Annotated in this window: 53 protein-coding genes, 1 tRNA gene and 1 riboswitch (2 of these 55 only partly in view); of the genes, 28 read left to right on the forward strand and 26 right to left on the reverse strand. The window is 68.0% G+C overall.

Annotated features, from left to right (window positions below; genetic code table 11):
- On the reverse strand, window positions 1-15 hold the 5' portion of the coding sequence (locus tag CFB40_RS01075; protein ID WP_089424242.1) for a hypothetical protein. 390 nt of this gene lie to the left of the window's left edge; only the first 15 of its 405 coding nucleotides appear in the window; its start codon is at window positions 13-15; its stop codon lies beyond the left edge, outside the window.
- 380 nt (window positions 16-395) lie between these two features.
- On the opposite strand from CFB40_RS01075, the gene CFB40_RS01080 reads away from it, so the two are divergent.
- From CFB40_RS01080 to metF, 9 genes are all read left to right on the forward strand, one after another.
- Window positions 396-776, forward strand: a complete 381-nt coding sequence (locus CFB40_RS01080; RefSeq protein WP_089424243.1) for a DUF805 domain-containing protein — start codon at window positions 396-398, stop codon at window positions 774-776.
- Between the two features lie 364 nt (window positions 777-1140).
- Entirely contained in the window at window positions 1141-2337 is a 1197-nt protein-coding gene (gene flhB, locus CFB40_RS01085; RefSeq protein WP_089424244.1) for a flagellar biosynthesis protein FlhB, read from the forward strand.
- A complete protein-coding gene (gene flhA / locus CFB40_RS01090) occupies window positions 2334-4433 on the forward strand; it encodes a flagellar biosynthesis protein FlhA (protein ID WP_089430457.1) in 2100 nt (699 codons plus the stop codon). Before flhB ends, flhA begins: the two co-directional genes overlap by 4 nt.
- Entirely contained in the window at window positions 4430-6175 is a 1746-nt protein-coding gene (flhF, locus tag CFB40_RS01095; protein WP_089430458.1) for a flagellar biosynthesis protein FlhF, read from the forward strand. Before flhA ends, flhF begins: the two co-directional genes overlap by 4 nt.
- Complete coding sequence (locus CFB40_RS01100) at window positions 6168-6986, forward strand: nucleotide-binding protein (protein WP_089424247.1); 819 nt, start codon at window positions 6168-6170, stop codon at window positions 6984-6986. Before flhF ends, CFB40_RS01100 begins: the two co-directional genes overlap by 8 nt.
- A gap of 22 nt (window positions 6987-7008) precedes the next feature.
- Window positions 7009-7743 (forward strand): RNA polymerase sigma factor FliA, encoded by a 735-nt coding sequence (locus tag CFB40_RS01105; RefSeq protein ID WP_006484033.1) that lies wholly within the window; start codon window positions 7009-7011, stop codon window positions 7741-7743.
- A 108-nt stretch (window positions 7744-7851) separates the two neighbouring features.
- A riboswitch (S-adenosyl-L-homocysteine riboswitch) is annotated at window positions 7852-7967 on the forward strand.
- Window positions 7968-7999: 32 nt separating this feature from the next.
- Complete coding sequence (gene ahcY / locus CFB40_RS01110; protein WP_069246874.1) at window positions 8000-9418, forward strand: adenosylhomocysteinase; 1419 nt, start codon at window positions 8000-8002, stop codon at window positions 9416-9418.
- Between the two features lie 162 nt (window positions 9419-9580).
- Complete coding sequence (locus CFB40_RS01115; protein ID WP_006477367.1) at window positions 9581-9934, forward strand: phage holin family protein; 354 nt, start codon at window positions 9581-9583, stop codon at window positions 9932-9934.
- A gap of 27 nt (window positions 9935-9961) precedes the next feature.
- Window positions 9962-10792: a methylenetetrahydrofolate reductase [NAD(P)H] gene (gene metF / locus CFB40_RS01120; RefSeq protein WP_089424248.1), complete on the forward strand. Its 831-nt coding sequence runs from the start codon at window positions 9962-9964 to the stop codon at window positions 10790-10792.
- Between the two features lie 89 nt (window positions 10793-10881).
- Here the strand turns inward: metF and CFB40_RS01125 are convergent, their stop codons facing one another.
- Together CFB40_RS01125 and CFB40_RS01130 are read right to left on the reverse strand one after the other, a co-directional pair.
- On the reverse strand, window positions 10882-12360 hold the full coding sequence (locus CFB40_RS01125; protein ID WP_089424249.1) for an amidase: 1479 nt from the start codon (window positions 12358-12360) through the stop codon (window positions 10882-10884).
- A gap of 81 nt (window positions 12361-12441) precedes the next feature.
- A complete protein-coding gene (locus CFB40_RS01130; protein ID WP_089424250.1) occupies window positions 12442-13134 on the reverse strand; it encodes a dienelactone hydrolase family protein in 693 nt (230 codons plus the stop codon).
- A gap of 223 nt (window positions 13135-13357) precedes the next feature.
- On the opposite strand from CFB40_RS01130, the gene CFB40_RS01135 reads away from it, so the two are divergent.
- Together CFB40_RS01135 and CFB40_RS01140 are read left to right on the forward strand one after the other, a co-directional pair.
- On the forward strand, window positions 13358-14437 hold the full coding sequence (locus tag CFB40_RS01135; RefSeq protein WP_089424251.1) for an NAD(P)H-dependent flavin oxidoreductase: 1080 nt from the start codon (window positions 13358-13360) through the stop codon (window positions 14435-14437).
- Between the two features lie 417 nt (window positions 14438-14854).
- Entirely contained in the window at window positions 14855-15997 is a 1143-nt protein-coding gene (locus CFB40_RS01140) for a branched-chain amino acid ABC transporter substrate-binding protein (RefSeq protein ID WP_089430459.1), read from the forward strand.
- Window positions 15998-16088: 91 nt separating this feature from the next.
- Here the strand turns inward: CFB40_RS01140 and CFB40_RS01145 are convergent, their stop codons facing one another.
- On the reverse strand, window positions 16089-17306 hold the full coding sequence (locus tag CFB40_RS01145; protein WP_179255237.1) for an MFS transporter: 1218 nt from the start codon (window positions 17304-17306) through the stop codon (window positions 16089-16091).
- A 249-nt stretch (window positions 17307-17555) separates the two neighbouring features.
- On the opposite strand from CFB40_RS01145, the gene CFB40_RS01150 reads away from it, so the two are divergent.
- From CFB40_RS01150 to CFB40_RS01160, 3 genes are all read left to right on the forward strand, one after another.
- The gene (locus tag CFB40_RS01150) at window positions 17556-18221 is read left to right on the forward strand and encodes a HugZ family pyridoxamine 5'-phosphate oxidase (RefSeq protein WP_089430461.1); all 666 of its coding nucleotides are present in this window, start codon (window positions 17556-17558) and stop codon (window positions 18219-18221) included.
- A gap of 365 nt (window positions 18222-18586) precedes the next feature.
- On the forward strand, window positions 18587-18880 hold the full coding sequence (locus CFB40_RS01155) for an H-NS histone family protein (protein ID WP_006491875.1): 294 nt from the start codon (window positions 18587-18589) through the stop codon (window positions 18878-18880).
- A gap of 241 nt (window positions 18881-19121) precedes the next feature.
- Window positions 19122-20279, forward strand: a complete 1158-nt coding sequence (locus CFB40_RS01160; RefSeq protein ID WP_089430462.1) for a cation diffusion facilitator family transporter — start codon at window positions 19122-19124, stop codon at window positions 20277-20279.
- 48 nt (window positions 20280-20327) lie between these two features.
- Here CFB40_RS01160 and CFB40_RS01165 read toward each other — a convergent pair whose 3' ends face one another.
- The 3 genes from CFB40_RS01165 to CFB40_RS01175 all read right to left on the reverse strand — a co-directional run bounded on the left by CFB40_RS01165 (window position 20328) and on the right by CFB40_RS01175 (window position 22178).
- The gene (locus CFB40_RS01165; RefSeq protein ID WP_011882933.1) at window positions 20328-20798 is read right to left on the reverse strand and encodes an Lrp/AsnC family transcriptional regulator; all 471 of its coding nucleotides are present in this window, start codon (window positions 20796-20798) and stop codon (window positions 20328-20330) included.
- A gap of 79 nt (window positions 20799-20877) precedes the next feature.
- Window positions 20878-21537 (reverse strand): exonuclease, encoded by a 660-nt coding sequence (locus CFB40_RS01170; protein WP_089424255.1) that lies wholly within the window; start codon window positions 21535-21537, stop codon window positions 20878-20880.
- The gene (locus tag CFB40_RS01175) at window positions 21534-22178 is read right to left on the reverse strand and encodes an MBL fold metallo-hydrolase (RefSeq protein ID WP_043185095.1); all 645 of its coding nucleotides are present in this window, start codon (window positions 22176-22178) and stop codon (window positions 21534-21536) included. The genes CFB40_RS01170 and CFB40_RS01175 overlap by 4 nt, the downstream gene beginning before the upstream one ends.
- Window positions 22179-22835: 657 nt before the next feature.
- Between CFB40_RS01175 and CFB40_RS01180 the strand changes: the two genes are divergently transcribed.
- A complete protein-coding gene (locus CFB40_RS01180; protein WP_089424296.1) occupies window positions 22836-23444 on the forward strand; it encodes a septal ring lytic transglycosylase RlpA family protein in 609 nt (202 codons plus the stop codon).
- A 108-nt stretch (window positions 23445-23552) separates the two neighbouring features.
- Here CFB40_RS01180 and rsmI read toward each other — a convergent pair whose 3' ends face one another.
- Entirely contained in the window at window positions 23553-24434 is an 882-nt protein-coding gene (gene rsmI, locus CFB40_RS01185; RefSeq protein ID WP_089424256.1) for a 16S rRNA (cytidine(1402)-2'-O)-methyltransferase, read from the reverse strand.
- A gap of 46 nt (window positions 24435-24480) precedes the next feature.
- Here rsmI and CFB40_RS01190 point away from each other — a divergent pair, with 46 nt between their 5' ends.
- The 5 genes from CFB40_RS01190 to CFB40_RS01210 all read left to right on the forward strand — a co-directional run bounded on the left by CFB40_RS01190 (window position 24481) and on the right by CFB40_RS01210 (window position 26939).
- A complete protein-coding gene (locus tag CFB40_RS01190) occupies window positions 24481-24909 on the forward strand; it encodes a YraN family protein (RefSeq protein WP_179255238.1) in 429 nt (142 codons plus the stop codon).
- Window positions 24910-25035: 126 nt separating this feature from the next.
- Window positions 25036-25620 (forward strand): SIS domain-containing protein, encoded by a 585-nt coding sequence (locus CFB40_RS01195; protein WP_089430464.1) that lies wholly within the window; start codon window positions 25036-25038, stop codon window positions 25618-25620.
- A 17-nt stretch (window positions 25621-25637) separates the two neighbouring features.
- Window positions 25638-26438 (forward strand): BON domain-containing protein, encoded by an 801-nt coding sequence (locus CFB40_RS01200; RefSeq protein ID WP_089430487.1) that lies wholly within the window; start codon window positions 25638-25640, stop codon window positions 26436-26438.
- On the forward strand, window positions 26435-26797 hold the full coding sequence (locus tag CFB40_RS01205; RefSeq protein WP_089424258.1) for a c-type cytochrome: 363 nt from the start codon (window positions 26435-26437) through the stop codon (window positions 26795-26797). The genes CFB40_RS01200 and CFB40_RS01205 overlap by 4 nt, the downstream gene beginning before the upstream one ends.
- Before the next feature lie 66 nt (window positions 26798-26863).
- Window positions 26864-26939: transfer RNA gene (locus CFB40_RS01210), tRNA-Ala, on the forward strand.
- 120 nt (window positions 26940-27059) lie between these two features.
- Here CFB40_RS01210 and CFB40_RS01215 read toward each other — a convergent pair.
- The 4 genes from CFB40_RS01215 to CFB40_RS01230 form a co-directional block, all read right to left on the reverse strand.
- Window positions 27060-27371 carry a hypothetical protein gene (locus tag CFB40_RS01215; RefSeq protein WP_089424259.1) on the reverse strand — a complete coding sequence of 104 codons (312 nt, stop codon included), beginning with the start codon at window positions 27369-27371 and terminating at the stop codon, window positions 27060-27062.
- Window positions 27372-27497: 126 nt separating this feature from the next.
- Window positions 27498-28895 carry an enolase C-terminal domain-like protein gene (locus CFB40_RS01220; RefSeq protein ID WP_089430488.1) on the reverse strand — a complete coding sequence of 466 codons (1398 nt, stop codon included), beginning with the start codon at window positions 28893-28895 and terminating at the stop codon, window positions 27498-27500.
- A 62-nt stretch (window positions 28896-28957) separates the two neighbouring features.
- Window positions 28958-30298, reverse strand: a complete 1341-nt coding sequence (locus tag CFB40_RS01225) for an MFS transporter (protein WP_089430465.1) — start codon at window positions 30296-30298, stop codon at window positions 28958-28960.
- A 206-nt stretch (window positions 30299-30504) separates the two neighbouring features.
- On the reverse strand, window positions 30505-31479 hold the full coding sequence (locus CFB40_RS01230; RefSeq protein WP_089430466.1) for a LysR family transcriptional regulator: 975 nt from the start codon (window positions 31477-31479) through the stop codon (window positions 30505-30507).
- Between the two features lie 40 nt (window positions 31480-31519).
- Here CFB40_RS01230 and CFB40_RS01235 point away from each other — a divergent pair, with 40 nt between their 5' ends.
- The 3 genes from CFB40_RS01235 (at window position 31520) to CFB40_RS01245 (ending at window position 34354) form a co-directional block, all read left to right on the forward strand.
- Complete coding sequence (locus CFB40_RS01235) at window positions 31520-32251, forward strand: glutathione S-transferase family protein (RefSeq protein WP_089430467.1); 732 nt, start codon at window positions 31520-31522, stop codon at window positions 32249-32251.
- 127 nt (window positions 32252-32378) lie between these two features.
- Window positions 32379-33026, forward strand: a complete 648-nt coding sequence (locus CFB40_RS01240) for a DUF2239 family protein (RefSeq protein WP_089430468.1) — start codon at window positions 32379-32381, stop codon at window positions 33024-33026.
- Window positions 33023-34354: a carotenoid oxygenase family protein gene (locus tag CFB40_RS01245; RefSeq protein WP_089430469.1), complete on the forward strand. Its 1332-nt coding sequence runs from the start codon at window positions 33023-33025 to the stop codon at window positions 34352-34354. Before CFB40_RS01240 ends, CFB40_RS01245 begins: the two co-directional genes overlap by 4 nt.
- Before the next feature lie 19 nt (window positions 34355-34373).
- On the opposite strand, the gene CFB40_RS01250 is transcribed toward CFB40_RS01245, so the two are convergent.
- The 4 genes from CFB40_RS01250 to CFB40_RS01265 are packed head-to-tail and all read right to left on the reverse strand — an operon-like array spanning window position 34374 to window position 38636.
- Window positions 34374-35540, reverse strand: coding sequence for an ABC transporter permease (locus CFB40_RS01250; RefSeq protein ID WP_089424263.1), 1167 nt, complete (start codon window positions 35538-35540; stop codon window positions 34374-34376).
- Between the two features lie 8 nt (window positions 35541-35548).
- Window positions 35549-36703 carry an ABC transporter permease gene (locus tag CFB40_RS01255; protein ID WP_089424264.1) on the reverse strand — a complete coding sequence of 385 codons (1155 nt, stop codon included), beginning with the start codon at window positions 36701-36703 and terminating at the stop codon, window positions 35549-35551.
- 21 nt (window positions 36704-36724) lie between these two features.
- Window positions 36725-37423 carry an ABC transporter ATP-binding protein gene (locus CFB40_RS01260; RefSeq protein WP_089430470.1) on the reverse strand — a complete coding sequence of 233 codons (699 nt, stop codon included), beginning with the start codon at window positions 37421-37423 and terminating at the stop codon, window positions 36725-36727.
- Between the two features lie 7 nt (window positions 37424-37430).
- Complete coding sequence (locus CFB40_RS01265) at window positions 37431-38636, reverse strand: efflux RND transporter periplasmic adaptor subunit (protein ID WP_089430471.1); 1206 nt, start codon at window positions 38634-38636, stop codon at window positions 37431-37433.
- A 360-nt stretch (window positions 38637-38996) separates the two neighbouring features.
- Here CFB40_RS01265 and CFB40_RS01270 point away from each other — a divergent pair, with 360 nt between their 5' ends.
- Window positions 38997-39230, forward strand: coding sequence for a hypothetical protein (locus tag CFB40_RS01270; protein WP_089424267.1), 234 nt, complete (start codon window positions 38997-38999; stop codon window positions 39228-39230).
- Window positions 39231-39312: 82 nt separating this feature from the next.
- On the opposite strand, the gene CFB40_RS01275 is transcribed toward CFB40_RS01270, so the two are convergent.
- Window positions 39313-40074, reverse strand: a complete 762-nt coding sequence (locus CFB40_RS01275; RefSeq protein ID WP_089424268.1) for a Mut7-C RNAse domain-containing protein — start codon at window positions 40072-40074, stop codon at window positions 39313-39315.
- 9 nt (window positions 40075-40083) lie between these two features.
- Between CFB40_RS01275 and CFB40_RS01280 the strand changes: the two genes are divergently transcribed.
- Window positions 40084-41040, forward strand: a complete 957-nt coding sequence (locus CFB40_RS01280) for an NAD(P)-dependent oxidoreductase (RefSeq protein ID WP_226124041.1) — start codon at window positions 40084-40086, stop codon at window positions 41038-41040.
- Window positions 41041-41116: 76 nt separating this feature from the next.
- Entirely contained in the window at window positions 41117-41758 is a 642-nt protein-coding gene (locus CFB40_RS01285) for a LysE family translocator (protein WP_089424269.1), read from the forward strand.
- 87 nt (window positions 41759-41845) lie between these two features.
- Here the strand turns inward: CFB40_RS01285 and CFB40_RS01290 are convergent, their stop codons facing one another.
- On the reverse strand, window positions 41846-43141 hold the full coding sequence (locus CFB40_RS01290; protein ID WP_089430472.1) for an MFS transporter: 1296 nt from the start codon (window positions 43139-43141) through the stop codon (window positions 41846-41848).
- Between the two features lie 97 nt (window positions 43142-43238).
- Here CFB40_RS01290 and CFB40_RS01295 point away from each other — a divergent pair, with 97 nt between their 5' ends.
- Window positions 43239-44168, forward strand: coding sequence for a LysR family transcriptional regulator (locus CFB40_RS01295; protein WP_089430473.1), 930 nt, complete (start codon window positions 43239-43241; stop codon window positions 44166-44168).
- A 184-nt stretch (window positions 44169-44352) separates the two neighbouring features.
- On the opposite strand, the gene CFB40_RS01300 is transcribed toward CFB40_RS01295, so the two are convergent.
- From CFB40_RS01300 to CFB40_RS01330, 7 genes are all read right to left on the reverse strand, one after another.
- On the reverse strand, window positions 44353-45186 hold the full coding sequence (locus tag CFB40_RS01300) for an OmpW/AlkL family protein (RefSeq protein ID WP_089424272.1): 834 nt from the start codon (window positions 45184-45186) through the stop codon (window positions 44353-44355).
- A gap of 18 nt (window positions 45187-45204) precedes the next feature.
- Complete coding sequence (locus tag CFB40_RS01305; protein ID WP_089430474.1) at window positions 45205-46455, reverse strand: DUF2957 domain-containing protein; 1251 nt, start codon at window positions 46453-46455, stop codon at window positions 45205-45207.
- Between the two features lie 148 nt (window positions 46456-46603).
- Complete coding sequence (locus CFB40_RS01310; protein ID WP_089424274.1) at window positions 46604-48010, reverse strand: DUF2957 domain-containing protein; 1407 nt, start codon at window positions 48008-48010, stop codon at window positions 46604-46606.
- A gap of 435 nt (window positions 48011-48445) precedes the next feature.
- Window positions 48446-49396 carry an N-acetyl-gamma-glutamyl-phosphate reductase gene (gene argC / locus CFB40_RS01315; protein ID WP_089430475.1) on the reverse strand — a complete coding sequence of 317 codons (951 nt, stop codon included), beginning with the start codon at window positions 49394-49396 and terminating at the stop codon, window positions 48446-48448.
- Window positions 49397-49538: 142 nt separating this feature from the next.
- A complete protein-coding gene (locus CFB40_RS01320; RefSeq protein WP_069246909.1) occupies window positions 49539-50111 on the reverse strand; it encodes a flavodoxin family protein in 573 nt (190 codons plus the stop codon).
- A 213-nt stretch (window positions 50112-50324) separates the two neighbouring features.
- Window positions 50325-50918 carry a YbhB/YbcL family Raf kinase inhibitor-like protein gene (locus CFB40_RS01325; RefSeq protein WP_089424276.1) on the reverse strand — a complete coding sequence of 198 codons (594 nt, stop codon included), beginning with the start codon at window positions 50916-50918 and terminating at the stop codon, window positions 50325-50327.
- 255 nt (window positions 50919-51173) lie between these two features.
- Window positions 51174-51860 carry an orotate phosphoribosyltransferase gene (locus tag CFB40_RS01330; RefSeq protein ID WP_011350651.1) on the reverse strand — a complete coding sequence of 229 codons (687 nt, stop codon included), beginning with the start codon at window positions 51858-51860 and terminating at the stop codon, window positions 51174-51176.
- Window positions 51861-52320: 460 nt separating this feature from the next.
- Between CFB40_RS01330 and CFB40_RS01335 the strand changes: the two genes are divergently transcribed.
- The gene (locus tag CFB40_RS01335; RefSeq protein WP_089424277.1) at window positions 52321-54591 is read left to right on the forward strand and encodes an NADP-dependent malic enzyme; all 2271 of its coding nucleotides are present in this window, start codon (window positions 52321-52323) and stop codon (window positions 54589-54591) included.
- Between the two features lie 148 nt (window positions 54592-54739).
- Here the strand turns inward: CFB40_RS01335 and CFB40_RS01345 are convergent, their stop codons facing one another.
- Window positions 54740-56508 carry the 3' end of an indolepyruvate ferredoxin oxidoreductase family protein gene (locus CFB40_RS01345; RefSeq protein WP_089430476.1) on the reverse strand. Its footprint extends 1822 nt past the window's final position, so the window shows 1769 of its 3591 coding nt (coding positions 1823-3591); its start codon lies off the right edge, out of view; the stop codon is at window positions 54740-54742.

Here is a 56508-nt window from a genome sequence, read left to right on the forward strand (position 1 = left end):
CGGATGACCGAGCATGGTGCGGTTCGACCGGAATCGGCAAATCATGGCGAAGCGTAGCGCGCTTTGCACGCCCGCGTAATGCCGGCCGGTTAATCGAATGCGGCACACTCGCGGCCGATTATCGATCGCACTCGATTTCATTCGGATGTAATCAAATGCTGGATTATCCGGGGGCTGTCGTTTCTGTCAGGTCTTCAAGATTATTAAAATGACGCGGCATGCAAGCCGATGGCGCCGGATTCCGCTATTGCAGCCATTCCCGCACCGTGCGGGCCGGCAAGACGGCCGGTGCGCGCACTACCGGTATGTGAAAAGAGATGGAGTCCGTCTAAATTCAAACATATAATGCCGGCGTTGTTTCCGGGGTCGTCTATATAAAACAGGAGGGTAATAAAATGAATTTTTCCGAAGCCGTTCGTGCCGTACTCAATAAATACGCGACATTCGAAGGCCGTGCGCGTCGTGCCGAATACTGGTATTTCGTGCTGTTGACCACGGTGCTGTCGATCGCCGCGCAGATCATCGGCGCGGCCGGCCGCGACGGCGGCCTGATCACGCTGCTGCTGCTCGCCGTACTCGCCCTGGTTTCGCTGGCGCTGATCATTCCGGGCCTCGCGGTCAGCGTCCGCCGCCTGCACGATACGGGCCGCTCGGGCTGGTTCTTGCTGCTCGCGCTGATTCCGGTCGTCGGCGGCATCCTGCTGCTGGTATGGACGTGCACGCGCGGCACCGAAGGTCCGAACCGCTTCGGCGCGGACCCGATCGTGGCGGCCTGACCGACGCCTGCCCCGACGCGCGACGCCGCGTCGGGGCCCGATTTCGCGTCGCATCCGCTGACCGCTGACCGCTGACCGCTGACCGCTGACCGCTTCACTGCTTCACTGCTTCACTGCTTCTTCCCCGCTTCACGCCGTCGCCGCTCCGCCCGGCGCCGACACCCGCCATCGCCCCCGCCGGCACGTTTTACCGCCGCGCCGCACCCCGCTCCGTCCCCCCGTCCGTCCCCGTTCGCACCGGCTCGCCCGATTCCCCGAAATACCCCCCTTTCCCGGCTTTGCTCGACCGATCGGCGTTTGACGCCTCCATGAATAATCGGTGTCACTGGAAAGCGGCATTCCGCCGTACCCGACTGGAGGCCCCGTGGCAGACGAGAGCGATCTCGACAAGACCGAAGCCGCCACTCCCAGGCGCCTCGAGAAGGCGCGTGAGGAGGGGCAGGTCGCGCGTTCGCGCGAGCTGGCTTCGTTCGCGTTGCTCGCGGCCGGGTTCTACGGCACGTGGCTGCTCGCGGGCCCGTCGGGCGGGCATCTGCAGGCGATGCTGCGCGGCGCGTTCACGTTCGATCGCGCGACCGCGTTCGACACGAGCCGGATGCTGTCGGCGGCCGGCAGCGCGAGCCTCGAAGGCTTCGCCGCGCTGCTGCCGATCCTCGCGCTCACCGGCGTTGCCGCGCTGCTCGCGCCGATGGCGCTTGGCGGCTGGCTGATCTCGTCGAAGACGTTCGAGCTGAAGTTCGACCGCCTGAACCCGATCTCGGGCCTCGGCCGGATCTTCTCGATCCAGGGGCCGATCCAGCTCGGGATGTCGTTCGCGAAGACGCTGGTCGTCGGCGGCATCGGCGGCATCGCGATCTGGCGCAGCAAGGACGAGCTGCTCGCCCTCGCGACGCAGCCGCTGCGCGTGGCGCTGCCCGATGCGCTGCACCTGATCGCCGTGTGCTGCGGCACGACGGTCGCCGGGATGCTGGTGGTCGCCGCACTCGATGTGCCTTACCAAATCTGGCAGTACAACAAGAAGTTGCGCATGACGAAGGAAGAAGTGAAGCGCGAGCATCGCGAGAACGAAGGCGATCCGCACGTGAAGGGGCGGATCCGCCAGCAGCAGCGTGCGATCGCGCGCCGCCGGATGATGGCGGCCGTGCCGAAGGCCGACGTGGTCGTGACGAACCCGACGCACTTCGCCGTCGCGCTGCAATACACGGACGGCGAGATGCGCGCGCCGAAGGTCGTCGCGAAGGGCGTGAACCTCGTCGCCGCGCGCATCCGCGAACTCGCGGCCGAACACAACGTGCCGCTGCTCGAAGCGCCGCCGCTCGCGCGTGCGCTGTATCACAACGTCGAACTCGAACGCGAGATTCCCGGCTCGCTGTACTCGGCCGTCGCCGAAGTGCTCGCGTGGGTCTACCAGCTCAAGCGCTTCCGTTCGGAAGGCGGCGCGTTCCCGGCGATGCCGGTCGATCTGGAGGTGCCGGCCGACCTCGACAAGGGCGCGTCGGTGTCCGCCGACGATGAACGCGAAGAGCAGGAAGACGCGCTCGGCAAGGGAGGTACGGCATGAGCACCCCAACCGGCCTGTTCGCGAAGCGCCCGAACCCGTTCGCGAGCACGAACCTGCGCGCACTCGCGGGCCCGATCCTCATCTGCATGATTTTGGGGATGATGATCCTGCCGCTGCCGCCGATGCTGCTGGATCTGCTGTTCACGTTCAACATCGCGCTGTCCGTGATGGTGCTGCTCGTCAGCATGTACACGATGAAGCCGCTCGACTTCGCGGCGTTCCCGAGCGTGCTGCTGTTCTCCACGCTCCTGCGCCTGTCGCTGAACGTCGCCTCGACGCGCGTCGTGCTGCTCGAAGGCCACACGGGCCCGGACGCGGCCGGCCAGGTGATCGAGGCGTTCGGCCACTTCCTGGTCGGCGGCAACTTCGCGGTCGGCATCGTCGTGTTCGTGATCCTGATGATCATCAACTTCATGGTGATCACGAAGGGCGCGGGGCGGATCGCCGAAGTGTCCGCGCGCTTCACGCTCGACGCGATGCCCGGCAAGCAGATGGCGATCGACGCCGACCTGAACGCGGGCCTCATCAACGAAGAGCAGGCGCGCAAGCGCCGCCTGGCCGTGTCGCAGGAAGCCGAGTTCTACGGGTCGATGGACGGCGCGTCGAAGTTCGTGCGCGGCGACGCGATCGCCGGCCTGATCATCATGGCGATCAACGTGATCGGCGGGCTGATCGTCGGGATGGTCCAGCACGACATGACGTTCGCGGCTGCCGGCACGAACTACACGCTGCTGACGATCGGCGACGGCCTCGTCGCGCAGATCCCGTCGCTGGTGATCTCCACCGCGGCCGGCGTGATCGTGTCGCGCGTCGCGACCGACGAGGACATCGGCACGCAGATCACCGGCCAGCTGTTCACGAACCCGCGCGTGCTGAACATCACCGGCGCGATCATCGTGCTGATGGGGCTGATCCCGGGCATGCCGCACTTCGCGTTCCTCGCCCTCGGCGGCGGCGCGATCTGGCTGGCCCGCACGCAGACCAAGCGCGCGGCGGCCCGCAAGGCGGCCGGCGACCTGACCGACATCGCGCCGCCCGCGGTGCTGCCGTCGGACAGCCACGAGGCGACCTGGGACGACGTGCAGCTGATCGACCCGCTCGGCCTCGAAGTCGGTTACCGCCTGATCCCGCTCGTCGACAAGAACAGCGACGGCGAACTGCTCAAGCGCATCAAGAGCATCCGCAAGAAATTCGCGCAGGAAATCGGCTTCCTGCCGCCGGTGATCCATATCCGCGACAACCTCGAGCTGCGGCCGAACGCGTACCGGATCGCGCTGAAGGGCGTCGAGATCGGTGTCGGCGAAGTGTTCCCGGGCCAGTGGCTCGCGATCAACCCCGGCCAGGTGACGGCCGCGCTGCCGGGCGCCGTCACGCAGGATCCCGCGTTCGGGCTGCCGGCCGTGTGGATCGACGTCGCGATGCGCGAACAGGCACAGGTGTACGGCTACACGGTGGTCGACGCGAGCACGGTCGTCGCGACGCACCTGAACCATCTGGTCGTCCAGCACGCGGCCGAGCTGCTCGGCCGCCAGGAAGTGCAGTCGCTCATCGAGCGCACCGGCAAGGATGCGCCGTCGCTCGTCGAGGACCTCGTGCCGAAGACGATCTCGCTGACGACGCTGCAGAAGGTGCTGCAGAACCTGCTCGAGGAAGGCGTGCCGATCCGCGACATGCGCACGATTCTCGAAGCCGTGTCCGAACACGCGGGCCGCGGCGACGCGTTCGAGATCACGGCCGCCGTGCGGCTGTCGCTCGGCCGCGCGATCACGCAGCAGTGGTATCCGGGTGCCGGCGAGATGCAGGTGATGGGCCTCGACTCGAATCTGGAGCGCGTGCTGTCGCAGGCGCTCGCCACCGGCGCGAACCCGGGCCTCGAACCCGGCCTCGCGCACAACCTTCTGACCGGCACGCAACAGGCGATGCTGCGTCAACAGAATCTCGGGCTGCCGCCCGTGCTGCTGGTGCAGCACGCGCTGCGCGCGATGCTCGCGCGTTTCCTGCGCCGCAGCCTGCCGCAATTGAAAGTGCTGTCGTATGCCGAAGTGCCGGACACACGCACGATCAAAGTCGTTAACGTCATCGGGGGTTCCGCTTGAACATTCGCAAATTCACCGGCGCAACGAGCCGCGACGCACTTCGTCTGGTGCGCGAGGCGCTCGGCGCCGACGCGGTCGTGCTGTCGAACCGCACGCTCGATGACGGCAGCGTGGAAATCGTCGCCCTGGCAGATTCGGACCTGGCCGCCGTGACCCCGCCGGCCGCGGCACGCCCGCGCATCGCCGCGTCGCGCCCGCCGGAATCGGTGCCGGCTGCCGCCGTGCCGGGCATCGTGTCGCGCCCGGGCACGCCGCTGGCCCGCCCGACGGTCAATCCGTATGCGGCAGGCGAAGGCGGGTTGCCGGACGTGTTCTCGTCGATGTTCGGTGCAAGCGCCGACGCGGACGAGGCGACGGCGCAACCTTCGGCGCCCGATGACGAAGCGCCGGCCGCGGCAGCGCCGTCCTCCGCCGCCCCCGCACCGGCCGCCACCTCTGAACCCGCGCCGTGGCTCGTCGAGCACGCGAAGCGCCTGACGCAGCAGCGCGACGCGCTGATGGCGCGCGCGCAGGCGACGCCCGCCGCGCCGCAAGCGAGCGCGCCTGCCCCGCAGGCCGCCGCGAGCGCGACGCCGCCCAACTGGGCGCGCGACATCGTGCGCGAGGCCGAACGCCGGATGCCGGCCGCCGCCCCCCGCGCCCCCGACACGAACACGAGCGCGGCGCATGCCGCGAAGGCGGCCGAGCGCACGCGCCTGTCCGCCGACGCGGCCGCCGCGGTGGCCGATGCCGTGAAGTCGCGCATCGAGCGGATCGTCAACGATACGGTGATGCAGGAGCTCGGCGAACTGCGCGGGATGATGGCAGAGCAGTTCGACAGCCTGATGTGGCACGACCGCCAGCGTCGCAGCGCCGTGCATGGCGCGCTGACGAAGCACCTGTTCGCGGCCGGCTTCTCCGCGCAGCTCGTGCGGATGCTGGTCGACAACATGCCGGCCGGCGACGGCGCGCAGACCTTCGAACAGGCCGCCGAATGGGCGCAATCGGTGCTCGCGTCGAACCTGCCGGTGCTCGAAAGCGAAGATGCGCTGATGGAGCGCGGCGGCGTGTTCGCGCTGATGGGGCCGACGGGCGTCGGCAAGACGACCACCACCGCGAAGCTGGCCGCGCGCTGCGTGATGCGCTTCGGCGCGAGCAAGGTCGCGCTGCTGACCACCGACAGCTACCGGATCGGCGGCCACGAGCAGCTGCGCATCTTCGGCAAGATCCTCGGCGTGCCCGTGCACGCGGTGAAGGATGCGGGCGACCTCGCGCTCGCGCTGTCCGAGCTGCGCAACAAGCACATCGTGCTGATCGACACGATCGGCATGAGCCAGCGCGACCGCGCGGTATCCGACCAGATCGCGATGCTGCACGGGGCGAACGCGCCGGTGCAGCGCCTGCTGCTGCTCAACGCGACCAGCCACGGCGACACGCTCAACGAAGTCGTGCAGGCGTACCGCAGCGCGGGCGAGCATCCGGACCTGGCCGGCTGCATCCTCACGAAGCTCGACGAGGCGACCCACCTCGGCGGCGTGCTCGACACGGTGATCCGCTACAAGCTGCCGATCCATTACGTGTCGACCGGCCAGAAAGTGCCGGAGAACCTGTACGTCGCGTCGACCAAATTCCTGCTGAAGAGCGCGTTCTGTGTACCGCGTGACGGCTCGCCCTTCGTGCCGCAAGACGAGGACATGCCGACGCTGCTTTCCGCACTGACCGCACGTTCCACCGCCGAGCTTCACGAGGTGCGATTTGGATAAACGAATCATCGACCAGGCCGAAGGGCTGCGGCGCCTGCTGGCCGGGCGCGCGTCACGCATCGTCGCGGTGGCGGGCGGGCCGGCGGGGGTCGGCTGCACGTCCACCGTCGTGAACCTGGCGGCGGCGCTCGCGTCGCTCGGCAAGGATGTGCTCGTCGTCGACGAGCGTGCCGACGTGCATTCGGCCAGCGCGACGCTGGCGGGCGCGTGGCTGCGCGACGGCGAGCGCACGCGGGTCGCGGCCGGCTTCGGCCTGTGCGCCGCGGCGCGGCTCGCGCGCACCGGCTACACCGACGCGCAGCTGAGCGATTTCATCGACGGCCCGGCCGACATCGTCCTCGTCGACGCGCAGCTCGGCGCCGACGGTTCGTTCTCGGCGCTCGCCCGCGAAGCGCACGACGTGCTGGTCGTCACGCGGGTCGCCGCGCAGGCGATCACCGAGGCGTATGCGTGCATGAAGCGGCTGCATTTCGCGCATGCGTTCGCGCAGTTCCGCGTGCTGACTAATCACGTCGGCAGCCACGCGGACGCGAAGACGGCGTTCGACAACCTCGCGGGCGTCGCGAGCCGCTACCTGACGGTGTCGATCGCCGACGCGGGCTGCGTGAGCGCCGATCCGCTCGTCGAGCATGCGCGCGAGCTGACGCGTGCCGCGGTCGACGCGTTCCCGTCGTCGCCCGCCGCGCGCGACTACCGGCAGATTGCCGCCGACCTGCTGTACTGGCCGATGCGCCCGCGCTCGGGTGCGGGCCGTGCCGTGCACGCGGGCGGCAAGCCGTCGTATGAGGCGGGCGCGGCACACGCCGCGTGAGCGCCACCGGAAGGAGAGAGCCATGATGTACAACGCTCAAGGAAAGATGTCCCAGGCCGACGTGCTCGCGCAATATGCGCCGCTCGTGCGACGCCTCGGGCTGCAGCTCGTCGCGAAGATGCCGGCGAGCGTCGACCTCGACGACCTGATCCAGGCCGGCATGATCGGCCTGATGGACGCGGCCGGCCGCTACAAGGAAGACCAGGGCGCGCAGTTCGAGACCTACGCGACGCAGCGTATCCGCGGCGCGATGCTCGACGAGCTGCGCAGCAACGACTGGCTGCCGCGCAGCCTGCGCAAGACGTCGCGCGAGGTCGAGCACGCGGTGCACCAGGTCGAGCAGCATCTCGGCCGCTCGGCGAGCGAGACCGAGATCGCGCAGCACCTGAACATGCCGCTCGACGAATACCAGGGGATGCTGCAGGACCTGCACGGCAGCCAGCTGATCTACTACGAGGATTTCGACCGCGCGGCCGACGACGAGCCGTTCCTCGACCGCTACCGCGTCGATCACGCCGATCCGCTGTCGGCGCTGCTCGACGAGCACCTGCGCGAAGCGCTCGTCGAGGCGATCGAGCGGCTGCCGGAGCGCGAGAAGCTGCTGATGTCGCTGTACTACGAACGGGGTCTGAATCTGCGCGAGATCGGCGCGGTGCTCGAAGTGAGCGAATCGCGGGTGTGCCAGCTGCACAGCCAGGCGGTCGCGCGCCTGCGTGCCCGGCTGCGCGAACAGGCGTGGGTCGGCGCGGAGTCCTGACCCTTTACTGACGGCCGCGCGCGCCGACGCCGCGCGCGTGTGCCGGGTGCGCGTCGTGTATGTGCAGGCTTGCGCATTCTGCGCGCCGATTTGCTACAATCCTCTCCGCTTTCCGAGGAGCGTTGCGACGGACCACCCTGCGTCCGCCAGGCTCGGAAGGCTTCACCAAGCAGTCGTGCGGCACAACCGCGTCGGCCCCGCTTCCTGAACGGCGCTCACGTCACCAATCTAGAAACTTTTTAGAAAGGAGGGCGTGATGAACGCCATTATCGATTCCAAAGCTTCCAACGATTACGTCGTCGCCGACATGGCGCTGGCCGGCTGGGGCCGCAAGGAACTGAACATCGCCGAGACCGAAATGCCGGGCCTCGTGCAGATCCGTGACGAATACAAGGCGCAGCAGCCGCTGAAGGGCGCGCGCATTGCCGGTTCGCTGCACATGACGATCCAGACGGGCGTGCTGATCGAGACGCTGAAGGCGCTCGGCGCGGACGTCCGCTGGGCCTCGTGCAACATCTTCTCGACGCAGGACCACGCCGCTGCCGCGATCGTCGAAGCCGGCACGCCGGTGTTCGCGTTCAAGGGCGAATCGCTCGACGAATACTGGGAGTTCTCGCACCGCATCTTCGAATGGCCGAACGGCGAGTTCGCGAACATGATCCTGGACGACGGCGGCGACGCAACGCTGCTGCTGATCCTCGGCGCGAAGGCCGAGAAGGACCGTTCGGTGATCGCGAAGCCGACCAACGAGGAAGAAGTCGCGCTGTACAAGTCGATCGCGCAGCACCTCGATGCGGATCCGACCTGGTACTCGACGCGCCTCGCGCACATCAAGGGCGTGACCGAAGAAACCACGACCGGCGTGCACCGCCTGTACCAGATGGAAAAGGACGGCCGCCTGCCGTTCCCGGCGTTCAACGTGAACGATTCGGTCACCAAGTCGAAGTTCGACAACCTGTACGGCTGCCGTGAATCGCTGGTCGACGGCATCAAGCGCGCGACCGACGTGATGATCGCGGGCAAGGTCGCGGTCGTCGCGGGCTACGGCGACGTGGGCAAGGGCTGCGCGCAGTCGCTGCGCGGCCTGGGCGCGACCGTGTGGGTCACCGAAATCGACCCGATCTGCGCACTGCAGGCGGCGATGGAAGGCTACCGCGTCGTGACGATGGAATACGCGGCCGACAAGGCCGACATCTTCGTGACGGCCACCGGCAACTACCACGTGATCAACCACGATCACATGAAGGCGATGCGCCACAACGCGATCGTCTGCAACATCGGCCACTTCGACTCGGAAATCGACGTTGCGTCGACCCGCCAGTACCAGTGGGAAAACATCAAGCCGCAGGTCGACCACATCATCTTCCCGGACGGCAAGCGCGTGATCCTGCTGGCGGAAGGCCGCCTCGTGAACCTCGGCTGCGCGACCGGCCACCCGTCGTTCGTGATGTCGAACTCGTTCGCGAACCAGACGCTCGCGCAGATCGAGCTGTTCGTGCGCGGCAACGAGTACGAGAACAAGGTGTACGTGCTGCCGAAGCACCTCGATGAAAAGGTTGCGCGCCTGCACCTCGCGCGCATCGGCGCGAACCTGTCCGTGCTGTCGGACGAGCAGGCTTCGTACATCGGCGTGCAGAAGGACGGCCCGTTCAAGCCGAACCACTACCGCTACTGATCCGATGTGCCGCTGCCGCGGTGCCGTTCGCGCGTCACCCGCGCGCACCCGGTACGGCGGCACGGCGCGGGATCGCCGGCTGCCGCGGTGCGCCTTCGGGCCCCCGCGGCAGCCGGCGGCGGCCACTGATCGTACCGATCGACAACCGAACCGGAGCACTCCATGAGCGTCATCCTCACCTGGGTCATCAACGCGCTCGCGCTGCTGATCATCACCTACCTCGTGCCGTCGATCCACATCAAGAGCTTCGGCACGGCGCTGATCATCGCGGTCGTGCTCGGCCTGATCAACACGGTGATCCGTCCGGTGCTGATCCTGCTGACGCTGCCCGTCACGATCGTCACGCTCGGGGTGTTCATCCTCGTCGTGAACGCGTTGTGCTTCTGGTTCGCGTCGTCGCTGCTGAAGGGCTTCGAGGTGTCGGGCTTCTGGTCCGCATTCTTCGGTTCGATCCTGTACAGCATCGTGTCGTGGCTGCTGTCCGCCCTGATCTTCGGTCAGCGCGACATCGGCTGACGCCCCAGGGCCTGTTCCCTCAGAATCATGAAACCGATCGAACTCTCGTTTGAATTCTTCCCGCCGAAGACGGCGGAAGGCGTCGAGAAGCTGCGCGCCACGCGTGCGCAGCTGCTGCCGCTGAAGCCGAAATTCGTGTCCTGCACGTTCGGCGCCGGCGGTTCGACGCAGCAGGGCACGCTCGATACGGTGCTCGACATGCAGAAGGACGGCCTCGAGGCCGCGCCGCACCTGTCGTGCATCGGTTCGTCGCGCGACAGCCTGCGCGCGATCCTCGACCAGTACCGCTCGTACGGCATCCGCCACATCGTCGCGCTGCGGGGCGACCTGCCGTCGGGGATGGGCGAAGTCGGCGAACTGCGCTATGCGTCGGAGCTCGTCAGCTTCATCCGTGCCGAACACGGCGACTGGTTCCACATCGAGGTGGCCGGCTATCCGGAGTACCACCCGCAGGCGCGCTCGCCGAAGGCCGATCTCGAGAATTTCGCGCGCAAGGTGAAAGCCGGCGCGAATTCCGCGATCACGCAGTACTTCTTCAACGCCGATGCGTATTTCCGCTTCGTCGACGATGCGCGCAAGCTGGGCGTGGAGGTGCCGATCGTGCCGGGCATCATGCCGATCACGAACTTCTCGCAGCTGATGCGCTTCTCCGAGATGTGCGGCGCCGAAGTGCCGCGCTGGGTCGCGCGCCGGCTCGAGAGCTTCGGCGACGATCGCGAGTCGATCCGCGCGTTCGGCGCGGACGTCGTCACGAGCCTGTGCCAGCGTCTGGTCGACGCGGGCGTGCCGGGTCTGCATTTCTATACGCTGAACACGGCGGCCGCGACGCGGACGATCTGTGAACGGCTCGTCATGTAAGCGCGCTCACGCGATTGCATGCGTCAAAGCCCCGCCGGTTGTGCCGGCGGGGCTTTTTTTGGGATGTCGGCGGCGCGCGGCCGCGTGCGTCAGCGCTGCGCCTGCATCAGCGGCGGGCGGCGCTCGAACCACGGCCGCGCCTGTTCGAGCTGGCGGGCGAGCCGGAGCAGCAGCGCGTCGTCGGCATGACGCGCGGCGAACTGCACGCCGATCGGCAGCCCGCGCGCGTTCCAGTAGAGCGGCACCGACATCGCCGGCTGGCCGGTCAGGTTGAACAGCTCGGTGCAGCCGGCCCACGTGAACGCCTTTTCCGACGACCTCGCGAGCATCTCCTTCAGCAGCGGCTTCACCGGCAGCGCGGCGAGCACCTTCATCTGCGCCGCTTCGAGCGGCGTCGGCTGCAATTCGCCGATCTTCACCGGCGGGCCCGCGAGCGACGCGCACAGGATTGCGTCGTAGCGCGACACGAGGCCGGCCACCTGCACGGTGAGCTGGCGCTGCCATTCGAGCACGTCCGGCAGGCGCGTGCGCGCGAGGCGCCGGCCGATCACGGCCATCGCCCACGTCGCGGCCTCGAATTCGCCGCGCTTCGGCGTGCGGCCGGTCAGTGCGCGCGCGCCGAGCACCATCTCCTCGGCGATCGTCGCCCATAGCGTGAGGAAGGTTTCGGCCGCGCGCGCGTAGTTGACGTGCAGCGTCGCCGGCTCGACATGGTGGCCGAGCGATTCGAGCAGTGCGGCCGCGTCGTCGAGCGCCGCGCGCGTGTCGTCGGCGAGTGCCGGCGCGAGCATCGGGTCGAGCACGAGGCCGATCCGCAGCGGGCCGGGCGGCGTGTCGAGTTCGCCGAGGAATGTGCCGGGCGCGCCCGGTGGCAAGGTCTGGCCGGTCGTCACGTCGAGCAGCAGCGCGCTGTCGCGCACGCTGCGCGTGACCGCATGCTGGACGACCAGCTCGCCGTTCGACGGCAGGTCGACGAGTACCGGGTTGCGGCTCGGCTTCAGGCCGAACAGCCCGCAGCACGACGCCGGAATGCGGATCGAGCCGCCGCCGTCGGAAGCATGCGCGAGCGGCACGATGCCGGCCGCGACGGCCGCCGCCGCACCGCCGCTCGAGCCGCCGGGCGTGTGATCGAGATTCCACGGGTTGCGGCACGCGCCGAACAGTTCGGGTTCCGTGTACGGCATCTGGCCGATCTCCGACGTGTTGGTCTTGCCGAACACGTTGAGACCGGCCGCGCGGCTGCGCGCGATCACCGGCGAATCGTCGGCGGGCACGAAATACCGGTAGTGCCGGCTGCCCATCGACAGCGGCAGCCCGGCGACCGCCGCGCCGAGATCCTTCACGAGATAGGGAACGCCGGCGAACGGCGCGTCGGTGCCGCCGTCGGGTGTGGCGGCCGCGCGCTGGCGTGCGGCTTCGTAGTCCTGCAGCACGATCGCGTTGATCGCGCCGTTGACCGCTTCGGCCTGGCCGATCGCGGCGTCGAGCAGTTCGCGCGGGCTCGCCTTGCGTTCACGTACCAGTGTGGCGAGGCCGATCGCGTCATGCGCGAGATAGTCCGAGTGCATCGCTGTCATCCCCGTTGTGGTTCGTGGCGATGACAGCAGCATAACGCGGGCCCGGTGCGCGGGGCCCGCGGCCGGCCGTTTTTAGAGGTGCTCGGCGAGGAAGGTCAGCGTGCGGCCGTGCGCGAGCGCCGACGCGCGCTGGTTGTACGACGCGCGGTCCGTGCAGTTGAAGCCGTGCTCGGCGCCCGGATAGTCGTGGAACGACGCGTGGCCGTGGCCGGCGAAAGCGGCCTTCACCTGGTCGACGGCCTCGGGCGGGATCGCGTGGTCGTGTCCCGCGTAGTGGAACAGGATCGGCTGCTTGATCTGGCCGGCCAGATCGAGCGCGTTCTGGATACCGCCGCCGTAGTAGGCCACGGCCGCGTCGATCTTGCCGGTCGCGGCCGCGCGGTACGCGAGCTGGCCGCCGAAGCAGTAGCCGATCGCGGCAACCTTGCCGGCCACTTCCGGGCGCGCGCGCAACGCATCGGCGGCCGCGCCGATGTCCGCGACCGCGAGGCCCACGTCGGTCTTTTTCATCAGCTCGATGCCCTTGTCGCGATCCGCGCCTTCGTAGGTGAGCTCGACGCGCGGCTGCGTGCGCCAGAACACGTCCGGCGCGAGCGCGACGAAGCCGTCGGACGCGTACTGGTCGGCCACCGCGCGGATGTGCGCGTTCACGCCGAAGATCTCCTGGATGATGATGACGGCAGGGCCTTTGCCGCGCTTGGGCAGCGCGAGATAGCCGCCGAAGCTGTCGTTACCGGCGGGGATGTCGATCCATTGGGCAGTCACGTTCTGAACTCCTGGCGAACGGGGTGCGCGATGCGCGCCCCGGGGTGGAAGAGGGCGGCCTAGTGTGCCATCGATCGTGTGACGGTGCAGCGCATGCGCCCGCTTCTCGCGCAGCGATCGTTTCGATCTCGATTATTCATTTTTCGGCGCTGCGCCGCTTCGATAGAGTCGATGTGCCGGCCTTTACAAAGCGCTTTCGCGCATCGTCATCGAAGGATTCGCCATGTCTGCCCGTCTGTTTTCCACGCCCTTTTCCGAACGCTTCGGCCTGCGCCTGCCGCTCGTGCAGGCGCCGATGGTCGGCGCGACTACGACCGCGATGGTCGCCGCCGCGTCGAATGCCGGCGCGCTCGGCAGTCTCGGCGCCGCCGCGTTCGCGCCCGAGCGCCTCGCGACCGAAGTCGAAGCCATCCGCGCGGCGACCGATCGCCCGTTCGCGATCAACCTGTTCGTGCTGCCGGACGCGACGCCCGACGCGGCGACCGTCGCCCGCGCGCTCGCCGCGATCGACCCGCTGAACGCGGTGCTCGGGTTGCCGCCGGGCACCGTCCCCGCGCGCTATGCGCCCGACTTCCGCGCACAGCTCGATGCGCTCGTGGCGCTGCGCGTGCCCGTTGCGAGCTTCACGTTCGGCGTGCTCGATGCGGCCGACGTCGCGCGCCTGAAGGCGGCCGGCACCTACGTGATCGGCACGGCGACGCACGTGGCCGAGGGCCTCGCCTGGCAGGCGGCCGGCGCCGACGCGCTGTCCGCGCAGGGCGCCGAGGCGGGCGGCCATCGCGGCACGTTCATCGGTTCCGCCGACGATGCGCTGATCGGTACGCTCGCGCTCGTGCCGCAACTGGTCGACGCGACCGGCCTGCCCGTGCTCGCCGCGGGCGGCATCATGGACGGCCGCGGGATCGCGGCCGCGCTCGCGCTCGGCGCGCAGGGCGCACAGCTCGGCACCGCGTTCCTCACCTGCACGGAAAGCGCGATCGCGGCGGACTGGAAGGCGCGCCTGCTCGCGAGCACCGACACGTCGACGCAGGTCACGCGCGCGATCACCGGCCGCCACGCGCGCGGGCTGCGCAACACGCTGATGGCCCGGCTCGGCGAACGCGTGGCCGACGCCGCGCCGTACCCGGTGCAGAACGCGCTGACCCAGCCGCTGCGCCAGGCCGCCGCGCGCGCGAACGACGGCGACTACCTGTCGCTGTGGGCCGGGCAGGGCGCGCCGCTCGCGCGGCGGCGCGGCGATGCGCTGACGACGTCGCAGCTCGTCGCCGCGCTCGATGCCGAATGGCGTGCGGCGGCTGCCTGATGCGTTCATGTCGGACGACGAAACGCGCGTTGTCACGCGCGTTTCATTCAATGATCACGGGCACAAAATACCGAATCGAAATGCCCCCGGATTGTTTTAAAACGACCTTTCAGAAAGCCACCTGAAATTAGCGGAAACCCTTATCCGGCGGGGCTTGCGGCGATATTCGAGTCGTCATTCCAGAGCGTGCATATCGGTAGTGTTACCACTACCCCAAAAAAGTCCCACAAATTAATTTGATCACCTACACTTGCGCGCAAGTACGGACGGGCGGCTGCTAAAAGCGGCGGTTTCCACGTGCTTGAGGCCAAGTGCATGAACGATGCAACCGGCGAATCGTCCAGTGATTGCAAACACAGGGATGGCAGCGGGGCACCGGGCGATGGCGTTTTATTGGGACCGAAACTGGAGACTTACATGAATATCAAGATGCAAAAGCTGTTGCCGATCACCGCGGCCGCGATGCTGTGCGCTGCAGCTGCGGGCAACGCAGCGGCCGATCAAGTCGTCAAGATCGGCCACGTCGCGCCCTTGACGGGCGGCATTGCACACCTGGGCAAGGACAACGAAAACGGCGCACGTCTCGCGGTTGAAGAGATCAACGCCAAGGGTCTCACGGTCGGCGGCCAGAAAATCACGCTGCAACTCGACCCGCAGGACGACGCGGCCGACCCGCGGCAGGCCACGCAGGTTGCGCAGAAGCTCGTCGACGACAAGGTCGTCGCGGTGGTCGGCCACCTGAACTCGGGCACGTCGATCCCGGCCTCGAAGATCTACAGCGATGCGGGCATCGTGCAGATCTCGCCGTCGGCGACCAACCCGGCCTACACGCAGCAGGGCTTCAAGACCACGTACCGCGTGGTGGCCACCGATGCGCAGCAGGGTCCGGCACTCGCGAACTACGCGCACTCGAAGGGCATCAAGAGCGTGGCCGTGGTCGACGATTCGACCGCGTACGGCCAGGGTCTCGCGAACGAGTTCGAGAAGAAGGCCAAGGCGCTCGGCCTGAAGGTGATGTCGCACGACGCGACGAACGACAAGGCGGTCGACTTCCGCGCGATTCTGACCAAGATCAAGGGCGAGAATCCGGACGCGATCATGTACGGCGGCATGGACGCAACGGGCGGCCCGTTCGCGAAGCAGGCGAAGCAGCTCGGCCTGCGCGCGAAGATCTTCGCGGGCGACGGCGTGTGCACGGAAAAGCTGGCCGACCTGGCCGGCGACGCGACCGACAACGTGGTGTGCTCGGAAGCCGGTGCTTCGCTCGAGAAGATGTCGGGCGGCGCGGCGTTCAAGGCGAAGTACGAGAAGCGCTTCGGCCAGCCGATCCAGATCTACGCACCGTTCACGTATGACGCCGTGTACATCATCGTCGATGCGATGAAGCGCTCGAACTCGGCGGATCCGGCGAAGATCCTCGCCGCGATGCCGGCGACGAACTACTCGGGCGTGATCGGCACGACGACCTTCGACTCGAAGGGCGACCTGCAGCACGGCGTGATCTCGCTGTACAACTACAAGGGCGGCAAGAAGTCGCTGCTCGATGAAGTGAAGATGTAACGATACAAGCGGTCAACAGAAGGGGTGAAAGCGCGCATGCGGCAACGCATGCGCGCTTTCTTTTTGGGCCGGCGCGTCGTGCCGCGCCCCGTCAGATCTTCAGCCGCGCGAGCACCTTCGGCGCGACGGCCGCGACGAGCGCCGCGCACAGCGCGACGACGGACAGGCCGATCGTCAGGTTCGACGCCTGCGCGACGGCGCCGATCACGACCGGACCGAACAGCATGCCGAAATACGCGAGGCCGGCCACGTGCGCGAGCCCTTCGGCCGCATGGATGCCTTTCACGCGCGCGGCGGCCGCGAACAGCACCGGCATCATGTTCGCGAGGCCGAGGCCTATCAGCGTGAAGCCGGTCAGCACCGTGGCCGAATACGGCAGCAGCAGCGCGCCGATCATCCCCGCGCAGGCGAGCGACGCGCTCGCGAACACGAGCTGCGGCGCGCCGAAGCGGGCGCGCACGGCGTCGCCCGCGAAGCGCGCGATGGCCATCCCGCCCGAGAACGCGGCATAGGCGGCGCTGGCGAGCGCGGGGCTCGCCACGACGACGTCGCGCATGTAGACCGTCGCCCAGTCGTACATCGCGCCTTCGGCGATCAGCGCGACGAGCGCGATGCCGCCGAGCATCCACAACGCCGGCGAGCGCCAGCGGTTGCCGCCGCCGTGCGCGTGTTCGTGATGCGGCACATGCGGGAGCACGGCCGGGCTGGCGACCACGAGCACCGTCGCGCTGGTCGCGGCCGCGAGCGCGAGATGCACGGCCGGCGCCATGCCGGCCGACAGCAGCGCGCCGCCGGCGGCCGCGCCGGCCATCCCGCCGATGCTGAACATGCCGTGCAGCGACGACATGATCGGCCTGCCGATCGCGATTTCGACCGCGCTGGCCTCGGCGTTCATCGCCACGTCGAGCGTCGCCATCGAGAAGCCGAACAGCGCGAGCACCGCTAGCAGCAACGGGTAGTCGGGCACGACGAGGATCAGCGCCGCGCAGGCCGACATCACGAGCCCGCCCGCGAGGCACGCGGTGCGCGAGCCGACGCGCGCGATCCAGCGCGCGATGGTCAGCATCGCGGCGATCGACCCGACGGCGACCGCGAACAGCGCGATCGACAGCAGCCCGGGGCTCAGCGCGAACTTGTCGCGCACGGTCGGCACGTGCACGCCCCACGACGCGAACATCATGCCGGCGACGAAGAACAGCGCCATCGATGCCGCGCGGGCCCGCTGGCGGGCCGGCAGCGACAGCACGCGATGCGCGTCGGGGGGCGCGGCGAACGGGGACGACGATTCGGGGGAGGAGGATTCGGACACGATGACGCTCATCAAAGGAAATGCACGGACGCACGCGGCGCCCGTCGGATTCGTCCGATTCTATCGAACCGCTTACGATCGTGCCGGGCGTTGGCCGTTCGGCCGATGATCCGGCGATTAGTCAGTGACCCGCGTTCGGCCGCATCGACTGCCCTGGCCGTTCGACCGATGCACGGCGCGCCGCGCCCGCGGGTAACATCGGAGCGCATGGCGTGCCCGGTGCGCCCCCCTTCGACCGCAGGAGTCCTCTTGAACATCGATCCCGCTCTCGCCGTGCATTTGCTGCACCGCTGCGCGCTCGGCACGCTCGCCACCCATTCGCGCGATCCGCAGGGTTTCCCGTATCCGACGGTCGTCCCGTTTGCACCCGATGCAAGCCATCGTCCCGTGATCCTCGTGAGCGGCCTTGCGGAGCACACGCGCAATCTGGCCGCCGATCCGCGCGCGGGCTTCCTCGTCGTCGATGCGCCCGACGGCGACGTGCTGAACGCCGAGCGCGCGACGCTGCTCGGCCGGTTCGTGCCGCTCGGCGACGATCCGCACGTCACCGCGCGCTACTGTCGTTATGAGCCGGATGCCGCGCGCTATCTCGCGCTGGGCGATTTCACGTTCTGGGCACTCGACGTCGAGCGGCTGCGCTATATCGGCGGGTTCGGGCGCATGGGCTGGGTCGACGGCACGCATCTCGATGCGCTGCCGCCGCTCGCGTTCGACGAGGAGCAGGCGTTATGGGACGCGTACGATGCCGGCGCGGCGCGCCGCGACGGGCTCGAATTGCTCGGCGTCGATCGCCACGGCGCCGACTGGCGACATGACGGCCGCCGCGTGCGTACGCCGTTCGATACGCCATTGGCCGAGGCCGATGCGGGCGAATGGCGCGAGCGGCTGATGGCGTGCGCGCGGGATGTGACGTGACGTCGCGGATACCGGCGGCTCCGCGCTTTGCCCGTTTAGCGAGGCGCGCCATCCGATTTTCGTAAAACTGTCGTCCGATGAAAGCTTCTATTTTTCAAATGCAGGGTAATTGCGTATGTTGATAGACCTAATAGCCAATCGCTAATGTCCTAATCTCTGTGTAGGAACGTAAAAATTTGAGAAAAGGCCGTGGCCGGTCAAAATGACACGTGTGAATTCCAATTGATCTCGGGATTTTCATGAATCCCGCTTCTATCAAATCTTTTTTGTGCTAATCTCTGCCTTCGAAAATCCGAGGCACATATATTTCATGAATGGTGAGCTGGCTGCAGACCGGCGCCATTGGTCAGATAGAAAGGGAAACTATGTCTTCTTACAAGGACCTGCTGGCCCAGCGGGAGAAGCTGGAGAAGCAAATCGAAGAAGCAAAGTCGCGTGAATACGCTGAAGTGCTGAATGACGTGAAGCAGAAAATTGCCGACTACGGCTTTTCGCTCGCCGAACTCGGTCTCAGCCGCGCGAAGGCAGGTAAGGTTGGCCGTCCGCGCGCAGGCGTTGCCGCGAAATACCGCGATCCGGAAACGGGCGCGACGTGGTCGGGCCGCGGCAAGCCGCCGCGCTGGATCGCAGGCAAGAACCGCGAACAGTTTGCGATTTAAACGTCCGTTTAAATAGCCTGCTCTTCAAAAGAGCCGCGTGTCCGTTAAGGAGCGCGGCTTTTTTGTTTTCTGCGCTCGCCGCGCACATGGCGTTGTCATGGAAATGTAATAATGGGGCGTGAATGAAAATACGACCCGTTCGCATAAGCGGTTGATTTAAATAAGAAATTTGTGGGTATTGGCGGGGTTCACGGGGCGCCCTTGATAGAATCGGGTATCGCTCACCGATATCTCATATTTCATGTCCACGTTTTCCGGCGACGCGCAGAGCGCAGATAAGCACGCGGTTGCACGCAAGAGCACGTTCGTCAGTATTGTGCTGAATGTCGTGCTTGCGACATTTCAGATCGTCGTCGGCGTGATTGCCCATTCGCAGGCATTGATTGCTGACGGGGTGCATTCGATTTCCGATTTGATCTCGGATTTTGTCGTGCTGGTTGCGAATCGGCATAGCGGCGCATCGCCGGATGCCGACCACAATTACGGCCACAGCCGCTACGAGACCGTCGCCTCGCTGTTTCTCGGCGCGATCCTGATTGCGGTTGGCGTCGGCATGCTCTGGCGGGCCGGCGACCGCCTCGTTAATCTCGAAAACATTCCGGCGGTACATTTTTCCGCGCTGCTCGTCGCGCTGACGGTGCTCGTGTCGAAAGAGGCGCTGTTTCGCTACATGTTGCGCGAAGCGCGGCGCGTCCGTTCGGCGATGCTCGTCGCGAATGCATGGCATGCGCGTTCGGATGCCGCGTCGTCGCTCGTCGTCGCGATCGGCATCGTCGGCAGCCTGGCCGGCGTGCGGCTGCTCGACCCGATCGCGGCGGCGATCGTCGGCTTCATGGTTGCGCGCATGGGCTGGACGTTCGGCTATGACGCGTTGCAGGACCTCTCCGACCGCGCGCTCGATACGACCGATACGGCCGAGATCCGCGCGCTGCTCGCGGCGACGCCGGGCGTGCGCGACGTGCACGACCTGCGCACGCGCAAGATGGGCGATGCCGCGCTCGTCGACGCGCACATCCTCGTCGATCCGAAAATCTCCGTCTCCGAAGGGCACTACATCGCCGAGACCGCGCGTGCGCGCGTGCTGACCGACGCGCGCGTGCTCGATGCGCTGATCCATGTCGATCCCGAGAACGACGCGGCGCGCCGTCCGGCGCTCGCGCTGCCGCCGCGCGGCGAGATCGTGGCACGGCTCGAGGCCGCGCTCGCGCAGCGCGGGCTGCATGCGGCGGCCATCAACCTGCATTACCTGAGTACGGGGCTCGAGATCGACGTGACGCTTGCCTGCGATCCGCACGACACCGACGCGGCGCTGGCTGGAAGGCTCGACGCCGACGCGCTGAAGCGCGAGTTCGGCGCGCGCCGGATCGGCTTCACGCGCACGATGCCCGCGCATGCGTGACCCGCCGCGGGCACACGGGATAGAAGGCCGCCGGCGCGTGCTGGCGCGTTACAGCGGCAGTTGCGTGTCGAACTTGATCTCGCGCAGCACGACGCTCGTGCGCACCTGCGACACGGCGGGGATCTTGAAGATGCGTTCGTGCAGGAACACGTCGTAGGCCTTGATGTCCGGCGCGACGATCTTGAGGATGTAGTCGGCTTCGCCGGTCGTGCTGTAGCACTCGGTGACTTCCGGGCAGGTCGAGATCTCGCGCTCGAACTGCTCGACGCCGCCTTCGTTGTGGCGGGTCAGGTGCACGTGCGCGAGCGCGCAGACGTGCAGGCCGAGCTTCTCGCGATCGAGCAGCGCCGTGTAGCGCTGGATCACGCCCGACTGTTCCATGTCCTTGATGCGGCGCCAGCACGGCGTGCTCGACAGGCCGACCTGGTCCGAGATTTCCTGGACCGAGCGGCGCGCGTCGAGCTGCAACAGGCGAAGGATTTTTTGCGAAAAGGAATCGAGCGTCACCTGCGCCTCCATGCGGCAGCTACAACACGCTGAATGTTAGAGGGCCGGGAAAGGAAAGGCAATCTGGCGTCGCGTTGTTGAGCGAGATTCGCTAATTTGCTCGCGGATCCGTGGGATTTTGTCCCGCGCCTGCGTTTTCCGACCGATCGGTGTCCGACACCGCGAGGCCCGCGAGCGCGGCCTGCTGGCGGCGCAGGTCGGCCAGCATGTTGCAGAACAGCGCGCCTTGCTCGATCGCGTCGTCGAGCGCGACGTGCGTGTGCGGATGGTCGTCGAACCAGTGCTTCGGAAAGCGCGGCTTGATCGCCTTTCGGTACGGCAGGCCCGTCATCGCGAACGCGAGCGTCTTGATGTCGAGCGCCGACCACGAGAACGGGCAGCGGCCCGCGAAGCGCATCATGTACCAGAACATGAACGTGAAATCGAAGCCCGCCGGCATCGCGACGAACACCGGCTTGCCGGGCAGCGCCTCGACCCAGTCGACGTACGCGAGCAGCGCCGCTTCGGGTGCCTGCAGATCCTTCCGGCACGCGGCCCATGCTTCGGGCTCGGTCTTCCACCACGCTTCCTGCACCGGGTGCGCCTGCGCGCCGGGCAGCGTGTCGAGATTGGCCGAGAACGTCGCGATCAGCTGCTTGTCCTCGGTATAGGCGGCCGACGCGAAGCTCAGCATCGAGTGCGGGCCGGGAATCGGGCCGTCGGCCTCGACGTCGGTGCTGACGTAGATTTCCGGGATGGCGGTCTGGTTCATCCGAATACCTTGTCGGACACGAACGGGTTGGTGCGGCGCTCGTCGCCGAACGTCGACACCGGGCCGTGGCCCGGCACGAACGTCACGTCGTCGCCGAGCGGCCACAGCTTCTCCTTGATCGACCGGACGAGATCCTCGTGATTGCCGCGCGGAAAATCGGTGCGGCCGATCGAGCCCGCGAACAGCACGTCGCCGACGATCGCGACGCGATGCGCGCGGCTGAAGAACACGACGTGGCCGGGCGTGTGGCCCGGGCAGTGATAGACCTCGAGCGTCTCGTCGCCGAACTGCACGGTGTCGCCGTCGTTCAGCCAGTGATCCGGCTCGAAGGTTTCGGCGGCCGGAAAGCCGAAGCGCTCGCTCTGCATCGGCAGCTTCTCGATCCAGAAGCGCTCTTCTTCCTGCGGCCCCTCGATCGGCACGCCGTAATGCGTCGCGAGCGTCTTCGCGCCCGCGCAGTGATCGATGTGCCCGTGCGTGAGCAGCACCTTCTCGACCTGCACGTTCTGCCGCGCGACTTCCTGTTCGATCCGGTCGAGATCGCCGCCCGGATCGACGACGGCGGCGCGGCCCGTTTTCTCGCAGACGAGCAGCGAGCAGTTCTGCTGGAACGGCGTGACCGGAATGAGCGTGACTTTCATGGAGGCACCGGCGGCTAAAAGGAGCGATTGTACCGGTCGCGCGTGCCGCCTGCCGGTCGCGCGACGCGCGTCGCGGCGGACGCCTCCGGGCATTCCCGGAGCATGTCGATTGTTACGGCCATAGTGAGAATCAATGGTCCCCGACGGGCGCTTTTCGAGACAACCTTTTGGTTTATGTATAATGCGCCCCATTGCACGTGAATTTCACGCAATTCGCTGGTGTTTCGGCCCCGTTAAAAAAGGGGCGTCGGAGGCACCGTCAAGCATCAGCCGCCGGGGAGTCCGGCGGTGTATCCAGCACCGAATATTCGGTGCTCACGTCTTGTCCGGCCGGGTGCTGCGCGCCCGCCTGCGGCCCTGCTGCCGCGCCGCCGGATGGGGCCTGTGCCGCCGTTCCTGTGAGTCGGTCGTTTCGACGCGCGCGAACGTGAAGCCATGTTCGATGGCGGCATGTGGGGTCTGGTCAGGCTGTTGGGGACAGGTTGCGCCAGACGTGAAAGCTAATCAGGACGGTTGCGGCCTAGACGAAAGCCGCGCCCATGCTAGCCGCCTGCTCGCATCCGAGCGGGGCGTGCACGCATTTGCCGTCCGGGCCGCATATCCGCGCCGTGAATCGGCGTGATGAAGGCGCGGCCCGAACCAGAAGGCGACACGTCGATGAATTTACGTTTTCCGAGTCGATTCGGGACCATTGCATTGTTTTTTGCGCTGACGGGCTGCGCGGTGCCACCCAGCCAGACCACCGGTAGCGCGAACCAGAAGAACGCCGTCGACAAGACGGCCGCCGCCGCGAAGGCGGATAGCGACAAGCAGCTGAACTTTGATTCCGCGCTGGCATCGATGCCGGCTGCCGACAGCAAGGACGCGAAGAAGTCGTCGCTGGCGGACGCCGAGCCGATCGACGGCAAGGATGTGTCCGATTTCCGCCAGACGGGCCGCGCATCGTGGTACGGGCGGGACTTCCACGGCCGCCGCACCGCGAACGGCGAGCGCTTCAACATGAATGCACTCACCGCCGCACACCGCACGCTGCCGCTGTCGTCGTACATCAAGGTGACGAACGCGTCGACCGGCAAGTGGGTCGTCGTGAAGGTCAACGATCGCGGGCCGTTCAAGCGCGGTCGTGTGCTCGACCTGTCGTATGCGGCCGCCAAGATGATCGGCCTCGTGCACGCCGGCACGGGCCGCGTGAAGATCGAAGGGCTGTCGCCGCAGGAAGCGCGCGAGGCACGCGACGAAATGTTCGCGTCGGTCTCGGCGAAGTAACGCAGCGGCTCGACCGCTCATGCAAAAGGGCTGCCCGCGGGCAGCCCTTTGTCTTTCCTGCGCGGCGCGATGCCGGCGCCGGCTTCCCGGTGCCGGCCGCCTCGCGTGTCAGCTTTCGTCCTTCAGCGCCAGCGCACGCGCATACAGCGTGTTGCGCGACGCGCCCGTCAGCGCGGCCGCGAGCTTGGCCGCGCTCTTCACCGGCACCTCTTCCAGCAGCAGCTTGAGCAGCGCGTCGTGCGCGGTGTCGTCGGCTTCGCCGCTCGTCGCCGGTGCGCCTTCGACCACCAGCACGAACTCGCCGCGCTGCCGGTTCGCATCGCCGGCGAGCCAGGTCTGTCCTTCGGCCAGGGTGCCCTGGAACAACTGCTCGTGTAGCTTGGTGAGCTCGCGCGCGATCAGCAGCCGGCGCGCGGGGCCGAATGCGTCGGCGAGTGCGGCGACGGTTTCGGCGATCCGGTGCGGGGCCTCGTAGAACACCAGTGCATACGGGTGCGATACCAGCGCCTGCAGCGCGGTCGCGCGCTGCTTCGTCTTCGGCGGCAGGAAGCCCGCGAACGTGAACGCGCCGGCCCAGTCGCCGGCCACGCTCAGCGCGGTCACGGCCGCGCTCGCGCCCGGCAGCGGAATCACCGCGAAGCCGGCGGCGCGCACCGCGTCGACGAGCCGCGCGCCGGGATCCGAGATGCCGGGCGTGCCGGCGTCCGATACATAGGCCACGCGCTCGCCGCCGCGCAGCAGTTCGATCACGCGTTGCGCGGCTTCGCGTTCGTTGTGCTCGTGCACGGCGACGAGCGGTTTCGAGATCCCGTAGCGGGCGAGCAGCTGGCCCGTGTTGCGGGTGTCTTCGGCCGCGATGCGGTCGGCGAGGCCGAGCACGTGCAGCGCGCGCAGCGTGATGTCGGCGGTGTTGCCGATCGGCGTGGCGACCACGTAGAGCGCGGCGTCCGGGTAGTGCTGCGTGTGCGCGAGTTCGAGGAGGGCAGTCATGGCAGGCAATGCGCGCAATCGCGGCGCAAGCGGAACAAGGACGGCATTGTGCCACGCGGCGCCGGCCCGGCCGGGCGACGGGCGCGGTTTGGTGCGCGCCGGCGACAACTTTTCGGATGCGGCGCGATCCAAACCGGTCGGCGCGGCATTCGAGCTGCGCGCGCGGCAGTTTCTCGAACGCCGCGGCCTCGGGTTCGTCGCGGCGAACGTGACGATGCGCGGTGGCGAGCTCGATCTCGTGATGCGCGAGCCTGACGGCATGCTCGTGTTCGTCGAGGTGCGCGCGCGGCGCAGCGTCCGGCATGGCGGCGCGGCCGCGAGCGTCGGCTGGCGCAAGCGGCGTCGCCTGGTGGCGGCCGCGCTCCAGTTCTGGGTGCGGCACGGCGCCGGCGCCGCGTGCCGCTTCGACGTCGTCGCGTTCGAGGCCGGCCGGCTCGCGTGGCTGCGCGACGCATTTCGTGCCGACGATGCGTAGCGGCGAGCTGTGACGAGATGTAAAGAGTTCTTGCCGGACCGCCGGAGAGGGTGCCGGAGTACGGTAAACTCGCCGCACCCACGATGTCGCGCGATGCGTGCCACGCGCCCAGTTCACCAGGAATCGATGTCAGTCGAACGTATTCAGCAACATTTCCGCGACAGCGCCGCGCTTCACGCCGAAGCGGCCGACGCGCTGCCGCTGCCGATCGCAGCCGCGGTCGATGCGATGTTCGCCGCGCTGGCGAACGGCAACAAGATCGTCGCGTGCGGTGACGGCCCTTCGGCCGCCGCCGCGCATTACCTCGCCGTGTCACTCGTCGGCGGCTTCGAGCGCGAGCGCCCGGGCCTGCCCGCGATCGCGCTGGCCACCGATGCGTCGCAGGGCGGCCTCGCGGGCGCGGTGTCCGCCGATCAGCTGTTCGCGCAGCAGGTGCGCGTGCTCGGCCAGACCGGCGACATCCTGCTGGTGCTCGATCCGACCGGCGCATCGCCGCGCGTGCTGGCGGCGATCGACGAAGCGCACGAGCGCGAGATGACCGTCGTCGCGCTGACGGGCGGCGACGGCCATGCGGTCGCCGCCGCGCTGTCCGATACCGATATTCCGATCAGCGTGCCCGCCGTTCGCGCGGCGCGCATCCACGAAGTCCATCTGCTGACCATCCACTGCCTGTGCGACGGCATCGACGCGATGCTGCTGGGTGAGGATTGAACGAAGGAGAGCCGTCGATGAATCAAAGCCGCGTCAAACAGACGCTCGTCAGAACCACGCTGCTCGCTGCGCTGACGGCGGGTCTCGCCGTGTCGCTGCAAGGTTGTGTGCTCGGGGTCGTGGGCGCAGCGGCCGGCGGCGGCGCGCTGATCGCGACCGATCGCCGTACGCTCGGTGCGCAGACGGAAGATCGCGAGATCCAGGTCAAGTCGCTCACGCAGATCAACAACGGGCTGCCCGATCAGTCGCACGTGAACGTGACGGTGTTCAACCGCCGCGTGCTGCTGACGGGCGAAGTGCCGAACGATGCATCGAAGCAGCGCGCCGAGGAAATCGTGCGCGGCATCAACAACGTGAACGGCATCGTCAACGAGCTGTCGGTCGAGCCGGCGTCGTCGCTGTCGTCGCGTGCGAACGACTCGTACCTCGAAGGGCGCGTGAAGTCCGAGCTGATCGCGACGAAGGGCATCTCGTCGAACTACTACAAGGTCGTCAGCGAACGCGGCAACCTTTACCTGATGGGGCTCGTGACGGTCGACGAGGGCAATCGCGGCGCGGAAGCCGCCAGCCAGGTGCCGGGCGTCGAGAAGGTCGTGAAGGTGTTCCAGTACGTGAAGCAGCAGGACGCGCAGGCGCTGCAGAACGCGTCGCCCGCGAGCGGCGCATCCGGCGCGCAGGCTGCCGCCGCGCCGGCGGATACCGCGACGGTGGGCGCCGTGCCCGACGCGTCGGTGCAGTCCGCGCCGCTGCAGCCGCCCGCGCCGATCTCGAATTCGTCGAACGTGCACCCGGGCAACCCGAAGGCCCCGGCGCAATGAAGAACAGGCAGATGAAGCAGATGAAACAGTGGATGGTGCAGGGCGTCGCGGCCGCGGCGCTCGCGATTGGCGCGCTGGGCGTCGCGCATGCGGATGTCGGTGACGGCCTGAAGGTCGCGCGCGGCAACGCCTGCATGGGCTGCCACGCGATCGACCGCAAGCTCGTCGGCCCGTCGTTCAAGGATATCGCCGCCCGCTACAAGGCCGATCCGCAGGCCGTGGCCAAGCTGTCGAAGAAGGTGAAGGAGGGCGGCTCGGGCGTCTGGGGCGCCATTCCGATGCCCGCGCACCCGCGCATGAGCGACGCCGACGTGCGTTCGGTGGTCGAATGGGTGCTGGCTGGCGCGCCGTCAAAGTAAGGTGTCAGGGGCGATTCAACCCCTATTGCCAAGCGCGGAAATGCGTGTGTATGATGGTTGACTGTTGGGGCGGTAGCTCAGCTGGGAGAGCGTCGCGTTCGCAATGCGAAGGTCGGGAGTTCGATCCTCCTCCGCTCCACCAACGGAATTCGAAGGGCTCGATCGCAAGATCGGGCCTTTTTGTTTGTGTGGGTCCGCGATGGCAGGCCGGGCCAGGCACCGTACTCGACGTGGCGGAGTGGGTCGACCGGTGGCCGGTCAGTCAGGTCAGCAGTTCGTGCGCGAGCCTGAACGTCGGCACCGCCAACGCGGCGAACGCCACCGTCATGACCGCGAGAATCACTGTTCTCTTCCGCAGCAGCGCGAAGATGACGAACGACAGCGCATAGAACGCGCAGGTCAGCAGGATGATCCACCAGAGCGCCGCGTAGCCGGCGCCGCCTTCGAAGTTCGATACGTTCCGCGTCATCAGCGTCGCGCCGTAACCGGCGGCGGTCATGCTCGCGGGCAGGCCCAGCACCGAATACAGGATGTAGACGACCAGCTGTCGCGGTGTCGGATCGGAAGACGTCATGACGGATGGTTCTTATTCGGGTGGACGGGCCGCCGAACCGGTCGCCACGCGGGCAGGTTCAGGCAGCCAGCAGGATGCGGGCGTTTCCGATGTTTGGCAACCACCCGCCGCTGCCCGCCGCCGCCTTCACCCCCGCCCGAAACTCGGCCGCTTCGGATCGTACGTCCACCCCGGCACGAGATAGCGCATCGCGACCGCGTCGTCGCGCGCCGTGCCGCCGACTTGCCGATAAAGCGCATGCGCGGCCTCGACCTGCGCCATGTCGAGCTCGATCCCGAGCCCCGGCCGCTCCGGCACGGCCACCTGGCCCCCGACGATCTTCAGCGGCTCGCGCGTGAGCCGCGCATCGCCTTCCTGCCAGATCCAGTGCGTGTCGATCGCGGTGATCGTGCCGGGCGCGGCCGCCGCCGCATGCGTGAACATCGCGAGCGACACGTCGAAGTGGTTGTTCGAGTGCGAACCCCACGTGAGCCCCCAGTCGCGGCACAGCTGCGCGAGCCGCACCGAGCCCTGCATCGTCCAGAAATGCGGGTCGGCGAGCGGGATGTCGACCGCCTGCAGCCGCACCGCATGATCCATCTGCCGCCAGTCGGTCGCGATCATGTTGGTCGCGGTCGGGATTCCCGTCGCGCGGCGGAATTCGGCCATCACCTCGCGGCCCGAATAGCCGCCTTCCGGCCCGCACGGATCTTCCGCATACGCGAGCAGGTGGCCTTGTCCGCGGCACAGCGCGACGGCCTCGTCGAGCGACCACGCGCCGTTCGGGTCGAGCGTCGTGCGGGCGTCGGGGAAGCGCGTCTTGATCGCGGCGATCGCTTCCATCTCGTCGGCGCCGGCCATCACGCCGCCCTTCAGCTTGAAATCGGCGAAGCCGTAGCGATCGACCGCGGCCTCGGCCTGCCGCGCGATCGCGGCCGGCGTGAGCGCTTCCTCGTTGCGCAGCCGGAACCATGCATCCGACGCCTGCGCCTCGTCGCGATACGGCAGGTCGGTGCGGCCGCGATCACCGAGATAGAACAGGTACGCGAGCATCGGCACCGCATCGCGCTGCTGCCCTTCACCGAGCAGCGCCGCGACCGGCACGTCGAGATGCTGGCCGAGCAGGTCGAGCAGCGCGGCCTCGATCGCGGTGATCACGTTGTCGAGCCGCAGGTTGATCTCGTGCGGCTGGCGCAGCACCGCGGCTTCGCCGGCCGACGTCACCTCGTGCCGGATCGTGCGGCCCGCACCCGCGCCCGCGCCGGACAGTGCCGCGCGCACCGCGTTGAGCGTCGCCTGGTAGCGTCCGATCGACTGGCCGACCACGAGATCCGTCATGCGCTCGAGCGCGTGGCGGATGCCTTCGCCGCCCGGCACTTCGCCGACGCCCGTGTGTCCGCTGCTGTCGTCGAGGATCACGAGGTTGCGCGTGAAGTACGGTGCGTGCGCGCCGCACAGGTTGAGCAGCATGCTGTCGCGGCCGGCGACGGGAATCACCTGCATGCGCGTGACGCGCGGGGTGCCGGCACGGCGGGATTCGGACATCGGTTCGCTCCTGGTTCCGGTGATGCACGGGCCGCCGGCTGCGCCGGCGCGGCCCGCGCCGTTCATTGAAGCTCGACGCGGCGGATCTCGCCGACGACGAACAGGTAGCAGATCACGGCGACGAGCGCGTGCGCGACGACATAGACGAGCGCGCCGTTGAACGAGCCGCTGCGGTCGACGATGTAGCCGATCGCGATCGGCGTCGTGATGCTGGAGAGGTTGCCGCACGTGTTGAGCAGCGCGCCGCTCAAGCCCGCGATCTGGCGCGGCGCGGTGTCGGCGTTGACGGCCCAGCCGAGCGCGCCGAGCCCCTTGCCGAAGAACGACAGCGCCATGAACAGCACGACGAGCACGTGCGAATCGGTGTAGTTGCAGACGATCATCGACATCGACAGCAGCATGCCGACCACGATCGGCACCTTGCGCGCGACCGACAGCGAGCGGCCCTGCTTGAGCAGCCCGTCGGACACGACGCCGCCGAGAATCCCGCCGAGGAACCCGCACACGGCCGGGATCGACGCGACGAGCCCCGCGTTGAGGATCGACATCCCGCGCGCCTGCACGAGATAGACGGGAAACCACGTGATGAAGAAATAGGTGAGCGCGTTGATGCAGTACTGCGCGACGTACACGCCGATCAGCATCCGGCTCTTCAGCAGCGCCTTCACGTGGCGCATCGACGGGCCGCCGTCGCGGCCGCCGGTCGCCTGGTCGATGTTGACGAGCGCGCCGCCTTCGGCGAGGTAGTCGAGCTCCGCGCGGTTGATGGTCGGGTGGTCCTTCGGGTCGTACATCGTGCGGTTCCACACCAGGACGAACGCGAAGCCGAGCACGCCCATCACCGCGAACACCGACTGCCAGCCGAACGCGTGCACGAGCCAGCCCATCAGCGGCGCGAACACGACGGTCGCCGCGTACTGCGCGGCGTTGAAGATCGCCGACGCGGTGCCGCGCTCGGGCGCAGGGAACCACGCGGACACGATCCGGCTGTTGGCCGGGAACGACGGCGCCTCGGCCGCGCCGACCAGGAAGCGCAGCCCGAACAGCAGCGCGAACGCGGCCGTGCCGCCGAAGAAGCCGATCCCGCCTTGCAGCAGCGTGAACAGCGACCAGAAGAAGATGCTGAACGCATAGACGATGCGCGACCCGTAGCGGTCGAGCAGCCAGCCGCCCGGCAGTTGCGCGACCACGTACGACCAGCCGAACGCGGAAAAGATGAAGCCCATCTGCACGTGGCTCAGGTGCAGCGCGCGGGCGAGGCTCGGGCCGGCGATCGCGATCGCCGCGCGATCCGCGTAGTTGATCGTCGTGACCGCGAACAGGACGGCCAGCACCAGCCAGCGCACGCGCGTGCGCCGGGCCGTTGCCGACGCGGACGCCGGCAGCGCTTGAAGCGGATTCATGACTGTCTCCTCCGAAGGGCGGAAGGTGCCGTCGTGCGGCAGGCGCGTCGATGCGCGCCATTCGTATGGGGGCTGCCGGCCGGAGGCCGGACGCCGCTACCGCAGGGCAGGGCGTCCGGGCCATTCTGTCATGGCGAAATTTGCGCCTTCATGCCAATTGCTGACTTGATCGATTCACGATTTGAATCGATCGGCCTGGCGACCGCTCAGACACGCGCGTCGTCCGCGGCGGCGCCGTGATGGCGCGCCACGTGCTGCGCGAGAAACTCGACGGCGGCGCGCACGCCGGGCAACTGGCCGCGCCGGTGCGGCATCAGCAGCGTCGTCGTGACGGTGCCGGCGCGCCAGCCGGGCAACACGCGCACGAGGGCACCGGACGCGAGCGCCGCGCCGGCGATCCAGTCGGGCAGGCATGCGATGCCGAGGCCGGCGGTCGCCGCCTGCAGCAGCAGCGTCGATTCGTCGGCCTGCAGGCGCAGGCGCGGCGTCACGTCGACGGTGTCCCCGCCGCGTTGCAGCCGCCACGGCTGCTGGGCCGGTTGCAGCCCGTCATGCTGCGCGAGATCGGCGGGCGTGTCCGGTGTGCCGGCACGCGCGAGATAGGCCGGTGACGCCACGGCGACGATCGGTGATGCCGCGAGCGGCCGTTGCACGAGCGCGGAATCGGGCAGCGGCGCGAAATGGCTGCGCACGGCGATGTCGAAGCCTTCCTGCGCGATGTCGACGAGGCGGTCGCTCGCGTGAATCTGCAGCAGCAGCTTCGGGTGCGCGACCGCCAGCGCGGGCAGGCACGGCGCGAGGATGTGCTGCGCGACCGGCACCGAGCTCGTGATCCGCACGACGCCGGCCGGCTCGGCGGCTTGCCGCAGCACCGCGTCGCGCGCGCTTTCGGCCTCGATCACGGCCGCGCGGGCATGTTCGAAGAATTCGGCGCCGACCGGCGTGAGCCGGAAGCTGCGCGACGTGCGATGCACGAGCCGCGCGCCAAGCGTGCGCTCGAGCTCGGCCACGCGTTTGCTGACCGTCGATTTCGGCAGGTCGAGCCGGCGCGCGGCGGCCGACATGCTGCCGGCGTCGACCGCCTGCACGAACAGGTAGAGATCGTTCAGGTTCACTTCCAGCGTCCACATGGAGAAACGACGGGTTTCAATTTTAGCGGCTACTGCGCCATCGTTCGTCATGGGAGCATGACTGTTCGTTCAACTTCTGCGGAATCCCCCGATGTCTCCCATTCTTCTCTACGGCATTCCCGCCGGCTGCTCGTTCGGCTCGATCGTTGCGCTCGAATGGACCGGCCGCCCGTACCGGCTGTCGCGCATCACGATGCCGGGCCTCGTGACGAGCGATGCGTTCCTCGCGCTGAACCCCGTCGCGGAGACGCCGGCGTTCGTGACCGCGAACGGCGACGTGCTGACCGAAAGCCTCGCGATCCTCGGCCATATCGGCGCGCAGGCGCTCGACAGCGGCCTTGCGTTCCGCCAGGGCAGCGCGGATTTCGACCGGCTGAACCGGATGCAGGCATGGTTGAACACGACGTTCTTCAACGCGTTCGGTGCGCTCTGGTACGTGTACGAACACGACACCGAAAGCGCCGAGAAAGCGGCGTTGCAGGCGTACGGCCGCGGCAAGGTGCTGAAGGCGCACCGGCAGCTCGAGGCGATGCTCGAACGCGGCGAAGGCCCGTGGCTGCTGGGCGCACGGCGCACGCTGGCCGACGCGTACTTCGCCGGGATCGCGCGCTGGGCCGACTATCACGCGGTGTTCGAGCCCGAAGCATTCCCGCGCGTCGCCGCACTGCGTGCGCGGCTCGCCGACGATGCAGGCGTGCAATTCGCGCATGCGATCGAGGAAAACCTGCCGCTGCCGGCATCGTCGGCGTTCGAAGGGCATGTATCGGTCGACGATGCACTGGCAAGCGCACGCGACATCGCGATTCCAGCCCGCACGATCTGACCGGCGTCGTGATCGCCCGAAGGGATGGAACGCGTGGATGCTATTTTTTTACCCGGATAATATTGACATCCAATTTATACCCGGATAAAAATAGCGTCATTCCGATTCCGGCCTGCGGGCGACCACGATGACTATCACCACACTGCTTCCTTCCTACACGGCGTTCGACGGCCACCGACGCCTTGCGTCGGGCCCGCTCGCGACCGTCGCGCTCGCGGTTCGCCAGGCTGCCGGCGATGCGATGTCCGCCACGATCCTGATCTTCGACGACGCGACCGGCCGTTCGATCGACCTCGACCTGCGCGGCACGGCGGACGAGATCCGCGCGCGCTATGCGCCTCCGCAGGGCGATGCATCGGCCGGCTCAGGCGAGCCGGCCGGCGCGGGCGAACAGCGCGGCCGCGGCCGGCCGAAGCTCGGCGTCGTGTCGCGCGAGGTCACGCTGCTGCCGCGTCACTGGGAATGGCTGGCCACGCAGCCCGGCGGCGCGTCGGTCGCGTTGCGCAAGCTTGTCGAGGACGCACGGCGCACCCATGCGGAAGCCGACCGGCGACGCGACGCGCAGGCGCGCGCCTACCACTTCATGTCGGCGATGGCGGGCGACCTGCCCGGTTTCGAGGAGGCCGCGCGCGCGCTGTATGCGAACGACCTGACACGCGTCGCCGAGCTGATCGCCGGCTGGCCGGACGACGTGCGCGACCATGCGCTCGCGCTGGCACGCGGCGAACTGCCGCCGTCCACCGAAGACTGCCGACAGGAGCATCGGACGCCATGACCGCATTCGATCTGAATCGCGGCGCGATCGCGCCGGTTGCCGACGAGGTCGATCTCGTCGAGCTGCGCGTGACCGGCACGATCCCGCACGAACTCGCCGGCACGTTGCTGCGCAACGGCCCGAATCCGCCGGGCGGCCGTTTCGAAGGAAACGACATGCTGTCGTGGTGGCCGGAAGCCGCGATGCTGCACGCGATCGCGTTCGAAGGCGGCCGCGCGACCGGCTACCGGAACCGCTGGGCGCGCACGCAGCGCTGGGCCGCCGTGCATGCGCCTGAAGCGGCATCGCAGCTGCCCGACACCAACCCGAACGTGAACGTGCTGCAGCATGCCGGCGAATTGCTCGCGCTGGCGGAGGGCGGCGCGCCGTTCGCGATCACGGCCGCGCTCGATTCGCTCGGTGTGCCGGCGCGGCACGCGGGCCTCGGCGGCGGGATGACCGCGCATCCGAAGGTCGATCCGGCGACCGGCGAGCTGATTGCGTTCCGCGCGGACTGGCGCGCACCGTGGCTGCGCTACGGTGTCGCCGATGCGCAGGGCGTGCAGCGCGTCGATCTCGAGATCGCGCTGAACGCGCCATCGATGATGCACGACCTCGCGATCACCGAAACCCGCAGCCTGCTGCTCGACCTGAACGTCGGCTACGACTTCTCGCTGCTGAAGCAGGGCCACCGGATGCCGCTGCGCTGGCACGACGACCGGCCCGCGCGCATCGGCGTGCTCCCGCGCCACGGCGGCGCGGTGCGCTGGTTCGACGTCGAGCCGTGCTTCATCTTGCATGTCGTGAACGCGTACGACTGCGACGCGTCGTGCATCGTGCTCGATGCGGTGCGCTATCCGTCGTTCCTGCGGCTCGACGCGGGCAAAGGCCGCTTCGCTGACAACCCGGTCGGCGAGCTGTGGCGCTACGTGATCGATACGGCGAACGGGCTGATCGACGAAGGGCCGCTCGCCGACGGCGGCATCGAGATGCCGCGCATCAACGAAAGCCGGACGGGGCGCCGCTACCGCTACCTGTATGCGGTCGAGCAGCCGAATCCTGTGGAAATGCGCGGCGTGATGCGCTTCGACCACGCGAGCGGCACGACGACGCACTACGCGGTGCCGCCCGGCGACCAGAACAGCGAGCCGGTGTTCGTGCCGCGCCCGGGCGGCGCGAACGAGGACGACGGCTCGCTGCTGGTGATGGTCTACCGCGCGGCGACCGATACGAGTGACGTCGTGATTCTCGATGCGCGCGCGATCGACGCGGGGCCGGTCGCCACCGTGCACCTGCCGCGCCGCGTGCCGGCCGGGTTCCACGGCGCGTGGGTGCCGCGCGAACGTTGAACGTGAGCGGCGGCGCGCGTCACTGCGCGCGCAGCGCGTCGACGATTTTCAGCCGCGCGGCGCGCATCGCCGGCAGGAACCCGCCGACGAGCCCCATCACCAGTGAGAACAGCAGCGTCTTCACGACGATCGCGGGCGTCAGCACGAAGCGGAACGACAGGTCGGCGAAGGTTTGAAAGTTGGTCGTCGAGAACGACGCGAACTGCATCAGCGACGCGCACGCGAGCCCCGCCACACCGCCGACGAAGCCGAGCAGCAGCGCTTCCAGCAGGAACGCGGCGAGCACGTTCGTGCGCTTGAAGCCGAGCGCGCGCAGCGTGCCGATCTCGGCGACGCGGTTCGCGACCGACGCATACATCGTGATCATCGCGCCGATCATCGCGGCGATCGAGAAGATCGTCGACAGCGTGATGCCGAGGATGTTGATGAACGTCGACAGCGCCCTCGACTGATCGCCGTAGAAGGTCTGTTCGCGTTTCGCCTCGTCGGTGAGGCGCGGGTCGACGTCGATGTCGGCCTTGAAGCGCGCGAAGCCGTCGGCACTCGGGATGCGCAGCACCATCGACGAATAGCTGGTGCGCCGGAACGACTGCATCAGCTGGTCGACGTCGCCCCAGATCTCCGAATCGAAGCCGCTGCCGCCCGCGTCGAAGATGCCGACGATGGTCCAGTCGCGCTGCGCGAAATGCAGGCTGTCACCGAGCTGCGTGCCGCTGAAGCCCTTCGCGATCGCGCTGCCGACGATGATTTCCGACGAGCCGGGCGCGAACATGCGGCCGGCGACGAGCTTCACGTGCGGGCGCAGCGCGAGGCCGGACGGCGACACGCCGCGGATCACGACGTTCGACGGCTTGCCGGTCGAGGTCTTCACCAGCGAGATCAGCACGACCGCTTCCTTCGACACGAGCGGCCGGCCGTCGGGGCCGAGCGCGACGGCCGGATGCATTTCGAGCGCATTGGCCTGCTGGTGGTCGATCGAGCTCTGGATCTCGGTTTCGGCGCCCTTGCGGATCACCACCGCGTTGTCGGGTTCGCCGGTCGACACGAGCGTCTGCGTGAGCCCCGCGTCGAGCATCTGCACGGTCGCGAACACGAAGATCACGAGCGCCATCCCGCCGGCGGTCAGCGCGGTGGTGAGCCGTCGGGTCCACAGGTTGCGAGCGATGTAGTTGAGCGGGATCGCCATGGGCCAACCTAACCGATTGCCCGGAGGCCTTCGACGACGCGCACGCGCGCCGCCTGCCACGCCGGCACGATCGCCGCCGCGAAGCCGACCGCGACCGAGCACGCGGCCTGCAGCACGACCGTCTCGGTGGACACCTTGAACACCGGGAAGATGCCGCCGGCCGCCTGCTTGAAGAGACTCGCGGCGGGCGGCGTCGCGAGGATCCCGAGCCCGCCGCCGGCCACCGCGATCACGACCGATTCGCCGAACACGATCAGCGCGAGGAAGCCGGGGCCGAAGCCGAGCGCCTTCAGCGTCGCGTATTCGGCTGTGCGCTCGCGCGCGCTCATCGCCATCGCGTTGGCCATCACGGCCATGATGATCAGGATCACCACATACGACACGAGGCGGATCGCCGCGATGATCTGGTTCGACATCGCGACGAAGCCGAGCTGGAACGCCTGCTCGGTTTCGGTCAGCGTCTCGGCGAGCGAGTTCTTGAACACCGCGTCGACGTGGCGCGCGATCGACGCGCCGTCGTCGGGGTTCGCGACGCCGAGCACGAATACGCCGACCTGGTCGGCCTGCTTCGGCGTGCGCTGGCGCACCGTCTCGTTCAGGTATTCCCAGTGGAACACCAGCTGCCGCGTGATCGTCGAGTCGTCACGGCCGTCCAGGATGCCGCGCACGACGAAATCCCACGTGCCCGGGTAGATCGTGCCCTTCAGCGGGATCACGTCGCCGATCTTGAAGCCGAATTGCGTCGCGAGCTGGCGACCGACGAGGCAGCCGCGGCGGTCGCGATCGTAGTCGGCGCGCTGCTGCGCCGGGATGATGAATTCCGGGTACAGGTCGAGATAGTTGTCCGATACGGCGAAGCTCGCGAAGAAGTTCTTCGGGTCGCGGTAGATGCCGCCGAACCAGTTCGAGCGGACCACGGCCGTCACGCCTTCGACGCCGCGGATCCGGTTCTCGTAGCTGACAGGCAGCGGAAACACGAGCGAGATCGCGTTGCGCGTGACGAGCCGCCCGCTGGAGGCAGCGGCCGCGCCCGCGTACCACGCGTCGACCACGGTGTGCAGCAGCCCGAACGCGAGCACGGCGATGGTGAGCCCGAGCACGGTCAGCAGCGTGCGCAGCCGGTGCCGCATCGCATTGCGCGCGATCAGCTTCAGCACGTACATTGCGCGCGCTCCCGCAGCCGGTCAGCCGGCGTGCCCATCGATCAGCTCCCCTTTTTCCAGATGCACGAGCGAGCGCGCGGCGCCGGCCGCATGCGCGTCGTGGGTCACCATGATGATCGTCTTGCCGAGCTCGGCGTTCATCCGCTGCAGCATCTCGAGCACGTCGGTGGCCGACGTGCGGTCGAGGTCGCCGGTCGGCTCGTCGGCGACAATCAGCACCGGATCGGTGATCAGCGCGCGCGCGATCGCGACACGCTGCTGCTGGCCGCCCGACAGCTCGGACGGGTAATGGCTCGTCCGGTCGCCGAGGTTCACCATGTCGAGCACGAGCTCGACCCGTTCGCGCCGCTCGCGGCGCGACAGGTGCGTGAGCATCAGCGGCAGCTCGACGTTCTCGAACGCGGTGAGCACCGGCATCAGGTTGTAGAACTGGAAGATGAAGCCGACGTTCGCCGCGCGCCATTCGGCCAGTTGCGCCTCCGCGAGCAGCGAGATGTCGAGCCCGCCCACGCGCAGCTCGCCGCTGTCGGGCCGGTCGATGCCGGCCACCAGGTTCAGCAGCGTGCTCTTGCCGGAGCCGGACGGCCCCATCAGTGCGACGAAGTCGCCTTCGCCGATGTCGAGCGTGATGTCGGTCAGCACGGGCACGATCTGGTTGCCGCGCCGGTACGACTTCGCGACGTGGCTAAGCTCGACGAGGGGCGGCTGGGCGTCGTTCACGCGTGCGCTACTTCTTCGCGACGGTCACTTTCGCGCCGTCCTTTAGCTTCGCATCCGGCGCGAGCACGACCGTGTCGCCGGGCTTCACGCCGGTGAGCGCGACGAGTTCGCCGATCCGCATGCCGCGCGTCACGGGCACGGCGCGCACCACATCGTCCTTCACGACGAACACGACCGGCCGCCCGTCGCGCTCCACGACCGCGCTGGCCTGCACGGCCGTCACGGGCTGCCGGTCCTGTGCCGACACGGGCTTCGACAGGAACGCGATCTTCGCGCTCATGTCGGGCAGCACGCGGTCGTCGCGGTCGACGAAGCGCACCTTCACGAGCACGGTGGCCTTCGAGCGGTCGACGGTCGGCACGATGCGCGACACGCGGCCCGCGAACCGCATGTCGGGCAGCGCGTCGAGCTGGACCTCGCACGGCTGCTCGGCGCGGATCTTCGCGATGTTCGATTCGGCGACGTCGGCCTCGACCTCGAGCGTGTCCATGTCGGCGATCGTCACGACCGCGCCCTTGCTGTCCGACGCGGACGAGAACGGCGTGATGTTGTCGCCGACGTTCGCGTGCTTCGCGAGCACGATGCCGTCGAACGGCGCGCGGATCACCGTCTGGTCGACTGCCACCTGCGCGGCCTGTGCGTTGGCCTCGGCCGATGCGATCGCGGCCTGGTCGCTGTTGAGCGTCGCGCGCGCCTTGTTCACACGGGCCGTGTCGGTGTCGAGCTGCGCGGCCGGCACGGCGCCCTTGGGCGCGAGCGCGGACGTGCGGCGCAACGCGATCTCCGCATCCTTCAGTTCCGCCTGCGCGACGCCGAGGTTCGCGCGGGACACCTGCACCTGCGCGCGCGCCTGCGCGAGCGATGCGCGCACGTCGTTGCTTTCGAGCCGCGCGATGATCTCGTCCTGCTTCACGCGCGTGCCTTCGAGCACGCCGAGCCATTCGACGCGCCCCTGGCCCTTCGACGCGACCGCGGCCTTGCGCTGCGGCACGACGTAGCCGGTCGCATTGAGCTGCGTGTCGTTCTGGTACGGGTAGGCGGACGTGACGGCGGTGGTTTCGACGGCCGGCCGGCCGGTGAGCGCGAGGCCGGCGGCAATCGCGCCGATGACGAGCGCGGCGGCCACCGCGTAGCGGAGCCACCGGCGACGGCGGGGCGCCGGTGCGAGCGGACGCCGGTCGATTTTCAGTTTGTCCAGATTGTGATCGGGCAATTTGAGCGCCTCGAGACGGCGGCGGTCTGGCGACCGGCCGCGATCCGGTTTCCGGGGAAAGGGACGGATGGACGCCAGTATAAGCGTCGCCCCGACGGTGCGCGAGCCGGATTGCAGCGTCGCCGCGGCGGCCGCCGGACGGGGCGCCGCCCCGGGGATACGCGTGCTCCCCCGGGGAAACCCGAGGGGCGCAAGCAACGTGTCAACTTGCCGCGAACACGGTGCGTTATGGAACCAGTGCGTCAGGTTTTGTCGCGACGGCACGGCGCAAGCCGGCCTTGCGGCCTGGGGCTCCGATGCGAATGCCTCGCATCTTTACTGACCGGTACGTTTGATTTTTTCTCCGCTAAAGGAAGAACAATGAAGAAGACGCTCGCTTCGATCATCGCCGCAGCATTCGCACTCGCATCGGTTTCGGCATTCGCACAGGCGTCCGCGCCGGCAGCCGACACGTCGGCAGCCGCTCCGGCACCGGCCAAGAAGGATCACAGCAAGCCGAAGCACCAGCTGAAGCGCCACGGTTCGGCCAAGGGCAAGGCGAAGGCCGAAGCTGCATCGGCAGCCGGCACGAACGACGCAGGCGCGCAGAACTAAGAAGCGCGTTGCGCTGCGGCCGGCACCGCCGGCCGCCAGTCGCGAGACCCCGCATGTTCACGCATGCGGGGTTTTGTTTTTTTCAGGCCTCGTGTTCATCGGCCGGCGGCGGCGGCGGCGCGCGCATCGCGTCGACCACCGTGCGCATGCGCCGCCAGTGCGAGCCTTCCCAGAACACGCGCCGGCACACGTCGCACGCGGCGAAGCGCCGGTGCCGCAGCCGGACGCCGGCCGGCACGCGTGGCGCGGCAGCGGCCGCGTCGAGCGGATGCAGCGGCGCATTGCAGCGCAGGCACAGCCGGAATGGCCGCATGTGCGGCGCGAGATCGAGCCGTTCGAACAGTTCGCGCAGCTGGTCGGCCGGCTGCAGCGCGTGCAGGTAGCAGCCGCGCGCGACCGCGCGCCGCTTGAGCAGCTCGCGGTCGCGGGTCAGCACGATCCGGCCCTCCCGCGCGGCGAGCGCCGCGAGCTCGTCGTCGCGGTAGTGGTTGTCATAGCAGGTGTCGAAGCCCGCGAGGCGCAGCAGTTGCGCGAGGCCGCCGAGATGCGCGTCGGCGACGAAGCGCCATTGCGCGGGCGGCGCGGTGGCCCCGTTCACGGCAGCCGGCTGTGCGCGTTCCGGAAAAGCCTCGACCCGGTCGCCGTCGTCGAGCGGCCGGTCGAGCGCGGCCGGCGCATCGTTCACGCACAGCCGGCCGATTTCGGTATGCGGGACGCCGAGCGCCTCGATCGCGTGCTTCACCGTCGCGTCGCGCGCACATGCGTGCCCGAACGCGCGGTCGCGCTGGGCGCGCGGGAGAAAGGCGTTCAGTTCGTCGTGGAAGCGGAAGGTCGCGGTCGCCATGCGGGCAGTATGGCACCGCGCCTGGCCGGCCGCGTGCCCTGCAGGCGCCACGCATCTGTGTTTAACTCCCCGCTTCACGGAGCGAAGGAGCGGGAAATGGATCTCGGATTTATCGGGCTGGGTGAAATGGGGCAGGCAATCGCGACGAACCTGCTGAAGGCCGGGCACACGGTGCGCGTCTGGAACCGGTCGCGCGAGCGCGCCGAGCCGCTCGCGGCCGTCGGCGCGCAGATCGTCGACACGCCGGCCGACGCGTTTCGCGGCGACGCGGTGTTCTCGATGCTGGCCGACGACGCCGCGGCGCGCGCGATCTTCGACGACGCACTGCTCGCCCAGGCGCCGCGCGGCCTGATCCACGTGAACATGGCGACGGTGTCGGTCGCGCTGGCCGAATCGCTCGCGCATGCGCATGCGTCGCGTGGCATCCATTACGTCGCCGCGCCGGTGATGGGCCGGCCGGACGTCGCGGCCGCCGCGCGCCTGACGATCATGGCGGGCGGCCCGGCCGAGGCGATTGACCGCGTGCAGCCGCTGTTCGACGCGATCGGCCAGAAGACCTGGCGGTTCGGGTCGTTGCCGCAGCACGCGAACGTCGCGAAGATCGCCGCGAACTTCACGCTCGCGTCGGCGATCGAGACGCTCGGCGAAGCGTCTGCCTTGCTGGGCGCGCACGGCGTCGCGATGCGCGACTTCCTCGACGTGATCACCGGCAGCGTGTTTCCGGGCCCCGTCTACGAAGGCTACGGCTCGATGATCGCCGAGCGGCGCTACGAGCCCGCGCGCTTCAAGGCGCGCCTCGGGCTGAAGGACGTTCGCCTTGCGCTGGAAGCGGGCGACGCCGTGTCGGTGCCGCTGCCGGTGGCGAGCGTTGTGCGCGACAACCTGCTCGACGCGCTGGCGCACGGCGGCGGCGAGCAGGATTTCGCGGTGCTCGGCGAAGTCGCGCTGCGCCGAGCGGGCCGCTGAGCCGTCGCGCGACAGAAGTCCGGCGCACCGGCATAATCGACGTTTCCTTTTTCCTTGCATCGACGCAGAGGCGGGCATGAACTTGCATACGTGGTGGCTTTTCGTGGCGACGGTGTTCGTCGTGTCGGCGATTCCGGGCCCGAACATGCTGCTGGTGATGACGCACGGCGCGCGGCACGGGTTGCGGCGTTCGACGTGGACGATGGCCGGCTGCCTCACCGCGCTGGTGCTGATGCTGTCGGTGTCGGCGGCGGGCCTCGGTGCGGTGCTCGAAGCGTGGCCGGCGATGTTCAACACGTTGCGCTTCGCGGGCGCGGCCTACCTGATCTACCTCGGCGTGAAGGCCTGGCGCGCACGCGTCGACGACGAGCAGCCGGCCGCCGACGTCGACACCGTGTCGCGCCAGGCCGCGCCGGCATCGCGCGGGACGCTGTTCCGCAACGGCTTTCTGGTCGCGGGCAGCAACCCGAAGGCGATCCTGTTCGCGGCTGCGCTGCTGCCGCAGTTCATCAACGCGGCCGAGCCGACGCTGCCGCAGTTCGGCATTCTCGTCGTCACGTTCGCGGTGATCGAGGTGAGCTGGTATCTCGTCTACGCGTCGTTCGGCACGCGCATCGGCGCGACGCTGAAGAGCCAGAGCGTGGCGAAGATCTTCAACCGGCTGACGGGCGGGTTGTTCGTCGGCTTCGGCGCGATGATGGCGCTGGTCCGTCACTGATTTCGCACTGACACCGGCGTACCGAACGCCCCGTTCCTCTCAAGAGGGCGGGGCGTTCTGCTTTTCGGGCCTCCGTCACTCGCTTGCTTAAGCACGCGGGCGCGTCCATGCCGCCGCGCCGGCGCCGCGTCCGGCCGTGAGCCCGAAGACGGCGGCCGCGCCGGCGAACGCAAACCCCACGCCGCACACCGTGCTCCACCCGCCCGAGGCCCACGCGCTGCCTGCGAGCGCCGCGCCGAGCGCGCCGCCGATGAAGAACAGCCCGACGAACAGTCCGTTCAGGCGGCCGCGCGCGGCCGGGTTCAGCAGGTTGATCGCGCGGCGGCCGATCGTCTGGTCGACGATGACGCCCGCGTCGAGCAGCGCCGCACCGCCGGCCAGCAGCGCGAGCGCGAGGCCGCGATGCAGGTGTGCGTCGAAGCCGAACCAGCCGGCGCCCGCGATGCCGAGCAAGACGAGCGCCACGAGCATCGTGACGTGCGCGATCCGCTGCGCGGCCGGGCCATGCCCATGGTCGCCGGCACGGCCCGCGAGCGGCGTGACGATCGCGCCGCTCGCGCCGGCGAACGCGAACAGCGCAATGCCGTGCAGGTCGAGGCCGAACGGCGGCTGCGCGAGCCGCAGCCCGACGGCGGTCCAGAATGCGCTGAACGCGGCCATCGCGAGCGCGGCCGACAGCGCATGCCGGCGCAGCACCGGCTCGTCGGCCAGCAGGCGGCCCATCGACGCAAGCAGCGTGCGGTAGCCGGCCGAGATCGACGGTGTGCGCGACGGCAGGCGCAGCGCGAGCACCACGGCGATCGCGGCATTCGCGAGCGCGGCCAGCACATAGAACCCGCGCCAGCCGGCCGAGCCCGCGATCAGGCTCGCGAGCGGCCGCGACAGCAGGATGCCGAGCATCAGCCCGCTCATCACGTTGCCGACCGCGCGACCGCGCTGCGCCTCGGGCGCCATCGACGCGGCCATCGGCACGAGCATCTGGATCACGCTCGACGCGGCGCCGGCCACGAGCGTCGCCAGCAGGAATACGGTGCCCGACCGCGTGAACGCCGGCAGCGCGAGCGCGGCCGCGCACGCGGCCAGCGTCGTGACGATCAGGCGGCGGTTCTCGAGCAGGTCGACGAGCGGGACGAGCAGCACGAGCCCGGCCGCGTAGCCGAGCTGCGGCAGCATCGCGACGAGGCCGGCCAGGCCGGGCGGCAGGTGCAGGTCGGCGCTGATCGGGCCCGTCAGCGGCTGCGCGGCGAACAGGTCCATCACGATCACGCCGACCGTCGCGGCGAAGAACAGCGTCATGCCGGCGCTCAGCGCGGGCGGCGTGCCGGCCGGCGCGCTGACGGGCGGGCGCGCGGTGGCGGGGCAAGGGTTGGCAGGGCAGTTCATCGGAAGCCTGGCGAGTGGGTCGAAGAAGTCCCCATCGTAGGCGCCCGATGTTTATGCGACAATTGAAATATCTCTAACATGATTATGCGAGTTTGTTTTGAATACGCGTGATCTCCAGGCATTCGTCGCGGTGGTCGACAGCGGGTCGATGGTCGCCGCGGCCGCGAAGCTCCACCTGACGCAGCCGGGCCTGACACGGCGGGTGCAGAACCTCGAAACGCTGCTCGGCATGCCGCTGCTGGAGCGGCAAAGCAAGCCGCTGAAGCCGACCGCCGCCGGGCGCGACGTCTACGCGCTCGCGCGCAACGTGCTCGGCGCGGTCGACGAGCTGATGGCGGCGGGCGCGCCGGACAGCGAGCCGTCGGGCGAGCTGCGCATCGGCGTGCCGCCGTTCCTGTCCGAGCTGGCGCTCGAGCAGCCGATCGACCGGCTGCGTGACGCGTTTCCGCGCCTCACGCTGCGGGTGACGGCCGGCTGGTCGCCGGCGTTGATGCAAGGCGTCGAGCGGGGCACGCTCGACGTCGCGGCCGTGATGGTGCCGGCCAGTTCGACGCTGCCCGACACGTTCACGTCGACGCTGATCGGCACGCAGCCGACGGTGCTCGTTGCCGCGCGCGACTACCCGCTGCCGGACGGTCCGCTGTCGATCGACACGCTGTCGGGTTTTCCGTGGGTGCTGAGCCAGGACGGCTGCGGGATGCGTTCGGCGCTGAGCCGCATGCTCGGCGCGGCCGGGCTGCCGTTCGACGTCGCGGTCGAGGCGTTCGGCTCGGAGCTGCAGTTGTCGCTCGTCGCGCGCGGCGCGGGCATCGGCATCGCGGCGCCGAACGCGCTGGCGCGCAGCGCGCATCGCGATGCGCTGAGGGTGGTGGAAACGGTGGGGCTGGAGACGCGGATCAACGTGTGGATCGTGCACGGCGCGCTGCCGGGTCGGCTCGTGCGGCCCGTCGCGCTGCTGCGCGATGCGCTGGGCGAAGTGCTCGACCGGGTAAACAAGGCGGGGTCAGATGCGGTAAAGGCGGTCTAGAGGCGACATTCGAGGGAAAATCCTTATTTTCTCTACGGAAATGTTGCATTGCGGAAACTGTTTCGCTATAGTTGCACCTGTCTCCTCCATGTCTCCTCTGATATGGATTCAGCCCGCCTCTTAGGCGGGCTTTTTTTTGCCTGCGATTTTGTCGCGGCCGTCCATTCGTCGTCCGTCGCTGCGCTCAGAACTTGTACGTCATCCCGACGTAGCTGATGATCGGGTCGGCCTTCAGGTCCGATTTCGACTCCGAGAGCACCGTGCCGTCGGCCGCCTTGATCGTCACCGTCGACGTCGTCTTCAGCGGGATGTACGTGACCGACGCGATCAGCCCGAAATGCTCCGTCATGTTGTACTGCAGGCCCGCGTTGAACACCGGCTGCCATGACGACGACGCCTTCGCCTCTACCGATGTCGTACCCGGCTTGCCCGCGCCCGCCGCGAGAACCGCGCCGAGATTGTCCTGCGTCTGCTTGATGAAGTTCGTGTTGAGCTGCAGGTCGCTGAACCAGTTGTACGACACGCCGAGGCCGAGGAACGGCCGGAACTTCGCGTTCGCGGCCCCGAAGTAGTACTGCAGGATCGCCGCCGGGCTCCACTGCCGCACGCTCTTCACGATCGGGTTGACCGAGCCCAGCCCGATGTTCTGCGTGCCGAGCGCGCCGGCCGGGCCCGGCGGCTTGATCGTGCCCTGGCCCGAGACCTTGAACACCGGCGGCACGCCGGCCACCGATGTCACCGCGATATGGTCGGTCAGGAAGTGGCTGACCGTCAGGCCGACGGTGTCGGCGCCGCTCGTGTGCAGTCCGGTGCCCGGCGACGTGAACGACGGCGGCAGCCGCAGCGGCGTGTTGATCGGCGTCGGCGCGACGTTGGTCGTCATCGGCGTGCTGCTCTGCTGCGGCATGATGTGGAACCAGCCCAGCGTCACGACGTTGCTGCCGGCGCTCTGCGCGTGCGCCGCGAGCGGCGCCACGGCGGCGGCGCCGGCCGCCGCGCAGAGAAGGGTCTTCTTCATCACGGCTCTTCCCTCCGCTTACTGGACGAATGCGCCGATCGTGAAATACGGCGTCGATCCCGCGTTGTCGAGGAAACCGAACACGCCACCCGTGAAGATGAACTTGCCGGTCGGCGACGTGCTGCCCGAGCCCGTGTGAATCGTCGTGACCGTGCCCGGCACCTTCTGCGTGTAGTCGAGATCGAGCGCGGTCGCGAGCGAGGCCTGCGACGCGTTGAACGGATCGAGCAGCGTGGCCTGCTTGTCGATCAGCGCGGTGGTGCGGTAGTCGAACTGGCTGTCGACGCCGATGTACTCGCCGTTCTGCGAGCCGAGCGCGATCGCCGTCTGCGGCGCGAGGATCGAGATGCTCGATTCGTCGTCGGCGGTGAGGCCCGGCACGCCGTTGGCGTCGGGCGTCGGGTTCGGGTTCGCGACGCCCGTGCGCACGAGGATCGGCACGAGCTGGTTGCGCAGCTTGCCGACGATCATGAAGCCCTTGCCCTGCGGCGTCGCCGACAGCGTCGGCTTCAGCTGGCTCGCGTAGTTGTTCGACTGGAACGCGCCGCTGCCGTCGGCCGACTGCACGAAGTTCGTGCCCTGCTGCGCGCAGGCGCCACCGGCGAACTGGCCGGTCGTGTCGCACTTGGTCCACGTGCCGTCCGCGTTGATCGTCACCTTCGCGTCGATCGACGCAGGCGCGAACTTCTGCGACGGCACTTCGCCGAAGCCGACGTGGCTGTACGTGCCCGCGACCTTCGTGATGTCGGTTTCGATCGACGAGAAGCCGATGAACGGGTAGTACGGGAACTTCGTATCAGGCACCGCGGCCTGGCCGAGCACGCCGTCGAACTGGATTTCCTTGCCGGGGATCGTGCCGCCCGCGACGCCGAAGCCGACGAAGATGCGTGCCGGACGCGACGCATCGAGGCTCGCGCCGTTCAGCCGGAACGCGCACTGGTTCAGCTTGTTGGTCGGCAGCAGCGTTTCCTGCGTGAGCGTGCCGCTGTCGACGGTGCCGGCGCGGGTCGGCGTGACGGTGCCGGTCTTTTGCGGGACGGCCGATTCGACGTAGGTGACCTGCCAGGTCATCTTGGTCGTGTCGAGCTGGACTTTCGCGAGCTCGCCGCTGCCCGCGCCGCCCGTGAACACGGTGTTGTAGTCGAGCGTGGCGGGGCAGAGCCGGTCTTCGACGAGCGGGGGCGGGTTGTCGCCGCCGCTGCCGCTGCCGCCGCAGGCGGAAAGAAGGGGGGCGGCAAAGGCCGCCGCCAGAATGAGGTTGCGCTTCATGTTGCTCCTCCAGATTTGTCTTGTGCGGCGGCCAGCTCCCTGTCGGCCGCTTCTGTTGGTCGTGCTCGTCCTGCTTGCGCCGTGCCGAGCGCCTTCGTGCCTTCCCTGCGTCGCGCGGCAGCGGCAGGCCGCCGCCGCGCCCTCGTCGCTACTTGCTGATCTGCGCGCCCACGCCGAAGTACGGGGTCGACGATGTCGTCGAATTCGCCGACGTCGGCGTGACGCCGCCGTTCACCGTGCCCTGGATCAGCGCCGCATACAGGCCGCCCGTCGCGATTACCACGCCCGATGCGGCCGAGCCGCTCTTCGGAATCGTCGTCGCGTTCAGCAGGCCCGGCGTCGCCTGGCCGTAGTCGAGCGTGAAGCCGTCTTCCTCGGCCTGCGTGCTCGGGTTGATGAACGACGCGTTGCTGCCGCGGATCAGCGCGGCCGTGTACTTGAAGTTCGAATCCGCGCCCGCGTAACCGCCGTCGATCGCGCCCGACGTGATGGCCGTCGCCGCGCCGAGCACCGCGATGCCCGACTCGTCGTCGACCTGCGCATCGAGGTGCAGCGGCGGCGTGCCGAGGTTCACGTTGCCCGTGCGTACGATCACCGGCACCGTCGCGCCGTTGAGCTGGCCGATCACCATGTGCGCGGTCGCCGACTTGCCGGTCGCGCCGGTCGGCAGCTGCGTCTGGGGCAGTATCTGCGGGGCCTTCGTGCTGTCGAAGTAGCCGCCGTTCGCGCTCGCCTTCCACGGGTCACCGGTCGTCTGGCAGCCGCCTGAGCCGCTCGACGTGCACGCGCCGTTCGCGTCGAACGTCTCGCTCGAGTTCGAACCCTTCGTCGCGTAGTTGCTCGACGGCACGAGGTGGTAGAGCAGCGCGTTGTACGTGCCCGGCAGCTTCGAGATATCCGTCGTCGTGTTCGCGAAGCCGAGGAACGGATAGAAGTCGAAGTGTCGCTTCGGCACCTGGCCGATGTTCTGGAGCACGCCCGGGATGATCGTCAGCCCGTCGTACTGGATCGTCGCGCCCGGAATGCCGCCGCCCGCGACACCCATGCCGACCAGCAGCATCGGCGGGTTCGCCTGGTTGAAGTCGGCGGCCGTCGAGTACGTGGCGCCGCTCGGCGCCTTGCCCGTGCCGGGCGTCAGGATGAACGCGCAGCGCGTCTGTTCCGCGGTCGGCAGCACGCCGGTCGGCGGGTGCATGACTGCGCCGGTGATCGTCGTGCCGACGCGGCTCGGCGTGACCGTGCCGGTCGCGAGCGGAATCGGCGATTCGAGCCACTTGAGCGTGTAGGTCATCGCCACCGCGTCGATGTTGACGCTGACGATCTCGCCGCTACCGGCGCCGCCGAGGTACGTGCTCTTCACGATGTCGGCGTTGGCCGGGCACAGCGCACCGTTGATGGGCTGCGACGGCGGCGGCCCTTGCGTGCCGCAGCTGGATCCGGAACATTGGGGCGCATTGATCGGCGCGGGTGCGCCGCCGTCCCCCCCACCACATGCAACCAGGAAAGGGGCAATGGCAAAGGCCGTTGCCACCCCCTTCGATAAGGTGTGCGACATGCCGCTGTCTCCAATCGTTTAATTGTGCGAGCTAATGTCGCCGCCTTGATTTTTGCTGTCAATTGATGAACCCGTCTAAAAAAGGCGATTGAAACGGATGTCACGTATTGAATCCTTGTCCGACACGGCATTCGGTAAGAATTAAAACGTGAGACGGGCTGCCGAAAGCGGCTGGAGTGGGGGATGTGCGACGCCGGACAGGCCGGCGCAGAGCCTTCCTGCGTATAACGGCAGCGTTTAAAGCGGCGGTATCCGGTTTATCCCTATTCGGGATTGACTGGATAAAGAGGGGGTGGGATTAATTCACTGGTAATCGCGCAATGGAAAGCTTGTAAATATTTGTAAATGCGCGATCCGGAATTTTTTATATATTGCCCGGCAGGGGTAAATAAAAAGCCGGCCAGTGGCCGGCTTTGCATTGCATGCGAGGCTGAATCAGCGTTTGAGACCTGCGTCCTCGGCCGCGCCGATGCTCAGGTTCATGCACTGGATCGCGGCGCCCGATGCGCCCTTGCCGAGGTTGTCGAGGCGCGCGACCGTGACGAAGCGCTCCGCGTTGCCGAACACGAACAGGTCGACCCGGTTCGTGTCGTTGTTCGCCTGCACGTCGAAGAAGCCGCCGTCGAGGTTCGCGTCCGCATCGAACGGCGCGACGCGCACGAATGCTTCGTCCGCGTAGTACTCGGCGAACACGCGCTGCACGTCCTGCGGCGTCGTGCGCTTCGCGAGCTGCTCGGGCGTGAAGTAGGTCGTCACCGCGAGACCCTTCAGGAACGGCCCGACGATCGGCGTGAAGATCGGCGGGTTCGCGAGGCCCGTGTGCGCGGCCATTTCCGGCAGGTGCTTGTGCGTGAGGCCGAGCGCATACGGGCGCGGGCTCGCGAGCTTGCCGCCCGGCGTGGCGTTTTCGTAGTCGGCGATCATCGACTTGCCGCCGCCGCTGTAGCCGGTGATCGAGTAGCTGTGCGCGGCGAACGTCGGTGCGACGATGCCTGCATCGACGAGCGGACGCATCGCGAGCACGAAGGCCGACGCGTGGCAGCCCGGCACGGCGATGCGCTTCGACGTGCGAATCTTCTCGCGCTGCGCGCGGGTCAGTTCCGGCAGGCCGTACGCCCAGTCGGCGCTGGTGCGGAACGCGGTGCTCGCGTCGATCAGCGTCGTGTTCGGGTTCTCGACGAGCGACGCCGATTCGCGCGATGCGACGTCCGGCAGGCACAGGAACGTGACGTCCGACGCGTTGATCAGGCGGCGGCGCTCTTCGACGTCCTTGCGCTTCGCTTCATCGATGCGCAGGATCTCGATGTCGCTGCGTGCCGACAGGTATTCGAAGATCTTGAGGCCGGTCGTGCCTTCCTGGCCGTCGACAAAAACTTTGGTGCTCATTTCGCTCTCACTGAATGAAACGGGGGCCCGCGCCCTGAATCCGACATTTTAAGACGTCATCCGGCGGGCCTGCACCGCGCGGGGCGAAAAAAAGACGGCCGGCGGGCCGTCTTGTGTCCCTTTGTCGCCCGCCGGAGCGTGCTCAGCCGCGGCCGGCGACCCACCGGGCGGTCGCTTCGGCAACCCGCCGGCCGAATGCCTTGCCGGTCTCGAGGTCGCCCGGCAGCGGGCCTTCGTCGGGCGTCGAATCGGCCGGCGACTGCGCGAGCAGGCCCGTCGAGCCGCCCAGGTAGTTGATGTCGTTGCGCGTGGCCGCCTTCGAGTTGGCCGGCATCAGGCTCGTGCCGACCCACACCATCCCATGCTGCATCGACAGCGTGACGAAATATTGAATCGTCGAGAACTTGTCGCCGTTCATCGTCGCGGAGTTCGTGAAGCCCGCGGCGATCTTGTCCTTCCATTTCTGCGTGAACCACGCTTTCGACGTCGCGTCGGCAAACTGCTTGAACTGCGCCGACGGGCCGCCCATGTAGGTCGGCGCGCCGAAGACGATCGCGTCGGCCGCGTCGAGCGCGGCCCAGCCCGCGTCGTCGACGTCGCCGACGGCGAGCAGGCGCACGGTAGCGCCGGCTTCCTGCGCGCCCGCGTGCACGGCCTCGGCCAGTTTCTGCGTGTGACCGTAGCCGCTGTGATAGACGATGACGATATTCGACATGAAGCGTTCTCCGGAAAGGAACGGGAACGGCGGACCGCAGGCTCGCCGCGTCACGCGTCGCCGGTGGGCGGCGCGACGGATGCGCGGCATGGCGCCGCGACCGGTGACGACGAGTCTAGCAAGCCGAAATGACGGGAAAGCACATGAGTGCGGAGGACGGCATTTCGCGGCGGCGGCAATCGCAGTGCGGCGGCGCGTCACGCCCGCCGCCCGTTACTGCCCGTAGTTGACCGTGAGTTGCGCGGTGCCGATCGCCAGCGTGCCGATCTCGTGCTCGAACATCGGCGCGGGGCGGCCCTGCGCGACGCGCAGGTCGTCGCCCTTGAGCGCATAGACGGTGATCACGTAGCGGTGCGGCTTGCCCGGCGGCGGGCACGGGCCGCCGTAGCCGTCGATCCCGAAGTCGTTGCGCGCCTCGCTCGCGCCGATGCGCCGCAGGAACCCGGACGCGCTCGCGTCGGCCGGCAGGCTCGTGACCGTCGCCGGAATGCCCGCCACGGCCCAGTGCCACCAGCCGTGCCCCGGCGCATCGGGATCGAAGACCGTGACCGCATAGCCGCGCGTGCCGGGCGGCGGGTTGTGCCAGGTGAGCTGCGGCGAGTGGTTGCCGCCCTTGCAGTCGCCGCGGTCGAACACGTTCGCGGCGCGGACGCGCCCGCCCGGCGTCAGGTCGTCGCTCGTCACGGTGAACGGGCCTTCCGCATGCGCGGGCAGGGTGGAGAGGACGGCGGCGTAGAGGAGGGCGACGAGGAACGGCGACGGGCGACCCGATGGCGCAGGCGGAGTGATCCGGCGATCCACACGCATATGGCGCTTCTCCCGTCACGTGATCCGGACCGATGCGTCCGGCGTTGTTGGCGTAGTGCGTTGCCTGCGCAGCTGATGGCAGCGATGGATCAAGTCTAGCATTAGGGTTCGATGAGCGATGCACGCCGCGACGCGTGGTCGCGATCGTTTCCCGCGCGAATCGGCGGACGCAAAATCGACGGACGAAAAAAAGCCGCCCGCGATGAAGCGGGCGGCTCGTTCAGCGAGGACGCCGGCCAGCGGGCCGGCGCGGCGTCAGTCCTTCGGGGACGTCGCGCCGCCGTGCGCCGCCGACCACTCGGCCGGTGCGTGCAGGAATTTCTCGACTTCGTCGAGCGTCTTCGTCTCGAAGTAGCCCGAGGCCTTCGCGACGCGCAGCACGTCCCACCACGTGGCGAGCGCGTGCAGGTCGACGTCGATGTCCTTCAGGACCGACACGCTTTCCTTGAAGATGTTGTAGTGGAACAGCACGAAGCAGTGGTTCACCGTCGCGCCCGCGGTGCGCAGCGCGTTGACGAAGTTGATCTTGCTGCGGCTGTCGGTCGTCAGGTCTTCCACCAGCAGCACGCGCGAGCCTTCTTCCAGATGGCCTTCGATCTGCGCGTTGCGGCCGAAACCCTTCGGCTTTTTGCGCACGTACTGCATCGGCACCATCATCCGGTCGGCGATCCAGGCCGCGAACGGGATGCCGGCCGTCTCGCCGCCCGCCACCGCGTCGATCTGCTCGAAGCCGATGTCGCGCGTGATCGTCGTTTCCGCCATTTCCATCAGCGCGCGGCGCACGCGCGGATACGAAATCAGCTTGCGGCAGTCGATATAGACGGGGCTTGCCCAGCCGGACGTGAAGATGAACGGTTTTTCTGCGTTGAAGTGCACTGCCTGTACTTCGAGCAGGATTTTGGCGGTCGTATCCGAGATCGACTGACGATCGTAGCCTGTCATGGGCATTCCTTGGGTGATGAGCGAAGAGCGGGCGCGGGCCCGGTGGCGCAGCAAGGGGAACCTGCCCAGGGGGCCGGGGCGCGATCGGAGGGCCAATCGCATCGCTGCGCGCGTAGCCGGCTATTTTACCCGATTCAGGCCGGTTTTCGGCGGAATTCGCGCGGGTTCGCCGCGCGGCTCACCACCGGCGAAACAAGCGGGGCCGGATCGCTCGCGCGCTGATGCGGAGGATGCGGCGCTGCACCAACATGCGTCATTTAGGGGGTGTACACTAGGCGGCCCTTAGAAATCGTTCAGTACTTTGTACTTTCCTCTTGCCACCCGCCAAGGTTCGATGGCGTGCCGACCCGGCGCGTCGCGTGCCGTCTCGCAGTCGATCATCCCCTCGATTCAAGCAGACGCGGCCGAAGGTGCTGCGTACTGAACCGTCAATATTTCGCATGTCTCTCGCAGGTCAATCATGGACGAACAACTGAAGCAGGCCGCACTCGCTTATCACCTGAACCCGAAACCCGGCAAGATTTCGGTCACCCCGACCAAGCCGCTGTCGAACCAGCTCGATCTGTCGCTCGCGTATTCGCCGGGCGTCGCTGCAGCGTGCGAAGCGATCCACGCCGATCCGCTCGACGCGCAGAAGTACACGTCGCGCGGCAACCTCGTCGGCGTCATCACGAACGGCACCGCCGTGCTCGGCCTCGGCAACATCGGCCCGCTCGCCGCGAAGCCGGTGATGGAAGGCAAGGGCTGCCTCTTCAAGAAATTCGCGGGCATCGACGTGTTCGACATCGAACTGTCGGAGTCCGACCCCGACAAGCTCGTCGAGGCGATCGCAATGCTCGAGCCGACGCTCGGCGGCATCAACCTCGAGGACATCAAGGCGCCGGAATGCTTCTACATCGAGCAGAAGCTGCGCGAGCGCATGAAGATCCCCGTCTTCCACGATGACCAGCACGGCACCGCGATCATCGCGTCGGCCGCGATCCTGAACGGCCTGAAGGTCGTCGGCAAGAAGCTGTCCGACGTGAAGCTCGTGTGCTCGGGCGCGGGCGCGGCCGCGATCGCGTGTCTGGACCTGCTGGTGAACCTCGGCCTCACGAAGTCGAACATCCTCGTCGCCGATTCGAAGGGCGTGATCTACGAAGGGCGCGGCAACCTCGATCCGTCGAAGCAGCGCTATGCGGCGACCACCGACGCACGCACGCTCGCCGACGCGATCGTCGGCGCGGACGTGTTCCTCGGCTGCTCGAGCGCGGGCGTGCTGAAGCAGGACATGGTCAAGACGATGGGCGACCGCCCGCTGATCCTGGCGCTCGCGAACCCGGAACCGGAAATCCGCCCGGAAGACGCGAAGGCCGTGCGCCCGGACGCGATCGTCGCGACCGGCCGTTCGGACTACCCGAACCAGGTCAACAACGTGCTGTGCTTCCCGTTCATCTTCCGCGGCGCGCTCGACGTCGGCGCGACGACGATCACGGAAGAAATGAAGCTCGCGTGCGTGCGCGCGATCGCCGAGCTGGCACAGGAAACCGACCAGAGCGAGGAAGTCGCGAAGGCGTATGAAGGCCACTCGCTCGAATTCGGTCCGGACTACCTGATCCCGAAGCCGTTCGACCCGCGCCTGATCATCAAGATCGCGCCGGCCGTCGCGCAAGCCGCGATGGACTCGGGCGTCGCCACTCGCCCGATCCAGGACATGGACGCGTACCGCGAGCAGCTCGGCGCGACCGTCTACCGCACCGGCATGGTGATGCGTCCGGTGTTCGCCACCGCGAAGCAGAAGCAGGCCCGCATCGTGTTCGCCGAGGGCGAAGACGAGCGCGTGCTGCGTGCCGCGCAGTTCGTGCTGCAGGAAAAGATCGCGAAGCCGATCCTCGTCGGCCGTCCGTCGGTCATCGACATGCGTCTCGCGAAGATCGGCTCGAAGCTGAAGGCCGGCACCGATTTCGAGATCGTCGATCCGGAAGACGATGCGCGCTACCACCGCTACTGGCAGGCGTATCAGGAGATCGGCGCGCGCGACGGCGTGACGCCGGAAGTCGCGAAGGCCGCGATGCGCAAGTTCAATACGCTGATCGGCGCGATGCTCGTGCACCTGGGCGACGCGGACGGGATGATCTGCGGGATGATCGACACGTTCCACAGCCACCTGAAGTTCATCGAGCAGGTGCTGGGCCGTGCGAAGGGCGCCGAGCACTTCGCGGCGATGAACCTGCTGATGCTGCCGGGCCGCAACCTGTTCGTGTGCGATACGTACGTGAACGAGCTGCCGAGCGCCGAACAGCTCGCCGACATGACGATCCAGGCCGCGGCCGAGATCGAGCGCTTCGGCATCGTGCCGAAGGCTGCGCTGCTGTCGAACTCGAACTTCGGCAGCGCGCCGTCGGCGTCGTCGCGCCGGATGGGCGAAGCCCGCAAGCTGATCGTCGAACGCGCACCGAACCTGGAAGTCGACGGCGAAATGCACGGCGACGCGGCGCTGTCGGAACTGATCCGCAAGCAGGCCTTCCCCGGCACGACGCTGTCGGGCGAAGCGAACCTGCTGATCATGCCGAACGTCGAAGCGGCGAACATCGCGTACAACCTGCTGAAGATGGTCGGCGGCGAAGGCGTGACGGTTGGCCCGTTCCTGCTCGGCGCGGCGAAGCCGGCCCACATCCTGACGCCGGCCGCGACCGTGCGCCGGATCATCAACATGACGGCCGTTGCCGCCGCGAACGTGAACACGAAGTAAGTCCACGCCCGCGTGTGCCGCGCTTCGCGCGCGGCGCAATGAAAAACGCCACGGAACCTGCGTTCCGTGGCGTTTTTTTTCGTGAAGCGACGTGAGCGGATAGCCGCTCGCCGGCGGGCATCCGGCCGCGAATGCCCGCCGCGCGTCGTTACGCGACCTGCTGGTGCGACTGGCCGCCGGCCGGCGAACGCCACTTCGCGAGCAGCGTGTCCCATTTCACACGTACCGCGCGCAGGTTGTTCTCCTTCACGTGGCCATAGCCGCGAATGCCGTCCGGCAGCGCCGCGAGCTCGACGGCGAGCGGGCGGTTGGCCGCGTTCAGCTTGGCGAGCACCTCGCCGATCAGCGCTTCGTACTCGCCGATCAGCGCGCGTTCGGTGCGACGCTCGTCGGTACGGCCGAACGGGTCGAGCCCCGTGCCGCGCAGGAACTTCGCTTTCGCAAGCAGCCGGAATGCCGACATCATCCACGGGCCGTACGCCTTCTTCACGAGATGGCCGTGGGCGTCCGTCTTCGCGAACAGCGGCGGCGCGAGGTGGAATTTCAGCTTCCAGTCGCCTTCGAACTGCGCGGTCAGGCGCGCGAGGAATGCCGGATCGGACTGCAGCCGCGCGACCTCGTATTCGTCCTTGTACGCCATCAGCTTGAACAGGTTGCGCGCGACCGCTTCGGTCAGCTGCTCCTGCACCGTGTCGCCGTCCGCCAGCGCACGCTCGGCCGCGCGCACCTTGTCGACGAACGCCGCATAGCGTGCTGCGTACGCGGCATTCTGGTACGCGGTGAGGAATTCCACGCGCTTCGCGATCAGCGCGTCGACCGCCTTCTTCGTGTGCAGCGAAATCACCGTGGCGCCTTGCACGGGGCGGGCATCGCCGGCCGCGGCCTGCTTCACGCTCGCCAGGTCGTGCGCGGCGCGGCGGCCCCAGTCGAAGGCCGCGCGGTTCTTCTCGACCGATACCGCATTCAGCTCGATCGCGCGGACCAGCGACGCGAGCGTCAACGGCAGCCAGCCCTTTTGCCACGCGTAGCCGAGCACGAACGGGTTCGTGTAGATCGCGTCGCCGAGCAGCGCGACCGCGAAGCGGTTCGCGTCGATGAAGTCGACGGCTTCGCCCGCCGCCGCGCGGATGTCGTTCTCGGCGGACAGGCCCGGGAACGCCCAGTTCGGGTTCTTGATGAACTCGGCGGTCGGCGTCTGCGCGCTGTTGACGACCACGCGCGTCGTGTCGTGGCGCATGCGCGACGTGCACTCGTCGCCGGCCGTGACGATCGCGTCGCAGCCGATCACGAGGTCGGCCTCGCCCATCGCGATCCGCGTCGCGTGGATGTCGGTCGGCGCGTGCGAGATCTGCACGTGGCTCATCACGGCGCCGCCCTTCTGCGCGAGGCCGGTGACGTCGAGCACGGTCACGCCCTTGTTTTCCAGGTGCGCGGCCATCCCGAGCAGTGCGCCGATCGTGACGACGCCCGTGCCGCCGACGCCGGTGACGAGCACGCCGTATGCGCGGTCGATGTCCGGCAGCGTCGGTTCGGGGATCGGCGGCAGTGCGTTGCCGTCGACCGAGACGGCCTTCGGCTTCTTCAGCTGGCCGCCCTCGACCGTGACGAAGCTCGGGCAGAAGCCCTTCACGCACGAGAAGTCCTTGTTGCAGCTCGACTGGTTGATCTGGCGCTTCGTGCCGAATTCGGTTTCCAGCGGCTCGACCGACAGGCAGTTCGACTGCACCGAGCAGTCGCCGCAGCCCTCGCACACCGCGTCGTTGATCACGACGCGCTTGGCCGGGTCCGGATACGTGCCGCGTTTGCGGCGGCGGCGTTTCTCGGTCGCGCAGGTCTGGTCGTAGATCAGGATCGTCGTGCCTTCGATCTCGCGCAGCTCGCGCTGCACGTCGTCGAGCTGGTCGCGGTGATGGATCG

The sequence above is a fragment of the Burkholderia sp. AU31652 genome, assembly GCF_002223155.1.
Taxonomy (GTDB): Bacteria; Pseudomonadota; Gammaproteobacteria; order Burkholderiales; family Burkholderiaceae; genus Burkholderia.

What these genes read in the sequence shown, in the direction of transcription:
- CFB40_RS01080 (WP_089424243.1), top strand. Translation starts at nt 396, where the DNA reads ATGAATTTTTCCGAAGCCGTTCGTGCCGTACTCAATAAATACGCGACA.
- flhA (WP_089430457.1), top strand. Translation starts at nt 2,334, where the DNA reads ATGAGCACCCCAACCGGCCTGTTCGCGAAGCGCCCGAACCCGTTCGCG.
- CFB40_RS01105 (WP_006484033.1), top strand. Translation starts at nt 7,009, where the DNA reads ATGATGTACAACGCTCAAGGAAAGATGTCCCAGGCCGACGTGCTCGCG.
- ahcY (WP_069246874.1), top strand. Translation starts at nt 8,000, where the DNA reads ATGAACGCCATTATCGATTCCAAAGCTTCCAACGATTACGTCGTCGCC.
- CFB40_RS01115 (WP_006477367.1), top strand. Translation starts at nt 9,581, where the DNA reads ATGAGCGTCATCCTCACCTGGGTCATCAACGCGCTCGCGCTGCTGATC.
- metF (WP_089424248.1), top strand. Translation starts at nt 9,962, where the DNA reads ATGAAACCGATCGAACTCTCGTTTGAATTCTTCCCGCCGAAGACGGCG.
- CFB40_RS01125 (WP_089424249.1), bottom strand. Translation starts at nt 12,360, where the DNA reads ATGCACTCGGACTATCTCGCGCATGACGCGATCGGCCTCGCCACACTG.
- CFB40_RS01135 (WP_089424251.1), top strand. Translation starts at nt 13,358, where the DNA reads ATGTCTGCCCGTCTGTTTTCCACGCCCTTTTCCGAACGCTTCGGCCTG.
- CFB40_RS01140 (WP_089430459.1), top strand. Translation starts at nt 14,855, where the DNA reads ATGAATATCAAGATGCAAAAGCTGTTGCCGATCACCGCGGCCGCGATG.
- CFB40_RS01155 (WP_006491875.1), top strand. Translation starts at nt 18,587, where the DNA reads ATGTCTTCTTACAAGGACCTGCTGGCCCAGCGGGAGAAGCTGGAGAAG.
- CFB40_RS01160 (WP_089430462.1), top strand. Translation starts at nt 19,122, where the DNA reads ATGTCCACGTTTTCCGGCGACGCGCAGAGCGCAGATAAGCACGCGGTT.
- CFB40_RS01165 (WP_011882933.1), bottom strand. Translation starts at nt 20,798, where the DNA reads ATGGAGGCGCAGGTGACGCTCGATTCCTTTTCGCAAAAAATCCTTCGC.
- CFB40_RS01170 (WP_089424255.1), bottom strand. Translation starts at nt 21,537, where the DNA reads ATGAACCAGACCGCCATCCCGGAAATCTACGTCAGCACCGACGTCGAG.
- CFB40_RS01175 (WP_043185095.1), bottom strand. Translation starts at nt 22,178, where the DNA reads ATGAAAGTCACGCTCATTCCGGTCACGCCGTTCCAGCAGAACTGCTCG.
- CFB40_RS01180 (WP_089424296.1), top strand. Translation starts at nt 22,836, where the DNA reads ATGAATTTACGTTTTCCGAGTCGATTCGGGACCATTGCATTGTTTTTT.
- rsmI (WP_089424256.1), bottom strand. Translation starts at nt 24,434, where the DNA reads ATGACTGCCCTCCTCGAACTCGCGCACACGCAGCACTACCCGGACGCC.
- CFB40_RS01195 (WP_089430464.1), top strand. Translation starts at nt 25,036, where the DNA reads ATGTCAGTCGAACGTATTCAGCAACATTTCCGCGACAGCGCCGCGCTT.
- CFB40_RS01200 (WP_089430487.1), top strand. Translation starts at nt 25,638, where the DNA reads ATGAATCAAAGCCGCGTCAAACAGACGCTCGTCAGAACCACGCTGCTC.
- CFB40_RS01205 (WP_089424258.1), top strand. Translation starts at nt 26,435, where the DNA reads ATGAAGAACAGGCAGATGAAGCAGATGAAACAGTGGATGGTGCAGGGC.
- CFB40_RS01215 (WP_089424259.1), bottom strand. Translation starts at nt 27,371, where the DNA reads ATGACGTCTTCCGATCCGACACCGCGACAGCTGGTCGTCTACATCCTG.
- CFB40_RS01220 (WP_089430488.1), bottom strand. Translation starts at nt 28,895, where the DNA reads ATGTCCGAATCCCGCCGTGCCGGCACCCCGCGCGTCACGCGCATGCAG.
- CFB40_RS01225 (WP_089430465.1), bottom strand. Translation starts at nt 30,298, where the DNA reads ATGAATCCGCTTCAAGCGCTGCCGGCGTCCGCGTCGGCAACGGCCCGG.
- CFB40_RS01230 (WP_089430466.1), bottom strand. Translation starts at nt 31,479, where the DNA reads ATGACGAACGATGGCGCAGTAGCCGCTAAAATTGAAACCCGTCGTTTC.
- CFB40_RS01235 (WP_089430467.1), top strand. Translation starts at nt 31,520, where the DNA reads ATGTCTCCCATTCTTCTCTACGGCATTCCCGCCGGCTGCTCGTTCGGC.
- CFB40_RS01240 (WP_089430468.1), top strand. Translation starts at nt 32,379, where the DNA reads ATGACTATCACCACACTGCTTCCTTCCTACACGGCGTTCGACGGCCAC.
- CFB40_RS01245 (WP_089430469.1), top strand. Translation starts at nt 33,023, where the DNA reads ATGACCGCATTCGATCTGAATCGCGGCGCGATCGCGCCGGTTGCCGAC.
- CFB40_RS01250 (WP_089424263.1), bottom strand. Translation starts at nt 35,540, where the DNA reads ATGGCGATCCCGCTCAACTACATCGCTCGCAACCTGTGGACCCGACGG.
- CFB40_RS01255 (WP_089424264.1), bottom strand. Translation starts at nt 36,703, where the DNA reads ATGTACGTGCTGAAGCTGATCGCGCGCAATGCGATGCGGCACCGGCTG.
- CFB40_RS01270 (WP_089424267.1), top strand. Translation starts at nt 38,997, where the DNA reads ATGAAGAAGACGCTCGCTTCGATCATCGCCGCAGCATTCGCACTCGCA.
- CFB40_RS01275 (WP_089424268.1), bottom strand. Translation starts at nt 40,074, where the DNA reads ATGGCGACCGCGACCTTCCGCTTCCACGACGAACTGAACGCCTTTCTC.
- CFB40_RS01280 (WP_226124041.1), top strand. Translation starts at nt 40,084, where the DNA reads ATGGCACCGCGCCTGGCCGGCCGCGTGCCCTGCAGGCGCCACGCATCT.
- CFB40_RS01285 (WP_089424269.1), top strand. Translation starts at nt 41,117, where the DNA reads ATGAACTTGCATACGTGGTGGCTTTTCGTGGCGACGGTGTTCGTCGTG.
- CFB40_RS01290 (WP_089430472.1), bottom strand. Translation starts at nt 43,141, where the DNA reads ATGAACTGCCCTGCCAACCCTTGCCCCGCCACCGCGCGCCCGCCCGTC.
- CFB40_RS01300 (WP_089424272.1), bottom strand. Translation starts at nt 45,186, where the DNA reads ATGAAGAAGACCCTTCTCTGCGCGGCGGCCGGCGCCGCCGCCGTGGCG.
- CFB40_RS01305 (WP_089430474.1), bottom strand. Translation starts at nt 46,455, where the DNA reads ATGAAGCGCAACCTCATTCTGGCGGCGGCCTTTGCCGCCCCCCTTCTT.
- CFB40_RS01310 (WP_089424274.1), bottom strand. Translation starts at nt 48,010, where the DNA reads ATGTCGCACACCTTATCGAAGGGGGTGGCAACGGCCTTTGCCATTGCC.
- argC (WP_089430475.1), bottom strand. Translation starts at nt 49,396, where the DNA reads ATGAGCACCAAAGTTTTTGTCGACGGCCAGGAAGGCACGACCGGCCTC.
- CFB40_RS01320 (WP_069246909.1), bottom strand. Translation starts at nt 50,111, where the DNA reads ATGTCGAATATCGTCATCGTCTATCACAGCGGCTACGGTCACACGCAG.
- CFB40_RS01325 (WP_089424276.1), bottom strand. Translation starts at nt 50,918, where the DNA reads ATGCGTGTGGATCGCCGGATCACTCCGCCTGCGCCATCGGGTCGCCCG.
- CFB40_RS01330 (WP_011350651.1), bottom strand. Translation starts at nt 51,860, where the DNA reads ATGACAGGCTACGATCGTCAGTCGATCTCGGATACGACCGCCAAAATC.
- CFB40_RS01335 (WP_089424277.1), top strand. Translation starts at nt 52,321, where the DNA reads ATGGACGAACAACTGAAGCAGGCCGCACTCGCTTATCACCTGAACCCG.